The organism is Methylobacterium gregans (assembly GCF_022179245.1).
GTDB classification, from domain to species: Bacteria; Pseudomonadota; Alphaproteobacteria; order Rhizobiales; family Beijerinckiaceae; genus Methylobacterium; species Methylobacterium gregans.
Window position 1 is genome coordinate 1 of record NZ_BPQM01000137.1, and the last position, 55918, is coordinate 55918.

Consider the following 55918-nt stretch of genomic DNA (forward strand, 5'->3'; position numbering starts at 1 on the left):
ACCGGGTGCGGCTCGACGCGCCCTGGATCCGGCACAGCCTCGACCGCGCCTACGGGCTGATCGGCATCGCCCTGATGGCCGCCGCGGCGATCGCGCTGGCTTTGGGCTACCGCGAAGGGCCGGATGGGCGGGCCGCGATGCTCGCCGGCACGATGCTGGCGGCGGTCGGCAACGGGGTGTTCGACTACCACGCGGCGCTCGCGCGGGCGCGCTTCGACGGGCGGCTCTATCTCGGCCTGATGGCGGTGAAGAACGTGCTGGCCTTCGCGGGGATGGCCGGGGCCGCCTGGCTCCTCGTCCATCCGGCCTGGGTGCTGGCAGCGGCGGGCATCGGCCCGATCCTCTCGGTGCTGATGCTCTACGGTCCCCTGCGCGATCCGGTCTCGATCCCGGTCGGCGCGCGGATCCGCACGACGTGGCGGCAGTTCCTGGCCTACGGCCTGCCCTTGATCGCGGCGACCGCGATCTACCAGCTCCTGCCCTTCCTCAACCGCGGCGTGATCGCGGCCCATGGGGGCTTCGCGGAGGCCGGCTACTTCGCGCTCGCCGCGGATGTCGCTGGCCGCAGCATCACCACGCTCGGCACGGCGCTCGACCTGCTGCTGTTCCAGTTCGCGGTGCGCGCGGAGGAGCGGCACGGCCGGGCGGCGGCCGAGGCGCAGGTCGCGCAGAACGCCGCCGTGGTGGTCGCCCTGCTGCTGCCCTGCGCGGTCGGCTTCTGGGCCGTGCTGCCGGCGATCCAGGGCCTCGTCGTGCCGGAGGCCTACCGCGGGCCCTTCGGCTTCTACGCCGGGCTGCTGCTGCCGGGCCTCTTCTGCCTCGCGATCATGTTCTACGCACTCAACCCGGTCTTCCAGATCCGCCGCCGCACCCTGCCGGTGATCGCGGCAGCCGGCGCGGGGCTCGCCGTCAACGGGATCGGCCTGCTCGTCCTGCCCGGCCTCGCCGGGCCGGCCGGCGTGCCGCTCGCGCAGACGCTCGGCCTCGGCACGGGCTGCGCCTGGCTCGGCTACCGGGCGCTCACCGGCCCCGACCGGCTGCGCCTGCCCTGGGGCGCGCTCCTGGCGGCCGCGGGCGCGAGCCTCGCCATGGGCGCCGCGCTGGCACCGCTGCGCCATCTCGAACCGGCCCGGGCTCTGGCGCTCCAGCTCCCGGTCGGCATCGCGCTCTACGGCGGGCTCGTCTGGATCTTCGACATCGCGGGCCTGCGCCGGATGGTCGAGGGGGCGCTGCGCCGCGCCCCGGCGGTCCCGGCGGAGTGACAGAGTGTCCGTTCCGCGACGCGGCCGCATGCAGCCTGCGCTTGAATCACCGGTATGATCCCGCATGATCCTGTCCTAAGAACGCCTCAAGAGTAGCGGCGAACGCCGTGGCGTCAGGGCAGGAAACGATGGGTTCATACGAGCCTCGCGACGAGGACGAGGCCGCCGGCATGGTGCGCGAGGCCGCGGCGCGCGGCGCGCGGCTGCGGCTCGTGGGCGGCGACACCAAGGCGCGGCTCGGCCGCCCACCGCAGGACGAGGCCACGCTCTCGGCCCGGGGCCTCGCCGGGATCACCCTCTACGAGCCCGCCGAGATGGTGGTGGCGGCCCGCGCGGGCACGCCGCTCGCCGAGGTGCAGGCGCTGCTCGCCGCCCGCAACCAGATGCTGCCCTTCGAGCCGATGGACCACCGGGCGCTGCTCGGCTCCACGGGCAAGCCCACCTTTGGGGCGGTGGCGGCGATCAACAATTCGGGTCCGCGCCGCATCAACGCGGGCGCGGCGCGCGACAGCCTGATCGGCGTGCGCTTCGTCAACGGGCGCGGCGAGGCGATCAAGTCGGGCGGGCGGGTGATGAAGAACGTCACCGGGCTCGACCTCGTGAAGCTGATGGCGGGCTCCTACGGCACGCTCGGTCTCCTCACCGAGGTGACCTTCAAGGTGCTGCCGGTCTCCGAGCGCGTCGCCACGCTCGTCTTCACGGGCCTCGACGACGCCCGCGCGGTCGATGCCTTGTCGGCGGCCCTCGGCTCGCCCTTCGAGCTGACCGGCGCCGCCCACCTGCCCGCCGGGCTGGATGGCGGAGAAGCCCGCACCCTGATGCGCCTGGAGGGCTTCTCGGACGCGATCGACTACCGGCTGGGCGAGCTGCGCCGCCTGCTCGGGCGCTTCGGCGCGCCGGAGGTGGTGGAGGCCGCCGACCTCTGGGCCCGGATCCGCGACGTCGTCCCCTTCGCCGGGACGGGCGCGGCGGTCTGGCGCCTCTCGACCGCGCCGACCCGCGGGCCGGCGCTGACGGCCGCGATCGCCCGGACGCTGCCCGCCCGCTGGTACTACGACTGGGGCGGCGGGCTCGTCTGGCTGGAGACCGCGGCCGAGGGGGATGCGGGCGCCGCCGCGATCCGCGCGGCCGTGAAGGCGCAGGGCGGCCACGCCACGCTGGTGCGCGCACCGGACGCGGTGCGTGCCGCCGTGCCGGTGTTCGAGCCGCTCGCCGAGCCCTTGTTGCGCGTGACACAGGGGATCAAGGCCGCCCACGACCCGGCCGGAATGTTCAACCCGGGCCGGATGTACCCGGGCGTTTGAGATATTTGGCCGCCCCCGCGGGGGCGAGGCTGAGGAACAGGACCGTGCAAACCAGTTTCAATCCCGCCCAGCTTGCCGACCCGGCGATGGCGGCCTCGGAAAAGATCCTGCGCACCTGCGTGCATTGCGGCTTCTGCACCGCGACCTGCCCGACCTACGTGCTGCTCGGCGACGAGCTCGATTCCCCGCGCGGGCGCATCTACCTGATCAAGGACATGCTGGAGGGCGGCAAGGCGGCCTCGGCCGAGGTGGTCAAGCACGTCGACCGCTGCCTCTCGTGCCTGTCCTGCATGACGACCTGCCCGTCGGGAGTGCATTACATGCACCTCGTCGACCACGCCCGCGCGCATATCGAGAAGACCTACCGGCGCCCCACCGACGACCGCCTGATGCGGGCGCTCCTGGCCTTCGTGCTGCCGCACCGGGGCCGCTTCCGGCTGGCGCTGACGGCGGCCAGGCTCGGCCGGCCCTTCCGCGGCCTCGTCGCGCGCCTGCCCCGGGTCGGCAACCGGCTCGCCGCGATGCTCGACCTCGCCCCGGCCGCCCTCCCCCGGAACAACCCGACGAACCGGCCGGGCAGCTTCCCGGCTGCCGAAAGCGATGCCGTTGCCGGCGCGCCCCGCCGCCGTGTCGCGATGCTGCGCGGCTGCGCCCAGAGCGTGCTGCGCCCCGACTTCAACGAGGCGGCGATCCGCCTGCTCAACCGCCACGGCGTCGAGGTGGTGCACGCGGCCGAGGGCTGCTGCGGGGCGCTGACCCATCACATGGGCAAGGACCACGCCTCGCACGCCCAGGCCAAGCAGACGATCGACGCCTGGACGATGGAGATCGAGCGCGGCGGCCTCGACGCGATCCTGGTCACCGCCTCGGGCTGCGGCACCACAATCAAGGATTACGGCTTCATGTTCCGGGACGATCCGGCCTATGCCGAGAAGGCGGCCCGGATCTCGGCGCTCGCCAAGGACGTCACGGAATACGTGGCGGCCTTGGGCCTGATGGAGCCGGTGGTCGAGACCGACCTCGTGGTGGCCTACCACTCGGCCTGCTCGATGCAGCACGGCCAGGGCATCCGCACCGAGCCGAAGGCGCTCCTGAAGCGGGCCGGCTTCACCGTGAAGGACGTGCCGGAGGGCCATATCTGCTGCGGCTCGGCCGGCACCTACAACATCCTGCAGCCCGAGATCGCCGCCAAGCTCCGCGCCCGCAAGGTCGCCAACATCGAGCGCACGCGCCCCGATCTGATCGCCACCGGCAATATCGGCTGCGCCACCCAGATCGGCAAAGGCACCGACATCCCGATCGTTCACACGGTCGAGCTGCTCGACTGGGCGACCGGCGGCCCGAAGCCCGCGGCGCTGGAGCGGGTGCGCCGGGAGACGCTGGTCGCGGCGGAGTAGCGGTCCGCGGCGTCCGGCTCAGAGCAGCTGATAGGTCACGGGGATCCAGCGGTAGCCCGTGCCGGCCGGGACCACGTAGCCGAGGGAGGGGAAACTGGTGTGGTAGCCCGCGACCAGCAGCCCCTCGCGGGCGGCCATGTCGTAGATCCGCTCCCGCGTCCGCGCGCCCGCCGCCTTGTCCATGTCGAACAGGGCGTGCCAGCCGGGCCGGGCGAGCGACGCGACTTCGTGGTGGGCGCAGTCGCCCCAGACGAGCAGGCGCTTGCCCTGGCTCTCGACATGGTAGGCGAGGTGGCCGGGCGTGTGGCCCGGGGCCGCCAGCGCGCGGATTCCCGGCACGATCTCGGCGCCGTCCGCGACGAGGCGGGCGCGCGCGGCGAGCGGCAGGAGATGGCTGCGGAAGACCTGCGCCGATCGGTAGGCGTAGTCCTCCGGCGGGCCCCCGAGCCGCTCGGGCGCCCGCCAGAAGTCGAACTCCGCGGCGCCGACGACGAAGGTGGCTTGGGGGAAGGCGGCGCGCCCCGCCTCCATCAGGCCGCCGATATGGTCGGTGTGGCAATGCGTCAGGACCACGTGGGTGATCGCCTCGGGCTCGACGCCGATGGCGCGCAGCCGCGCCGCGAGCCGCCCGCCCGAGGGCCGCGGCACGAACCCGACGGCCCCGTTGCCGGTGTCGAACAGCACGCGCGCCCGCCCGGTCTCGACGAGGACGGGGGTGAAGCCCGGCTGGAAGCGGTCCGGCGGCAGGCGGTTCTCGCGCATCAGCTGCGCGACCTCGGCGCGCGGCCGGTCCTCGCCGACGATCGGCCAGGGCCCGTCGATCAGGCCGGCGGCGTCGAGGAGCATCGTGACCGCGAAGTCGCCGAGGGCGAAGCGGTAATGCGCCGCGGCCTCGAGCCCGGGCGGGCGCGGCTGCGCGACGGCGCGGGTCGGGGCGCCCAGAAGCGCGAGCGGCGCGGCCGCCGCGAGGTGGCGTCGGGTCAGGTCCGTCATCGTCCGATATCCTCCCGCGCGGCGGCCGGCTAGGATCGGGCCGCACCGCTCCGGACGGATGAGAGCGGAAACCGGGGGGCTGCGCTTGTACGAACCTGCTGCGCCGCGCGAGGGCGCCCTCGGCCCGGTCTGGCACGTGGCGGGCGCCCACACCTTCTTCGCCGGGCCGCTGCGCTACAACGCGGCCCACCAGCACGGCGCGCCGGTCTTCCTCGCCGGGCTCTACGGGCCCTTCCGCATCCGGGTTCGGGGCCAGGACTGGGCGCGGTGCCGGACGGCCCTCGTCCCGGCGGGCCTCCTGCACGAGCTCGACGTCGGCGGCGAGCCGCTGGGCGTCCTCTACCGCGAACCGGGCGCCACCGGCCCGGACGCGCTCGCGGCCCTCCTGAGCGGAACGACCGCGTGCGGCGGCGCTCTTCTCGGCGCGGACGGGGCGGTCGCGCCTCTGCGCGCCCTGTGGGAGGCCCGGGACGCGCCCCGCTGGGCCGGGGACGCGCTCGCCGATCTCACCGCCTTCTCCGGACGGCGCGGCGCGGGTGCCCGCGACGCCCGCATCCTGCGCGTCGTCGAGAGCCTGACCGCATGCCCCGACCCGGACCAGTCGGCCGCGCGCCTCGCGCAGGCGGTCGGCCTCTCGGAATCGCGCCTGCAGCACCTGTTCACGCGGGAGGTCGGCGTGCCCTTCCGGCGCTATCGGGCCTGGGCCCGGATGCGCCGGGCGATCGAGGCGGTGGTCGCGGGCGCGAACTTCACGGCGGCGGCCCACGCCTCCGGCTTTGCCGACCAAGCGCATTTCGCCCATGATTTCCGGCGGACGTTCGGGGCCCCGGCCTCGAACAGCCTGCTCGACATCCGACGCTGACGCCCTGCCGACGCGCCGCGGCCGGTCGGCGTCCAGAGAGGATCGATGCCATCATGGCGTTTCGTGCCGCGCGCCATCTCGCGCTGGTTCTCATGACGGTCCCCGCCGCGGCCCCCGCCGCCGCGCAGGCGCCCGCGCCCGTGAAGATCGGCCTCTCCGCCCCGCTCACCGGACCGGACGCCGCCTTCGGGCAGGGCCTGCGGGCGGGCGCCGAGCAGGCGGTGGCCGAGATCAACCGGACGGGCGGCGCGGGCGGGCGGCGCCTCGCCCTCGTGGTGGCCGACGACGCGGGCGACCAGCGGCAGGGCGCGATGGTCGCCCGGAAACTCCTCGGCGAGGGCGTGCGGCTCGTGGTCGGGCCGCTCGAATCCTCGGTCGTGGCCGCCGTGGCCCCGCTCTACGAGGCGGGCGGGGCCGTGGTGCTGACGCCGGGGGCGAGCTACCCGGCGCTGACCGCTCAAGGGTTGTGGAACCTGTTCCGCCTCGCTCCGGGCGACGCGCAGCAGGGCGCGGCGGCGGGCGCCTGGCTCGCGGGCCGGGACGGGCCGGTGGCGATCGTGCACGACCGCTCGACCTTCGGCCGCGCTCTCGCCGACGCCGTGTCGCGCACCCTGCGGGCCCGCGGCCGGCCGGAAGTGCTGTTCGAGAGCCTGCCTCGCGGCAGCCGCGATGCTGGCGACCTCGTCGGGCGGCTGAGGGCGGCGAACGTGCGGGCGGTGTATTTCGGCGGGTTCGGCGCCGAGGCCGCGGTGCTGGCGCGGGCGATGCGAGAGGCCGGGCTCGACGCGACGCTGGTCGGGAGCGACGGCCTCCGCGACCGCGACTTCGCCGCCGCGGGGCCGGCCGCCGAGGGCACGGTGATGACGGTCCTGCCCGACCGCCGGGCACCGGAGCCGCGCGGCAAGGCGCCCCCGCGCGGGCCGGAGGCAAACCTCGTGGCGGGCTCGGCCTACATGGCGGTCGAGGTGCTGGCACAGGGGCTGGCGCGGGCCCGCGGCCCGGACGGACGCAAAGTGGCCGAGGCCCTGCGCGCCGGGCCGGTCCGCACGAGCCTCGGCGAGGTCGCCTTCGACGGGCGCGGCGACCCGGGCAGCGACGGGGTCGGCCTGCGGGTCTGGCGCCGCACCCCGGACGGGCGCGTCGACTACGCGGGCAACGAGCCCTGAGACAACCGTCGCGATTCCTGTCGAGGAAAGCGGGGCTTGCAGGCTCGTGCCCGCCCGCATGCCTTGCCGCGAAACGCCGCTGCGATTACATCCGGGCGCGTCTGCCGCTCTCGTGGACCGGTCCGTCGAGGATCGCTACCGCTGCGGCGACGTTCTAACCGATCGAGCCAGAAGACGCATGCATGCCGGAACGCCTGTTTCCAGACGGTCCGACTGGAGAAGGTGAATGGCAAAAGAAGAATTGATGCAGTTCGACGGTCTCGTTCTCGAGATCCTGCCCGACGCGCGCTACCGGGTCCAGCTCGACCAGGGGCACGAGATCGTGGCCTACACCGCCGGCAAGATGAAGAAGAACCGCATCAAGACGCTGGCCGGCGACCGCGTGACCGTCGAGATGTCGCCCTACGACCTCGAGAAGGGCCGCCTCGTGTTCCGCCACAAGGACGAGCGCTCCTCCGGTCCCCGCCCGCCCATGCGCGGCGGCCAGTTCCGCCGTCGCTGACCCCGCGCTGAACGCGCCCGCCGCGGCCGGCTCCCGGGCGGGCCGCGCCTACCTGCTCCTCCTCTTCACGATGCTGGTCTGGGCCGGCAACGTGGTCGCGGCCCGCTGGGCCCCCGGGCAGGTCTCCCCCCAGGCCCTCACGACCCTGCGCTGGCTCTTCCCCAGCCTGATCCTCGCGGTGATCGCGCGGCGCCATGTCCTGGCCGACCGCGTGGTCCTGCGCCGCGCCTGGCCACGCATCCTCGTGATGGGTGCAATCGGCTACACGGTCTACGCGAGCCTGTTCTACGCCGCGGGCGCCCATACGAGCGCCGTCAACATCGCCCTGCTGCAGGGGGCGATCCCCATTCTGGTCCTGCTCCTGAACTTCCTGGCCTATCGGCAGCCGGTCTCCTGGGGCCAGGGCCTCGGCGTCGGGGTGACGCTGCTCGGCGTGGCCGTGGCCGCCTCCCACGGCGATCTCGACCTCCTGCTCACGCTCGGCTTCAACCGCGGCGACCTGCTGATGCTGATGGCCTGCCTGCTCTACGCCGGCTACACGGTCGCGCTGGCGACCCGGCCGAAGGTCTCGGGCCTCGCCTTCTTCGCGGCGCTCGCCTTCGCGGCCTTCGTCACCTCGCTACCGCCGCTCGCCGCCGAGTGGGCCATGGGCCGCCTCCTCTGGCCGACGCCGACCGGCTGGCTGATCGTCGCCTACGTGGCGCTCGGGCCCTCGCTCACCTCGCAGCTCACCTTCCTCACGGCGGTCGAGCTGATCGGCCCGAACCGGGCCGGCCTCTTCATCAACCTCGTGCCGATCTTCGGCGCCGGGCTCGCGGTGCTGATCCTGGGCGAGCCCTTCGACGGGGCCGACGCGCTGGCGCTCGCGCTGGTGCTCGGCGGCATCGCCTGCGCCGAGCGGCTGCGCCCGCGAAGTGTTCCGCCGGTTCTGCCGCCCGCGGAGATCGTCACGCCCCGGCCGCCGGTCGGCCGGGGCTGATGCTGGCGTGTCGGCCTACTCGCAGACGCGCACGCGGCGGAAATACACGTCGCCGTAGGCATCGATGTAGCGGCGGCGCTCGAAGTGGCAGACCGGGCCGACGACCTCCTCCTCGACGTAGACCGGCCGCGGGGCGCGGTAGACCGGCTTGCCGGGGTAGTACGGGTCGGCCGCGGCGGCGCCGAGCGCGCCGCCCACCGCGAGACCGCCGAGCACGCCCAGAGCCGCGGCCCCGCCGGGACCGATGCCGTCCCGGGCCTGGGCGGCCGGCGCGGCGATGAGCCCTCCGACGAGGAGGGCGATTGCGAGACTGCGAACCATCTTGGCTTGTCCTCTGGACCGGCCGCACTGATTCTCCGACGGGCGCCCGGCTTCACCGTGAGAACAGCCCTGCTTTTGGGGCAATTCTTCGGCGAAGCGCGCGCGGCCCGATCAGAGACGCGCGAGGCGGAAGGCCAGGGGCCAGCGCACGCGCCGGCGCGTCTCCGGCTCTCCCCACACGGCGGCGAGGTCCCGCGCAAAATCCGGCAGCGGGCTCTTGCCCAGCGCGGCCTCCGCCCCGCGCAGCGCCGACCATGTGCCCGCGTAGCCGACGAGATCGTCGAGGCTCCACGCGGCCTCGATCGCGAGATCCGGCGCGGGCAGTTCCGCGAAGGGGAACGGCAGGGTGCGGTAGCCGGCCTCCACGTGGGCGCGCTCGGGCGGCCAGTAGGGGCCGACCACCTGCGTGTAGAAATGCCGCAGCACCGCCTCCGCCGCCCCGTCGAGGTGGAGCACGCCGTACGAGATCAGCGCCAGCACGGCGCCGGGCCGGGCGACGCGCCGGGCCTCGGCGTAGAAGAGGGCCAGGTCGAACCAGTGCGCGGCCTGGGCCGCCGTGATCAGGTCCGCGCAGGCCGTCGGCAGCCCGCTCGCCTCAGCGGGGGCGACCCGGAAGTCGATCTTCGGATGCGGCGGGGCCTCGGCGATCTGCGCCGCGCTCGCGTCCGTCGCGACGACCCGCCCGAAGGGTCCGGCCAGCAGCCGGGCGAGCTGCCCGTTGCCGCAGCCGCAATCGAGGGCGAGCCCGCGCCCCGGCGCCAATTCAGCCAGCGCCTCGGCGAGCGCCGCCGGGTAGGTCGGGCGATGGGCGGCGTAGCCGGGAGCAGCGGACGAGAAATGGTCCTTGAAGGGGGCCTCGCCCATCGCTGCCTCGCCGGTGCGTTCCGGGAACTTGAGTCGCGCCCGACCGTAGCGCGCTTGACGCGGAAAGCCGATCCGGCCTGAAACGGGCGGATCATCCGCGAGCACGGAGGCCGGCTTGGCGACACGAGGCTTCACCGGGCGACGCCCGCCCGAGACGACCCGCGAGCGGCTGCCCCCGGGGCAGCATCTCACGGACGACTTCCCCGTCCTGCAGATCGGCCCGAACCCGCCGGTCGATCTCGCCACCTGGCGCTTCACCTTGCGGGAGGGCGCGCGGCCCATCCGCTCCTGGACGTGGGACGAGTTCGGCGCCCTGCCGCGCACGCGCTGGGGCGGGGACATCCACTGCGTCACCAAGTGGTCGAAGTTCGACACCGCCTGGGAGGGCGTGAGCTTCGACGACCTCATGGCCGCCGCCGGCATCGCGGCGCCGACCGACTTCCTGCTGGCCGAGGGCTACGACGACTACACCACCAACGTGCCCGTGGCCGACCTCGTCGGGGGCAAGGGGATGGTCGCGACCCACTACGACGGGCGGCCGATCCCGCCCGACCACGGCGGCCCGGCACGGCTCCTCGTGCCGCACCTCTATTTCTGGAAGAGCGCCAAGTGGGTGAAGGGCCTGCGCTTCACCCAGAAGGACGAGGCCGGGTTCTGGGAGCTGCGCGGCTACCACATGTACGGCGACCCGTGGCGCGAGCAGCGCTTCGACGGTGACTGAGCCGCCGCCACCCCTGCCCTGGACCGCGTGGCGGGAGGCGACGATCACGGCGGTCGCGCCCATCACCCCGCGGGTGAAGAGCTTTCGCCTCGCGGTCGATTTCGCGGACAGCGTCCGGGCGGGCCAGCACGTCGACGTGCGGCTGACCGCCGAGGACGGCTACCAGGCCCAGCGCAGCTACTCCATCGCGTCGGCGCCGGACGGGAGCGGCACGATCGAGCTGATGATCGAGGCGCTTCCCGGCGGCGAGGTCTCGGGCTTCTTCGCCGAGGTGGCCGCGGTCGGCGACGCGATCGAGCTGCGGGGGCCGATCGGCGGTGCCTTCGTCTGGGGGCCGGAGGATGGCGGCCCGCTGCTCCTCGTCGGCGGCGGCTCCGGCATTGTGCCGCTGCTCGCCATGCTGCGCCTGCGGGCGCGGGTCGCGCCCGAGATCCCCTGCCGGCTGATCTACGCCGTGCGCACCCGGGCCGAGGCGATCGCGCTCGCTGAGCTGGAGGCCCGCGCCCGCGACGAGCCGGGCTTCGGGCTTAGCCTTCTCACCACCCGAGAGGGCGCCGCCCGGCGGATCGATGCGGACGCGGTGGCGGGGGCGCTGGCCGGACTCGGCGACCCGGCGCGGGTCTTCGTCTGCGGCTCGAACCCCTTCGTCGCCGCAGCGTCCGAACTGCTGCTGGCGGCGGGGATCGCGCCGGCGCGCATCCGCACGGAGCGCTTCGGCGGATGACAGACCGGGGAAAACACCGCGCGCCGGCCCGGCCGCGCCTTGCCTCCGAACCCGGGCCGGCATTGGCTGCGCCGGCCCCGGCCCGCTCAACCGCAGGGAGATCCATGACCCGACGCCTCGCCCTCGCCGCGCTCGCCCTCCTGCCGCTGACGGCCGCGCCGCTCGCCGCCGCGGAGGCCGACCCGACCGTGCTCACCGCCGTGAAGGCGCAGGACAGGCCGCTGCGCGCGACGCTCGCCGAGATCGTCAACGTCGATACCGGCACGGGACAGGTGCCGGGCCTCAACACGGTCGAGGCGATCCTGCGCACGCGCCTCGAGGCCCTCGGCGCGACCGTCGAGGCGCGTCCCGCCCCGGCCTTCGGCGGCAACACCCTGATCGGCCGGATCAAGGGTTCGGGGACGGCCAAGCTGATGCTGCTCGTGCACTACGACACGGTCTACGGCGAGGGCGAGGCCGCCAAACGCCCCTACACGGAGCGGGACGGGCGCGCCTACGGGCCGGGCGTGGCCGATGCCAAGGCCGGCATCGCCATCATCCTGCACACGCTGGCCGCCCTGCAGCAGATGAAGTTCACCGGGTTCGGCGAGATCACCGTGGTGTTCAACCCGGACGAGGAGCGCGGCTCGCGCGGCTCGCGGGACGTGATCCGGGAGGTCGCGGCCGGTCAGGACGCGGTGCTCTCCTTCGAGCCAACCTTCGCGGACGAGGCGGTCGATGCCGCCACGATCGCCACCAAGGGCATCAACTACGCGAGCCTCACCGTGAAGGGCCGCTCGGCCCACGCGGGCGGCGCGCCGGAATCCGGCCGCAACGCCGTCACCGAACTCGCCCACCAGCTGCTGCAGTTGCAGGATCTCGGCGACAAGCAGCGGGGCACGAGCCTGAACTGGACGGTGGTCTCGGGCGGCACCAAGCCGAACATCATCCCCGACCAGGCCAAGGCCGAGGGCGACATGCGCTACTTCGAGGCCTCGGAATACGACCGCGTCCTCAACCAAGCCCGCAAGATCACCGAGACGCACCGCGTGCCCGACACGCAGGTGACGTTCGATCTGGCGAAGGGCCGCCCGCCGCTGCCCGTGAACCCGGCGACGCGCAAGCTCGGCGAGGAGGCGCAGGCGATCTACCGGGAGGTCGGCGGCGACCTGAAGCTCGTCGAGATCGGCGGCGGCACGGACGCGGCCTACGCCTTCCAGCCCGACAGCCCGGCCAAGCCCGTGGTGCTCGAATCCCTCGGCGTGGTCGGCGGGCGCTACCACAGTCCGGACGAGTTCGCCGTGCTCGACAGCCTGACGCCGCGCCTCTACCTCGCGACGCGCCTCGTCATGCAGCTCTCGGGAAAAGCCGGCCGCTGAGGCTCCGGGGCTGGCGGGCCACCGGGCCCGCCCCACATCGGGGGGCCGACACGGAGCCCCGCCATGACCCGAGACCTGCTCGCCGACACGGACGCGGTGCTGTTCGACGCCTACGGCACCCTGTTCGACGTTCACGCGGCGGTGCAGCGCCACGCCGACGCGGTCGGGCCCGATGCGGGCCACCTCTCCGAGGTTTGGCGCAACAAGCAGCTCGAATACAGCTGGGTACTCGGGCTGGCCGGGCGCTACCGCAGCTTCTGGGACCTCACGGAGGCCGCCCTCGACCACGCGCTCGCCCTGCACCCGCGGGTGGACCGGGCCCTGCGCGAGAAACTCCTCGACGCCTACCGCGACCTCGACGCCTATCCGGAGGTCCCGGCTGTGCTGGAGCGCCTGCGGGCGCGCGGCCTGAAGACGGCGATTTTCTCGAACGGCGACGCCCCGATGCTCGAGCGGGCCGTCGCCTCGGCGGGTCTGCGGGAACACCTCGACGCCGTGCTCTCGGCCGATGCTGCGCGGACCTTCAAGACGGCGCCTGCCGCCTACGCCAAGGCGCTGGAACAGGCCGGCACGGCGAAGGACCGCGTGCTGTTCTGCTCCTCGAACCGCTGGGACATCGCGGGCGCGACCGCCTTCGGTCTGCGCTGCGCCTGGATCAACCGCAAGGGCCTGCCCGACGAGTACACGGACCTCCAGCCGGCCGCAGTGCTGGCGGATCTCGAAGGGCTGCTGCCGGGCGCTTGACGTCCGCGCCCAACATGATTGTGCGCGTCCCGTTGGCGGATTCTTAAACATCCGGGCGCTGAACTCCTGCAGCACCAGCGGGAGAGTTTGAGCGTGCGCACCACCCTGTCCTTCGGGCCGATCCGTCACGGGGCGCGCGCCGCGCTCGTCGGGGCCCTCCTCATCGCCGCAACCGTGCCGGGCCAGGCCCGGGACGGCCGCAACGGCGCCCTCATCGGCGGGCTCGCGGCCGGCGTGGTCGGAGGCGTCGCCGCGGGCGCGCTCCTCAGCGGCGCCGCCAACCAGCCCCCGCCCCCGCCGCCGGTCGAGGAGTACCGCCCGCGCCGGGTCGTGGTCGAGGAGCCCGAGGAGGTCATCGTCCGCCGCCCCCGTGGCCCGGTCTGCCACTACGAGCGCCGCAAGGTGTGGCTGAACGAGGAGGATTTCACCTACAAGCGCGTCGAGGTCTGCGAGTAGCGCGACACGGGCAGCGCCCCTCCCCCCTGCGGGGAGGGAGAGAACGTCGCTACTTCACCACGATCCAATCCTCCACCACGAGCGCGTCGAGGCCCGTGGTGTAGAACATCAGGATGGCGTCCTCCGCCGTGTGGAGGATCGGCTTGCCCATCACGTTGAAGCTGGTGTTGAGCAGGATCGGCACGCCGGTCCGCTCCGCGAACGCCCCGATCAGCCCGGCATAGGCCGGGTTGCGCTCCGGCGTCACGCTCTGGAGCCGGCCCGTGCCGTCGGCGTGGACCACCGCGGGCACCCGGTCGCGCATGCCCGCGCGCCAGACCAGCGTGCGCTCCATGTAGGGGCTGTCGGCGTAATCCTCGAACCAGTCCGGCCCGGCCTCGGCCAGGATCGAGGGCGCGAAGGGCCGGAAGGCCTCGCGGTACTTCACCTTGGCGTTGAGCGCGTCCTTGGCGCCCACCGGCCGCGGATCGGCCAGGATCGAGCGGTTGCCGAGCGCCCGGGGCCCGAACTCCGCTCTGCCCTGCACCCAGCCGACGAGGCCGCCCTCGGCCAGCACCCGGGCCGCCTCCCGGGTGACGCCTTCCAGCCCGAGGCGGCGGGCGCGGGGCTCCTGCTCGGCCAGCCGCTCCATCGGCTCGGTCGAGACCCGCGCGCCGAGATAGGGCGTGAGCGGGCGCGCCGCAGATGCCGGGCCGGTCCAGTCCGGATGGTCGGCCGCGTAGGCGAGCCAGGCCGCGCCGATCGCGTTGCCGTCGTCGCCCGGCGCCGAGGGGACGTGGAGGTTGCGGAAGGGAGAGCGCCCGAGCACGCGCCCGTTGTAGGAGGAGTTCAACCCGCAGCCGCCCGCGATGACGAGGTTGTCGTGCGGCGCCAGCGCATGGGCCTCGGCCACCAGCACGTCCATCAATTCGCAGAAGATCTCCTGGCCGGAGCGGGCGAGGTCGGCCCAGCCGCCCTCCCCCAGATCGACCGGGCGGCGGGCCCGGATCTCGGCCGCGACCGCCTGCACGGTGGCGTCGTCGGCGAATTTCAGGCGCCCGTTCTCGATCGTGTAGAGGCGGCGCAGCGCGGCCATCAGGTCGGGATCGGGACGGCCGTAGGGCGCGAGCCCCATGATCTTCCACTCCTCGCCCTTCACCTGGTCGAAGCCGGCGAGATCGGTGACGAGGCCGTACAGGAAGCCGACCGAGCCGCGCCCGCGCTGGCGCCGCACCTCGGTGATCCGCCCGTCCGAGAGGCGGTAGATCGCCGCCGCCCCGGTCTCGCCCATGCCGTCGACGACGACGGCCGTGGCGTCGCGGAAGGGGCTGCCCCAGAGGGCGTAGGCGGCATGCGCCAGATGGTGGGGGTAGCGCGCCTGCGCCACGATCTCGGCGCGCGGCGCGGCGCCCGTGCCGCGGGTCTCCTGGTTGAGGGCGAGCAGCGTGCCGTAGCCCGCCCGGGCCTGCGCCAGCGCGAGATCGGCGATGAAGATGCGCTCGGCCCGCTCGGGCACGAAGGAGCGGTTGAGCGCGGTCGGGTGGCCCGCCAGCGCCATCAGGTCGTGGGCGCCGCTCGCCTGCTGTCCGCGCAGGAAGTCCGAGAACTGCTCGCCCCAGCTCGACGCCACCACGATCTCGGAGCCGCGCGGCACGAACGTCTCGAGCAGGCCGATCATCCGGCCGGCGGGGTCGGGCTCGCAGTTCGGCGCGCGCTTGTACTGCAGGAACCGCTCGGTCGCCTCCGCGAACAGCACGTCGCCGTCCGGCCCGACGAGGGCCACGGCGGGGTCGTGGAAGGTGGTGGCGAGACCGAGATAGTAGCGCATGGCTCTCCGGTTAGTCCGCCCCGGCCCGCGCCGCAACGCGGGCCCGCACCGGCGCCAGCCCCAGCAGGGCCGCACCGACGAGGCCGGAGAGGATCGAGCCGCCGAGCACGCCGAGCTTCGTCTCGGTGGCATGCGCCGCGTCCGCGAAGGCGAGACCGCCGATGAACAGGCTCATGGTGAAGCCGATGCCGCAGAGCACCGCGACGCCGTAGACCTGGGCCCAGCTCGCGCCCGCGGGCCGCTGCGCGATCCCCGTCGCGGCGGCGAGGCGCACGCTCGCGAAGACGCCGACCTGCTTGCCGAGGAACAGGCCGAGCGCCACGCCCAGCGTGACCGGGTGCAGGACGGCGTCCGGCGCCAGCCCACCGAGGCTCACGCCCGCGTTGGCGAAGCCGAAGACCGGCACGATCGCGTAGGTGACCCAGGGCGTCAGCGCGTGTTCCAGCCGGTGCAGCGGCGAGGACGGGTCCTCGGGCCGCCCCGGGCTCGGACGGATCGGCACGGTGAGCGCCAGCAGCACGCCCGCGACCGTGGCGTGCACGCCGGAGCGCAGCACGAGGAACCAGAGCACCGCGCCGAGGAGGAGATAGGGCGCGAGCCGTGTCACGCCGAAGCGGTTCAGCGCGACGAGGATGGCGAGGGTCGCCGCAGCCAGCGCCAGCATCGGCAGGTCGAGCCCCCCCGTGTAGAACAGCGCGATGATGATCACGGCGCCCAGGTCGTCCACGATCGCGACCGCGCTCAGGAAGACCTTGAGCGAGATCGGCACGCGCGGTCCCAGCAGCGCCAGCACGCCGAGCGCGAAGGCGATGTCGGTGGCGGCCGGGATCGCCCAGCCGCGGGCGGTGGGCGCGCCGACGTTGAAGGCGAGGTAGACCAGCGCCGGCACCGCCATGCCGCCGAGCGCGGCGAGCCCCGGCAAGACACGATCGGGCCAGGTGCGCAGGCGCCCGTCGAGGGCCTCGCGCTTGATCTCCAGCCCGACGAGCAGGAAGAACACGACCATCAGGCCGTCGTTGATCCAGTGCAGCAGGCTCAAGGGTCCGAGATGGACGTGGAGGGCGTGCGCGTAGGCCTCGGCGAGGGGCGAGTTCGCCACCACGAGGGCAAGGGCCGCCGCCGCCATCAGGACGAGCCCGCCGCTCGCCTCGCTGGTGAGGGCGGTCCGGATCGCGGAGAGGGGTCGGGCCTGTCGCATGGGCCCCGGTTGCCCTGAACGGCCGCGCAGTTCAATCCCGCCGCATCCTGCCGGCAGGAAACCCGGACGGCCCCGCGGGCGAACAGCGCGAGCGGCCGCGTCGGCCCGCACCCGGAGCCCGCATGCTCACGACCTTCGGCCTCGCCGTCCTCGCCGGCCTGCTCTCGACGCTCTCGCCCTGCGTGCTGCCGCTGGTGCCGATCGTGCTGGCGGCCGCGGCCTCCGAGCACCGGCTGGGACCGCTGGCACTCGCGGCCGGGCTGGCGCTCGCCTTCACGGGGATCGGCCTGTTCGTCGCGACGGTCGGCTTCGCGATCGGCCTCGACGGCGACGTGTTCCGCAACCTCGGGGCCGTCCTGCTCGTCGGGCTCGGCCTCGTGCTGATGCTGCCGCCGCTGCAGGTGCGCCTCTCCGCCGCGCTCGAACCGGCGGGCGCCTGGGCGGGCCGGCGGCTCGGCGCCGTCGCGGGCCGGGGGCTGCCCGGTCAGTTCGGTGTCGGCCTGCTGCTCGGCGCGGCCTGGAGCCCCTGCGTCGGGCCGACCCTGGGCGCGGCCTCGCTGCTGGCGGCGCGCGGCCACGATCTCGGCGTGGTGGCGCTGACCATGCTGGGCTTCGGGCTCGGCGCGGCGGCTCCGCTCCTGCTGCTCGGCCTCGTCTCGCGGGAGGCGCTGGCGCGCCGCCGCGGCGGGCTCGCGGCCTTCGGGCGGAGGGCGAAGGCCGCCTTCGGCGCCCTGCTGGCGCTGCTGGGGCTCCTCGTGCTGAGCGGGCTCGACAAGCGGGCCGAGGCCTGGATGGTCGCGGCCTCGCCCGACTGGCTCACCGCGCTGACGATCCGGTACTGAGGAGGCTCCCCGGAACGTGAACGCCCCCGGCTTGGCCGTCGGGGCAAGCCCGTGACAGATGCGCCCCGGTCACAGCAACCGGAGGCTTCCGACCGTCATGGCACCGCGCGAACCGATCCTCACCCTCGTGCCGATCGCCGAGCTGCGCCCGACGCAGATGACCGTGGGCTACCGCGAGGTCGAGGAGAAGCGCCGCCGCTGGCGCGACCACGATTCCGAGAAGAAGGAGAAGTTTCTCGGCTCGCACATGATCCCGACCCTGCTGGGGCCGAAGAAGCGCCACTACGTCATCGACCATCACCATCTCTCCCGCGCCCTCCAGCTCGAAGGCGTCGAGGCGGTGCTCGTCACGGTCGTGGCCGACCTGCACAAGCTCGACAAGGACGCCTTCTGGACGGTGTGCGACCACAAGTCCTGGGCGCATCCCTACGACGCGGACGGCGTCCGGCAGGACTTCAAGGCGATCCCGAAGGCGGTCGCGGACCTTGCGGACGACCCCTTCCGCAGCCTCGCGGGCGAGCTGCGCCGGGCCGGGGGCTTTGCCAAGGACACCACACCCTTCAGCGAGTTCCTCTGGGCCGACTTCCTACGGCGGAACATGAAGGCCAAGCACGTCGAGAGCGACTTTGCCGAAGCGCTGGAGCGGGCGCTCCAACTCGCCAAGTCGCAGGACGCGGGCTACCTGCCGGGCTGGTGCGGGCCAGTCTCGGGGTGAACGATCGGGCCGCGGGCCAGCGGGACGCCTGAAAAACGCCCGGCCGCGCCACCAGGGTCCGGCAAGCTTGCGCCGGCAGACTCCCCGACCGCGTGCAGGCTCTCGACGGACGCCTGACCGACCGGATAGACGGAGCTTCGATGCCGATCACGCCGCGCCTCGCCCTCGCCGCCGCCCTGACCCTGCTGGCGGGTGGCCCGCTCCAGGCGCAGGACCGGGGGACGCTGACCCCGAAGCCTTTGCCGCCGCTCGCCAATCCGGACGATCCCGCGACCCCCGCCAAGGCCCTGTTCGGCCGCGCCACCGGGCCGACCGGCGGCCCGTCCCACGCCTACGGATCCTACGCCAAGGGCTGTTTCTCGGGCGGCGAGGCGCTGCCCATCGACGGAGCGACCTGGCAGGTGATGCGCCTCTCGCGCAACCGGATGTGGGGCACCCCGCCCCTCGTCGACTTCCTGGAGCGGCTGGCGGGCCAGGCCCCGCGGGTCGGCTGGCCGGGGCTCCTCGTCGGCGACATGTCACAGCCGCGCGGCGGCCCGATGCTGACCGGCCACGCCTCGCACCAGCTCGGCCTCGACGCCGACATCTGGCTCACGCCGATGCCGGACCGGCGCCTCACCCGGGCCGAGCGCGAGGAGATGTCGGCCACCAACGTGGTGCGGGCCGACCGGCTCGACATCGACCCGGAGGTCTGGACCCAGCAGCACCACCGCATCATCCGGCTCGCCGCCGAGCAGCCGGACGTGGCGCGCATCTTCGTCAATCCGGCCATCAAGAAGGCGCTCTGCCGCGAGGCCGGGGGCAGCCGCTGGCTCTCGAAGGTGCGCCCGATGTACGGGCACAACTACCATTTCCACATCCGCCTCGCCTGCCCCGCCGGCCAGGCGGCCTGCGACGACCAAGCGCCGCCCCCGCCCGGCGACGGCTGCGGCGAGGAGTTGGCCTACTGGTTCAGCGACGCGGTGCTGAACCCCAAGCCCCCGAAGGTGAAGCCGAAGCCGAAGCCCCCGATGACGATGGCCGCCCTGCCGGCCGCCTGCCGGGCGGTGCTCAAGGCGCCGTAACGACCCCGACGGCGCTCGGCCGTCTTGCGCTGCGGCATGGATCAGTCTCCGATAGGAGCCGACCACCACCGGAGATCGACCTTGACCGAAGCCACGACTGGGCCGACGCCCCGCCGGCCCGACCACGACATCGATCCGCTGTTCCTTGAGCGCCGCTCGCCGCGCCACTTCACCGGCGAGGCCGTGCCGGAATCCGAGCTGATGCGGATGATCGAGGCGGCGCGCTGGGCGCCCTCCTCCTACAACTCGCAGCCCTGGCGCTTCCTCTACGCGCTGCGCGGCGACGCCCACTGGGCGACCTTCCTGGAGCTCCTCGTGCCCGGCAACCAGAAATGGGCGCAGGACACGGGCGCGATCCTGTTCTTGGTCTCGAACGGGCGCATGAAGATCGGCGACGAGCTGAAGCCCTCGTGGAGCCACTCGCTCGACGCGGGCGCGGCCTCGCTCGCCTTCCAGCTCCAGGCGATCCGCCAGGGCTGGCACGCCCACGGCATGACCGGCTTCGACCATGCCCGGGCGCCGGAGGCGCTGAACCTGCCCGAGCATCACCGGATCGAGGCGGCCTACGCGGTCGGCCGCATGGTCGCCTGGGACGATCTCACGGAGGAGCAGCGGACCCGCGAGACCCCGAACGGCCGCCGGCCGATCGGAGACTTCACCCATGCGGGGCCCTTCCCGAGAGCGGAGTGAACCCGCGCTGCATCGCGGCAACCGTCGGGCCGGTCAGGCGAAACGCCGCCCCGGCGCTTGTCAGCGCGCGGCGAGTCGGGGCAGGGTCGTGTCGTACGGACCGCGCCGGAGCCTGACGCGATGATCAACGAAGGACCCGACCACGCCAGCGGGCTGCAGGCGGTCGCCGAGCGTTACGGCGTCGGTCTCGACGCCGTGCGCCACCTGATGCACGCGCTGGAGCGCGGACAGGGCAACATGGCGCAGTTCGACCACCCCGACCTCGGCGGGATGGGGCAGTGGTCGGCCGGCGGCATGATCATGGTCGGCGACATGTTCAACACCGAGCTGAAGGCCCGGGTCTCCGGCCTCTGCACCGAGCTCGCCGCCGCGCTGCCGCCGGGCGGCTGGTCGGCGGGCGGCGCGCCCGAGGGCCAGCGCGGCGGCGGCACGTGGTGGCCGGCCGATCTTGGCCACCCGTCCAGCACCGGCTCGCAGAACGGCCTGCGCTACGCCTACTTCCCGGAGAGCCGCCGCCTCGCGATCGAGTCGGGCGCGGGCGTCGCGCTCTACGACACGGGCGAGCACCAGATCTCCGGCGTCTCGCAGTCGAACGGTGCCTTGAGCTTTTCCGGGCCGCAGGGGGCGGTCGCCGTCGAGCACCTGCGCCGGATCGGCGCGGAGGCGGAGGCGGCGATGCGCCAGCCCGCCACCGCGATGCCCTCCTCTCGGCCCGAGGCGTCGCAGGCCTACGCACCCGCTCCGAACTCGGCGGCCTCGCCGTCCGGCGACGTGCTCGGCACGATCGAGCGCCTGGCCGAGCTGCACGGCCGCGGCGTTCTGACCGACCAGGAATTCGCGGACAAGAAGGCGGAACTGCTCGCCCGGCTCTGAGCGCGGCGCCATATCGGACCTGCGGCCGGCCCGGCCGCGGGATCCGGCACGCGCAACCCCTTGGCCCTCACCCGCGACCTGCTCGACATTCGCCGGATCTACCACGAGGCCGCCGTGCCGGATCACCGGCGCGGGACCGAGATCCTGGCGCGCTTTCCCGACGCCCAGCGCATCCTCGTCCCCTCGCACTGGAACATCCCGGAGCTGCACGGCAACGCGGGCTCGGTGGAGGACTGGGTGCGCCTCAAGCGCTCGACCCTGGTGCTCGGGGTGAAGAAGGGCCTGACGATGCGCCCGAACGGGCGCAGCGCCCACTTCATCGCGCCCTCGACCTCGAACGGCTGCGCCATGGCCTGCGCCTACTGCTACGTGCCGCGCCGCAAGGGCTTCTCGAACCCGATCTCGCTCTTCGTGAACACCGAGGCCGCCTGCGCGGCGATCGCGCGGCACGCGGGCAGGCAGGGCCCGCTCCCTGAGCCCGACCAGATCGATCCGGTCCACTGGGTCTACGATATCGGCGAGAACGGCGACCTCTCGGTCGATGCGGCGCTGACCGAGGGCGTGCGGGACTTCGTGGCGCTGTTCCGTGGCCTGCCGAACGCCAAGGCCTCCTTCGCCACCAAGGCGGTCAACCGCGATCTCCTCGGCTACGACCCGCAGGGCAAGACGCGGATCCGCTTCTCGCTGATGCCGGAGACGATCGCCCGGGTGGTCGACGTGCGCACCGCGCCGATTCCGGAGCGGATCGCGGCGATCGACGACTTCGTGGCCGCCGGCTACGAGGTCCACGCCAACTTCTCGCCCGTGATCCTCTACGAGGGCTGGGAGGCCGACTGGCGGGCGCTCTTCGAGCAGATCGCCGACACCCTCTCGGCCCGCGCCCGCGCGCAGCTTCGGTGCGAGATCATCATGCTGACCCACAATGCGGGGCTGCATCAGGTCAATCTCGGCTGGCACCCGAAGGCGGAGGCGCTGCTCTGGCGGCCCGACATCCAGGAGGCCAAGGTCTCCGAGGGCGGGGGCGAGAACGTGCGCTACCGCGCCGGCTGGAAGGGCCGCTGGCTCGCCCGCTTCAAGGCGCTGCTCGCCGAGACCCTGCCGGACTGCACCGTGCGCTACGCGTTCTGAACCGCGGCTCGGGCGCCCGCGTTGCCGCGGGGATCAGTCGGGAGAGCCCCAGTGACGGACCACACAGCCCACCTCGCCGAGGCGGTCGCGATCGCGCGCCGGAACGTGGACGAAGGCGGCTCGCCCTACGGCGCGGTGATCGTGCGGGACGGCGCCGTGCTGGCGCGCGCGGCCAACACTGTCCACCGCACCAACGATCCGAGCGACCACGCCGAGATGGTGGCCCTGCGGGAGGCGAGCCGGTTGCTCGGCAGCCGCGACCTCTCGGACTGCGTGATGTACGCGAGCGGCCAGCCCTGCCCGATGTGCCACGCGGCGATGCGGCTCGCGGGCTTCCGCGCGGGCTATTTCGCCTACGCGGCCGAAGAGGCCGAGACCTACGGGGCGGGCTCGGCCGGGATCTACGCCGAGCTCTGCCGCCCGCTCGCCGAGCAGCCGATGCGGCTGGAGCACAGGCGCCCGGAGGGAGAGAGCCCCTACCCGGCCTGGGCGGCGAAGAAGCGGGGATGAGCCGATGCGCCCCCTCACCCTACGGGAGAGGGGACCCGCACCCTACCGCCGCCCGCCAGCGACCCGGAGCGCGCGCGCCGGCGCCGGCGCACCGTCCTCCTCGAACAGCTCGGCAAGCTTCTCGGTCATCGCGCCGCCGAGTTCCTCCGCGTCGATGATCGTCACGGCGCGGCGGTAGTAGCGCGTCACGTCGTGGCCGATGCCGATGGCCAGCAGCTCGACCGGCGAGCGCGTCTCGATGTCCTCGATCATCCAGCGCAGGTGCCGCTCCAGGTAGTTGCCGGCGTTGACCGACAGCGTCGAGTCGTCGACCGGCGCGCCGTCCGAGATCACCATCAGGATCTTGCGCTGCTCGGAGCGGCCGAGCAGGCGCTTGTGCGCCCAATCCAGCGCCTCACCGTCGATATTCTCCTTGAGCAGCCCCTCGCGCATCATCAGCCCGAGGTTCTTCCGCGCGCGGCGCCAGGGCGCGTCCGCCGCCTTGTAGACGATATGGCGCAGGTCGTTCAGCCGGCCCGGGTTCGGCGGCTTGCCGGCGGCGAGCCACGCCTCACGGCTCTGGCCACCCTTCCAGGCGCGGGTGGTGAAGCCGAGGATCTCCACCTTCACGCCGCAGCGCTCCAGCGTGCGGGCCAGGATGTCGGCGCAGGTCGCCGCCACGGTGATCGGCCGCCCGCGCATCGAGCCCGAATTGTCGAGGAGGAGGGTCACCACCGTGTCGCGGAAATTGGTGTCCTTCTCCTGCTTGAAGGAGAGGGGCTGGAACGGGTCGATCACCACGCGCACCAGCCGGGCCGGATCGAGCTGGCCCTCCTCCAGGTCGAAGTCCCAGGCGCGGTTCTGCTGGGCCAAGAGCCGCCGCTGCAGCCGGTTGGCGAGCCGCCCGACCACGCCCTGCAGGTGCGAGAGCTGCTTGTCCAGATAGGTGCGCAGCCGCGCGAGCTCGTCCGAATCGCAGAGATCCTCGGCGTGGATGACCTCGTCGAAGCGGGCGTTGAAGACCTTGTACTCGGGGCCCCGCGGCGTGTTGTCGGGCCGCTGCGGCGGGCGCCAGGACTCGCCGGCCTCTTCGGAATCGGCCTCCTCGGCCTCATCGGGCAGCTCGCCGGAGGGCGCGTCGGCGGCCTCCTGCGTGCCCTCCTCGATCTCGTCGGAGGCCTCCTCGGAGGTCTCGATCTCGGCGCGGTCGCCCTGGGACTGCTCCTCGGCTTCGCCCTCCTGCGGGCTCTGCTCGCTGTCCTGGGCCTCGCCCTCCTCGTCGGTCTCGTCGTCCTCCGGGTCGAAGGGCGTCTCGTCGGCCATGTCGAGCGAGGAGAGGAGGTCGCGCACCGAGCGCGCGAAGGCGCGCTGGTCCTCGATCGAGCCGACGAGGCCGTCGAGATTGCGCCCGGCCTTGGCCTCGACATGGTCGCGCCAGAGATCGACGATGCGCTGCGCTGCGGCCGGCGGCGCCTGGCCGGTCAGCCGCTCGCGCACCATCAGCGCGACGGCGTCCTCCATCGGCGCGTCGGCCCGGTCCGTGATGGTCTCGTACTTGCCGCCGCGATGGTAGCGGTCCTCCAGCATCGCCGAGATGTTCGAGGCGACGCCCGCCATGCGGCGCGAGCCGATCGCCTCGACGCGCGCCTGCTCGACCGCGTCGTAGACCGCGCGGGCCGGCGCGTTCTCGGGCGCGAGGCGGCGGTGCACGGCGACGTCGTGGCAGCCGAGGCGGAGCGCCATCGAGTCGGCGTTGCCGCGCAGCACCGCCACGTCGTGCGAGGACAACTTCCGGGGCGGCTCGGGCAGGCGGGCCTTGTCCCCGGTCAGCGCCGGCCGGTCGGTGGCGTAGGTCACCTCGATCTCGGAGCGGCGCGCAATGGCGCGCAGACACCCCGCGACCGAGCGCTTCAGGGGCTCGGCCACGGGCTCGCGGCGCTCACCGGGCTTGCGGTTGGAGATGGACATGCGGGCTACCGGTCGGCCTCGTACTCGAAGGGACGGTTCAGGATGTCGTCCCAGCCGTAGGGACACTCCGCGGGCAGGGTCTTGAGGGCACGCCGCATCTCGCGGGCCGCACGGAGCCGGGCGAGGCGGAAGCCATCGGCACGCACCTCGTCCAGGCTCGACTTGAGGCCGGGACTCTTGCGCAACTGAATCTGGGCCCGGTCGCGATGCTCGGCGATGCTGAGCACCCAGCTACGCGTGCGTCGCTCGGGCTGCTGGTCCCACTTGAGCATGTGGAGGAGGACGACCTCGATCGCACTCTGAAGCCGGTAATACTCGCTCGCCCCCACGTCGCTCAGCTCCTCGGCGATGTTGTCGAGGTCGAGCGCGTCCACCCGGCCGGCGCGGAGCAGCGCCACCTGCTCCTGAACCCAGGTGTAGAGGTCGTCCGCGTAGCGCGTCCGGCCCGCGGCGCCAGGCGCCGACGGGGCGTCCTCGCGGGTCGGGGCCGGCGGCGCCATCGCGTCCTCCATCGGGTCAGCTCAGCGCGACGTTCACCGCGCTCTCGGGCAGGTCCTTGCCGAAGGCGCGCTGGTAGAACTCGGCCACCAGCGTCCGCTCCAGCTCGTCGCACTTGTTGAGGAAGGTCACCCGGAAGGCGAAGCCGATATCGCGGAAGATCTCGGCGTTCTCCGCCCAGGTGATCACCGTGCGGGGGCTCATCACGGTCGAGAGGTCGCCGTTCATGAAGGCGTTGCGGGTGAGGTCGGCCACGCGCACCATGCGGTTGACGATGTCCCGGCCCTGGTCGCCCTGGTAGTGCGTCGCCTTCGAGAGCACGATGTCGACCTCGCGGTCATGCGGCAGGTAGTTCAGCGTGGTGACGATCGACCAGCGGTCCATCTGGCCCTGGTTGATCTGCTGCGTGCCGTGATAGAGGCCGGACGTGTCGCCGAGGCCCACCGTGTTCGCCGTGGCGAAGAGCCGGAAGGCCGGGTGGGGGCGGATCACCCGCTTCTGGTCGAGCAGCGTCAGGCGGCCCGACACCTCCAGCACGCGCTGGATCACGAACATCACGTCGGGGCGGCCGGCATCGTACTCGTCGAAGACGAGCGCGACGTTGTTCTGCAGCGCCCAGGGCAGGATGCCGTCCTGGAAGGCGGTGACCTGCTTGCCGTCCTGCAGCACGATCGCGTCCTTGCCGACGAGGTCGATGCGCGAGACGTGGCTGTCGAGGTTGATCCGGATGCAGGGCCAGTTCAGGCGGGCGGCGACCTGCTCGATATGGGTCGACTTGCCGGTGCCGTGATAGCCCGTGACCATCACGCGGCGGTTCCGGGCGAAGCCCGCCAGGATGGCGAGCGTGGTCTCGCGGTCGAAGATGTAGTCCGGGTCGAGATCCGGCACGTGCTCGTCGGCTTCCGAGAAGGCCGGCACCTTGAGGTCGAGGTCGATGCCGAACACCTCGCGGACCGAGACGTGGCGATCGGGCATCGCGGCGGGCTTGTCGTCAGAGAGCATACGGGACCTCGTGGGGGCGGGCTCCGACGGCGGGTGCCGGATGACCTCGCGGATTCTCGGACCGGGCGGGCCGCGGAAAACCGCGGTGCCGGCCTTCCTTAGCCGTCGTCGCGGCGGGGCGCCAAGGGGGCGGCGGCACGCGGGACGCGACGTCCGGGATCACCCCCATATAGGGAGCCCGCCGGCATTGTCCGCCCGCCTCGCGCGGGAAGGCGTTACGCGGCGCGTGCATCGATCGTGCCGAAGCCCGCCGCTGCGGGCCGGCGGACTCAGCAGAGCCCGGCACCGCGCAGCACGTCGTGGGCGCGGATGATGTCGCGCAGGCGGTCCTCGAACGAGCGGTCGCCGCCGTTGGCGTCCGGGTGGAAGCGCTTCACCAGCACTTTGTACTGCGCCTTGATGGCGGCGGCGTCGGCGCTCTCGTCGAGGCCCATCACGTCGAGGGCCTTGGTGACGGTGGGCGAGCGGCGCGGGCGCTGGGGCTCCGCCTGCGTGCGCCGACGCGTCTCGCCGAGCCCTTCGGCGCGCAGGATGCCCAGCGGGTCGACATAGGCCCAGTCGCGCTGCGGCTCCGATTTCGGCTTGGCCGTGCCCGTCTTGTTGACGCCCATCGCCCAGGTCGGCCGGTGCCCGATGATGGCGTCCTTCTGGTAGGCCTGGACAGCGGCGTCGTTCATGCCGTCGAAGTAGTTGTAGGTCGCGTTGTAGGCGCGCACGTGGTCCATGCAGAAGCGCCAGTACTGCCCTTCCGCCTTGCGCCCCTTGGGCGCGCGGTAGAGGCCCGGCCGGCCGCAGCCGGGGGTCTCGCAGACGGGCCCGGTCTCCTTCGCGTCGTCGCAGGAGGGCTTGATCCGGATGCTGTCGAACAGGCGCGAGTTGAGATCCATGACGGGGCGATTATGAGGGGGCGGACCGGAGACACAAGGCCGGCGGGCCTGATGCCGCATGCGGTGGATCGGGGTTGACGGATCGGCCGCCGGCGCCTGCGCCGGGAATCGAGGGTTTTCAGCCGATGGCGACGTTGCGGGACTGGATCGAGGAGACGCTTCGGACGCAGCTCGCGCCGACGCGGCTCGAAGTGGTGGACGAGTCCCACCTGCACGCGGGCCATTCCGGCTCGCGCGAGGGGGGCGAGACGCATTTCCGCCTCGACGTCGTCTCGGCGGCCTTCGAGGGCAAGAGCCGGGTGGACCGTCACCGTCTGGTGAACGGTCTCATGGACGAGGCGTTCAAGCGCGGGCTGCACGCCCTGGCGCTGAAGGCGCGCACGCCCGGAGAGGCGGCCTGACCGGCGCCCCGGCCCGAACGGAGATATGGCGATCGTGCCCCTGATCTGCACCCCTCAGATCGCCATCGCGGACGAGGAACTCGAGGAGAGTTTCGTGCGCGCCTCGGGCCCGGGCGGGCAGAACGTCAACAAGGTGTCGACGGCGGTGCAGCTGCGCTTCGACGCGCGCCGCTCGCGCGCCCTGCCCGACGCGGTGGCGGTGCGCCTGATGCGGATCGCCGGCCATCGGCTCACTCAGGACGGGGTGATCGTCATCAACGCCCAGCGCTTCCGCAGCCAGGAGCGCAACCGCGAGGATGCCCGCGAGCGGCTCGCCGCGCTGGTCGCGGAAGCCGCGGTGCCGCCGACGCCGCGGCGGGCGACGCGCCCGACGCTCGCCTCGAAGAAGCGCCGCCTCGAGGCCAAGAGCCGCCGCGGCGCGGTCAAGCGCATGCGCGGCGGCCCGGGGGAGGATTGAGCCCAGCAAGATCGAGCCCGCGCCCGGGCGCGGGCTTGCTTCAGGCGAGCGCCTTGGCCTTGGCGACGGGCTTGGCGCTCGGCGCGGCGTCCGGGGCCGGCGAGAAGCCCGAGACCAGCTCGCTGCCGGGCTTGGCGATCGTCAAGACCAGGGCGACGAGGGCCAGCAGGGCCGCGAGCGCCGCCGGGACCAGGAAGGCGGTCTCGCCGTAGCGCAGTTGCAGCACGCCGCCTGTGATCGCCCCGAAGCTCAGGCCGCCCCAGAGCGGCGCCTGGATCCAGAACGACGAGGCGACCGACCCCATCAGCAGGTTGGCGAGTCCGGTGCCGAAGCGGACGACGGCGCCGGTGACGTAGGTCAGCGCGAGGCTGCGCCCGCCCTCGTCCTGCAGGATCGCGTTCTGGAGGCCGAGGGCCAGGATGATCGGATAGGCGTGCAGCGGGTAGCCGAAGGTGCCCCAGGGCATGAACAGGCCCAGCGCGAGCAGCACCGCCTCGATGGTCAGGAGCGCGGCCAAGCGCCAGCGCCCGAACAGGGCGGCGAGCAGCGTGCCCAGGAAGGCGCCGAAGCAGAACACGATGATCGTGCTGGCGACGCGGGTGACGTTTTCCCAGTCCTGGTTCGCCACCGCGACGCCGAAGCGCGTGGTGTTGCCGGACATGAACGACATGAAGAGCTGGGAGAATTCGAGGAAGCCGATCGAGTCGGCGCAGCCCGCGAGAGCCGCCAGAGCGACCGCGAAGGGGATGCGCGTGGTGGGGCTCGCCGGGAACGACTTGTCCGCCGGCGCCTCTTTGCGCGTCTCCGTCATGCACTCTGTCCTTTGTCACACGTCTCTGGAACCGCGTACTAAGCGCACAAGACGGCAAAGGTTCAGTGTTCGTCGGCACAAGATGTGCTTTTCCGCAGCACGAAGACTCGGCCCGGAACATCCCGCCGACGCTCGCGCCGGATCGCCGCAGGGATGCGCAGCGCGGTCGCCAGACCGGCGGCCTGCGCTGCCGCCGCGAGATGCGCGTCCGCGTGTCCGAAGCGGCCGTCCGCGCCCAGGCGTACCCCCTCCGCCCCGGCCTCTTCCGGAGACTGGACCGTGAAGGCGGCGAGGCCGCCCGGGCGGAGCACGCGCGCGATCCCGGCCAGCACCGGCGCGAGGTCGGCGAGATAGATGAACACGTCGGCCGCGAGGCAGAGGTCGGCGGACGCTCCCGGCTCGGACGCCAGAAAGGACGCGAGGTCGCCCTCCGCGAGCCGGTCGTAGCAGCCCTTGGCGCGGGCGAGCCGGAGCATCGCGGGCGAGAGATCGACCCCGGCGAGGTGGCCCGTCCGGTCGCGGATCGCCGCGCCCATCAGGCCGGTGCCGCAGCCGAGATCGAGCACGACGGGAAAGCGCGCGGGCGCCTCGGGAAGCGCGTCGAGGGCCTGTCGCAGCAGCGCGGGGCCGCAATAGCCGAGCCCCTCGACGAGGTGCCGCTCGAACCGGTGCGCGTAGCCGTCGAACAGGGCCCGCACATAGGCGCCCGACAGGGACGCGGCGCCCCCGCCGAGCCGCGCCCGGTGCAGGCCGGCACCGATCCGGTCCTCGGGATCGAGACCGCGGGCGGTCTCGAAGGCGTCGAGCGCGGCGCGCAGCTGGTCCTCGGCGCCGGTCGCCGCGTGCAGGCTCTCGCGGGCGCGCCCGAGCAGCAGCCAGGCCGGGGCGTAGCGCGGCGCCCGCTCGATCGCCTGCTCGGCCATCTCGGCGGCGCCCAGGGCGTCGCCCTCCGCCAAGCACGCCTCGGCGTAGACGTAGCGGCGGTCGGCGAGCAGGTCGCCGGAGGAATGCTGGGACATCGGGGCGTGCTGAACGGGGCGGGACGGGCGCCCTATATACCGGCGCCCAGACACGGACCATCATGACGCTCCGCGCCAGCGACCTCCTCACCCTCACCCGCGAAGGGCTCTACTGCCCGCTGGGCGACTTTCACGTCGACCCGACCTGGCCGGTGCCGCGCGCGCTGATCACCCACGGCCACGCCGACCATGCGCGGGCCGGGCACGGCCGGGTGCTGGCGACGCCCGAGACCTTGCGCATCATGGCGGTGCGCTACGGCGCGGAGTTCTGCGGCACCCGCCAGGAGGCGGCGCTCGGCGAGGCGATCCGGATCGGCGACGTCACCGTGCGCTTCGCGCCGGCCGGCCACGTGCTGGGCTCCGCCCAGATCGCGATCGAGCGGGAGGGCGTGCGGGTGGTGGTCTCGGGCGACTACAAGCGGGCGCCCGACCCGACCTGCCTGCCCTTCGAGGTGGTGCCCTGCGACGTCTTCATCACCGAGGCGACCTTCGGCCTGCCGGTCTTCCGACACCCCGACACGCGCGGCGAGGTGCGGCGCCTGCTCGAATCGGTGCGCCTCTTCCCCGAGCGCGCCCACATCGTCGGCGCCTACGCGCTCGGCAAGGCGCAGCGGGTGATGGCACTGCTGCGGGAAGAAGGCTGGGACCGGCCGATCCACCTGCACGGGGCGATGGAGAAGCTGACCGAGCTGTACAAGCGGGAGGGCGTGCCGCTCGGCGACACCCCGAAGGTGGCGGCGGCCGAGCGCAAGGACCTGCACGGCGCCATCGTGCTCTGCCCGCCCTCGTCGATCCAGGACCTGTGGTCGCGCAAGTTCCCCGATCCCGTGACCTGCTTCGCCTCGGGCTGGATGCGGGTGCGGGCCCGCGCCCGGCAGAAGGGCGTCGAGCTGCCGCTCGTGATCTCCGACCACTCGGACTGGCCCGACCTCTGCCGCACCATCCGGGAGACCGGGGCCGGCGAGGTCTGGGTCACGCACGGGCAGGAGGACGCGCTGGTGCACTGGTGCGGCACGCAAGGGATTCGGGCGAAGCCCCTGCACCTGCTAGGCTACGGGGACGACGGCGAGGCCGAGCCCGCGCCGGAGGCCGGTGCCGAGGAGGCCGCGGCGTGAACGCCTTCGCCGAACTCCTCGACCGCCTCGCCTACGAGCCGCGCCGCAACGCGAAGCTGCGCCTGCTGCAGGACTATTTCGCCCGCACGCCGGACCCGGAGCGCGGCTACGCGCTCGGGGCCATGACCGACACCCTGACCTTCCGCGAGGCCAAGCCCGCCCTGATCCGGGCGCTGGTGGAGGAGCGCATCGATCCGGTGCTGTTCCGGCTCTCGCACAACTACGTGGGCGACCTCGCCGAGACCACGGCGCTGATCTGGCCGGGCCCCGAAGCCGCGGACGGGGCGGCCGGGCTCGGCCACAACAACCCACCCCCGCCGACCCTCGCCGACGTGGTCGAGACGCTCAGTACCACGGCGCGGAAGGACCTGCCCGCCCACCTCGCCCACTGGCTCGACGCGCTGGATGAGACCGGGCGCTGGGCGCTCCTCAAGCTCGTCACCGGCAACCTGCGGGTCGGCGTCTCGGCCCGCCTCGCCAAGACGGCGGTGGGCGCGCTCGGCGGCCACGAGGCCGATGCGGTGGAGGAGGTCTGGCACGGGCTCACCCCGCCGTTTGCCGGGCTGTTCGCCTGGGTGGAGGGGAAGGGAGAGCGCCCCGAGACCCTGAACCCCGCCCCGTTCCGGCCGCCGATGCTCTCCCACCCGATCGAGGAGGAGGCCGATCTCGACCGGCTCGACGCGGGCGATTTCGCGGGCGAGTGGAAGTGGGACGGGATCCGGGTGCAGCTCGTCGGCGGACGCGACCGCGAGGGTGGCCAAGTGGCGCGGGTCTATTCCCGCACGGGCGAGGACATTACGGGCGCGTTCCCGGATCTCGCCGAGGCGATCACCTTCACGGGCAGCCTCGACGGCGAGCTCCTGATCCTGCGCGAGGGCCGCGTGCAGAGCTTCAACGTCCTGCAGCAGCGCCTGAACCGCAAGGCGGTGACGGGCAAGCTGCTCGAGGAATTCCCGGCGCACGTCCGCGCCTACGACCTGCTCACCGCGGACGGCGCGGATCTGCGGGCGGAGCCCTTCGAGACGCGCCGCGCGCGGCTCGAAGCCTTCGTGGCACGGCTCGACCATGCCCGCATCGACCTCTCGCCGGTGGTGCCCTTCGCGAGCTGGGCGGATCTGGCCGCGGCCCGGGCCGATCCGGCCTCGGTCGGCGCCGGGGCGGACGCCGACGCGATCGAGGGCGTGATGCTGAAGCGGCGGTCGAGCCCCTACCTGCCGGGCCGCCCCAAAGGCCCCTGGTGGAAGTGGAAGCGCGAGCCGCACATCGTGGACGCGGTGATGATGTACGCCCAGCGCGGCCACGGGAAGCGCTCGTCCTTCTACTCGGACTACACGTTCGGGGTCTGGCGGGAGGGCCCCGAGGGCGACGCGCTGGTGCCGGTCGGCAAGTGCTACCACGGCTTCACCGACGCCGAACTCGCCAAGCTCGACCGCTGGGTCCGCAACCACACCACCAAGCGCTTCGGCCCGGTGCGCGAGGTGGCGTACGGCCGCGACGCCGGGCTGGTGCTGGAGATCGCCTTCGAGGGCGTGCAGCGCTCGACCCGCCACAAGTCCGGCGTGGCGATGCGCTTCCCCCGGGTGAGCCGCATCCGCTGGGACAAGCCCCCCGCCGAGGCCGACCGCATCGACGTGCTGGAGCGCATCCTCGCCCGCGGCGAGCGCGAGATCGCGCCCGGGCAGGCGCTGGAGGAGACGCGATGAGACAGGGCCGGATCGACGGAATCGAGGATTTTTCCGCGGGCGAGGTGCGGCGCCAAGCGAGCGCGCGCCTGACCATCGCGACGCCGGGCCAGGGCTTCACCGATTTCACCGAGGCGGTCGCGGCCTTCCTCCGGCAGAGCGGCATCCGGGACGGGCTTGTCCACGTGTTCTGCCGGCACACCTCGGCCTCGCTGACCATCCAGGAGAATGCCGACCCGGACGTGCAGACCGACCTCCTGAGCGCGCTCGACACCCTCGCCCCGCGCGGGGCCGGCTACGTCCACGGCGCCGAGGGACCGGACGACATGCCGGCTCATATCCGCACCCTGCTGTCGGATTCCGGGCTGACCATCCCGGTCGTGGCGGGGCGCCTCGGGCTCGGCACGTGGCAGGGCATCTACCTCATCGAGCACCGCGACCGGCCGCACCGCCGGGATATCGTGCTGAGCGCGGTGGGAGCCTGAGCACGCACCAGAGCTCCGCACTGGACCCGCCAAAGGTCTCGCCCTGCGGGATCCGGGACCTGCCGGAGCGTCCCGTGCGTCAGAGGAACTTCGCCGGGTCCGTCTCCGGCGGAGGCGTCGCCACATCCATGCGGTTCCACCAGCCGCCGCCGAGCGCCTGGAACAGGGCGGCGGTGTCGGCGTACTGGGTGGCACGCGCCGAGGCCGAGGTGACGAGCGCCGAGAGGTAGCTCTGCTGGGCGATCAGCACCTGCGTGGCGTTGATGGCGCCCGCCTCGAACTGCTTGCGGATCAGCCCGAGGCTCTCGCCCGTGGCCTTCTCGGCCGCGGAGGCCGCCGCGACCGCGCTCGCATCCGCCTGGAGCGCCCGCAGCGCGTCGGCGACGTTCTGGAAGGCCCCCACCACCGTGGCGCGGTACTGCGCCTGGGCCTGGGTCAGCGCCTCCTCGGAGGCGCGCTGGCGACGGTAGAGCGTGCCGGCGTCGAAGATCGGCGCCGCCGCCTGTCCGATGACGGTGAAGAAGCCCGCGCCTGGGTTGAGGAGCTGGGCGATGCGCACGGCGCTGGCGCCGCCGGTCGCCGAGATGGTGAATTGCGGCAGGCGGTTGGCCACCGCCACGCCGACATTGGCGGAGGCCTGCTGCACCAGGGCCTCGGCCGCCTTCACGTCCGGGCGCTGCTGCACGAGGCGCGAGGGCAGGCTGACGGGCAGCTTGGTCGGCAGGCGCAGGGCGGCGAGAGTGAAGGTCTGCGCGACCTCCTCGCTCGGCAGGCGGCCGGTCAGCGCGGTGAGCAGGTTGCGCTGTTGGGCGAGCTGCTTCTCCAGCGGCGGCAGGAGCTGCTGGGAGAGCGAGAGCGCGGCCTGCTGCTGCACCACCTCGGCGCCCGCGATCTGACCGAGCTTGAGCTGCTTGTTGTAGAGCTCCAGCACCTCGGTCTGGGCCTGGATCACGCGCTTCGTCGCGTCGATCTGGGCGCGCAGCGAGGCCTCTTGGATCGCCGCCGTGACCACGTTGGCGGTGAGGCTGAGATAGGCGGCCTCGAGCTGGAAGCGCTGGTTCTCGGCCTGGGCCTCCAGCGCCTCGATCTGGCGCCGGTTGCCCCCGAACACGTCCGGGTTGAACGTGACCGCGACCTGCGGCGTGAAGAGGCTGTAGAGGTAGCGGTTGTCGTTCTGCAGGGGCGACTGCAGGTCGAGGCCGGGTGCGCGCGCGCCCTGAACCTGCGGGGTGGCCGAGAGCGTCGGGAACAGCGTGCCCTTCTGGGCGAGGACGTTCTGCTGCGCGATGCGGAGCGAGGCCTGGGCCGCCTCGAGATTCGGGTTGTTGGCGAGCGCCTCCTCGACGAGGCGGTTCAGCGCCTTCGAGCGGAACAGCTTCCACCACGCGCCCGGGATGTCGGCGCCCGCGACGAAGCTCTGGTCGGCCGATCCGCCCTGGCGCGTCGCGATGGCGTCGGCCGCGCTCGGGTTGCGCAGCGGCTCCTTCGTGTAGCGCGTGACCGGCGGGTCCTCAGGGGGCACGAAGTTCGGCCCCACCGCGCAGGCGGAGACGCCCGCGCAGAGCCCGGCGCCGAGCGCGCCGGCGAGCAGGCGGGACGCGATCCGCGCCCTTCGTCCGGATCCTGCCACCATCGCGCCGCCGGCCCCCACCTTGGCAACTTGCCCATCGTAGAGGGACGCCCGGGAGGTCCCTGTCAACGCCGCGCCGCGGCGCGGCATGCCCCGCGCCCAAGCCTGTTGCGCCCGCATCACGCCGCTGCCGGGTGGTGATGGGCCGGCACGGCGTCGCGGTTGGTCGTCCGCCGCGAGAACAGGGAGATCAGGACGGGCAGGACCACGAGGATCAGGTTCGGGGCGAGCAGGATGCCGCCGACCACCACCAGCGCCAGCGGCTTCTGCACCTGCGAGCCGATGCCGGTGGAGACCGCCGCCGGCAGGAGGCCGACGCAGGCCGCCACGCAGGTCATCATCACCGGCCGCATGCGCACGATCGAGGCGTGCCAGACGGCCTGTGACCGGTCCATCCCCTCGTCGAGGAGCTGGTTGTAGTAGGCCAGCAGGATCACGCCCTCCATGGTCGAGATGCCGAAGAGCGCGATGAAGCCGATCGCCGCCGAGATCGAGAAGGGCGTGGCGGTGAAGAACAGGGCGAAGATGCCGCCGATCATCGCCATCGGGATCACCGAGAGCGTCAGCAGCATGTCGGTGACCGAGTTGAAGTTGATGAAGAGCAGCAGCGCGATCAGCACCAGCGTCAGCGGCACGACGAGGCTGAGCCGGGCGACCGCGTCCTGCAGGTTGGTGAACTGGCCGACCCACTCCATGTGGTAGCCGGCCGGCATCTCCACCTCCCGCTGGACGCGGGCCTGCGCCTCCAGAACCGCGCTGCCGAGATCGCGCCCGCGCACCGAGAACTTGACCGGGATGTAGCGCTCCTGGTCCTCGCGATAGATGAAGGCGGCGCCCGAGACGAGCTCGACGGTGGCGATCTCCGAGAGCGGCACCTGCACCACGCCGCCGCTCGGGTTCGGCGCCCCGATGGTGATGTTGCGGATCGTCTCCAGCGAGGAGCGGTACTCGCGCGCCAGCCGCACCCGCATCGGGAAGTGCCGGTCCGAGCCGTACTCGTAGAGGTCGCCCGCCGTCTGGCCGCCGATCGCGGCCGCCACCGTCGTGTTCACGTCGCCGATGGACAGCCCGAAGCGGGCGGCCTTCTGGCGATCGACGTCGATGCGCACGGTGGGCTGGCCGAGCGAGGCGAAGACCGCGAGATCCGTGATGCCGGGGATCGTACTGAGCACGTCCTTCACGGCGTTCGCGGTCTTGGTGATCTGCGCGAGGTCCGAGCCGTAGATCTTGACCGAGTTCTCGCCCTTCACGCCGGAGGCCGCTTCCTGGACGTTGTCCTCGATATATTGCGAGAAGTTGAACTCGATGCCCGGAAACTCCTGCTCCAGACGCTTGGAGAGGTTGCGGATCAGGGTCTCCTTGTCGAGACCCTTGCGCCACTGGTCGATAGGCTTGAGCGGCGCCAGGATCTCGCAGTTGAAGAAGCCGGTGGCGTCGGTGCCGTCGGCGGGCCGCCCCTGGTGCGAGATCACGGTGACGACCTCGGGCACCTCCTGGAAGATCTTGCGCAGGCGCTGCACGTAGGCGTTGCCCGCCTCCAGCGAGATCGAGGCCGGCATGGTGCCGCGCACGTAGAGGTTGCCCTCCTCGAGCTTCGGCAGGAACTCCAGGCCGAGATTGCGCGCGGCGAGCCCCGACACGAGCAGGATCGCGAGGGTGATCGCGATGGAGAGGATCCGGTTGCGCAGGCCGAACCGCAGGATGATCTCGTGGCCGAAACGGAGCAGCTTCACGATCAGCGTGTCGCGCTCCTCCACGTGCTTCGGCAGGATCAGCGCGGCGAGCGCGGGCGAGACCGTGAAGGTGGCGATCAGCCCGCCGACCAGCGCGTAGGCGTAGGTCTTGGCCATCGGGCCGAAGATGTGGCCCTCCACGCCCGTCATCGTGAAGAGCGGCAGGAAGCCCACGATGATGATGGTGGCCGAGAAGAAGATCGCCCGGTTCACCTCGGCGCCCGCGATGGCGATGATGCCCAGCCGCCCGGTGAGCCCGCCCGGCGCCCGCTGGCCCTTGGACAGGTGGGGCTCGGCGAGGTGCCGGAACACGTTCTCGACCATGATCACGGTAGCATCCACGATCAGGCCGAAATCGATCGCGCCGAGGGACAGGAGGTTCGCCGAATCGCCCCGCACCACCAGGATCAGGATGGCAAATCCCAGCGCGAACGGGATGGTGGCCGCCACGATGATGGCGCTGCGAAGCGATCCTAAGAACAGCCACTGCACCACGAAGACCAGCACCACGCCGAAGACGAGGTTGTGCATCACCGTGTGGGTGGTGGTGTGGATCAGGCCCGAGCGGTCGTAGATGCGCTGGATCTTCACGTCGGGCGGCAGGATCGTGGAGTTGTTGATCCGGTCGATCTCGGCCTCGACGCGGCGCAGGGTCGGAAGGCTCTGGCCGCCGCGGCTCATCAGCACGATGCCCTCGACCACGTCCGGCTGGTCGTCATGGCCGACGATGCCGAGGCGCGGCGCGTTCGAGACGCGCACCTCGGCCACGTCCTTCACCAGCACGGGGATGCCGTTCACCTGCGTCAGCATGGTGTCGCGGATGTCGTCCATGTCGCGGATCAGGCCGATGCCGCGCACCACCGCCGCCTGCTCGCCGACGTTCAGCGTCTGGCCGCCCACGTTGATCGAGGAGTTGTTGAGCGCCGTTACCAGTTGGACGAGCGTCAGCCCTTGCGCCTGAAGCCGGTTCAGGTCGACGGCGATCTCGTATTCCTTCGCCTTGCCGCCGAAGGCCGTCACGTCAACCACGCCCGGGATCGCCTTGAAGCGGCGCTGCAGCACCCAGTCCTGCAGGGTCTTCATGTCGGCCGACGAGTAGCCCGCGGGCCCGACGAGCTTGTAGCGCATGATCTCGCCAACGGGGCTCGTCGGCGAGATCTGCGGCTGCGCCCCGTTCGGCAGGGGCGGCAGTTGCGAGAGGCGGTTGAGGACGCGCTGGAGCGCCTGCTCGTACGTGTACTCGTAGTTGAACTGCACCTTCACGTCGGAGAGGCCGAACAGCGAGATGGTGCGCACCACCGTGGCGTTCGGGATGCCGGCGAGCGCCACCTCGAGCGGAATCGTGATGTAGCGCTCGATCTCCTCGGCCGACTGGCCGGGATTCTGGGTGATCACGTCCACGAGCGGCGGGACGGGATCCGGATAGGCCTCGATGTTGAGCTGGGTGTAGCTCGCGTAGCCGAGCCCCATCATCACGAGGAAGCCCAGGAAGACCAGCACGCGCTGGCGCAGCGAGAAGACGATCAGGCTGTTCATGGCGGCTCGCCCCGGGGCCCCTCAGGACGCCTTGTCGCCGGAGGCGGCGCGGTCGATGAACAGGGCGCCGCGGGTGACGACCTCCTCGCCCGCGTTCAGCCCCTCGACCACCTGCGCGTTGTCGCCGTTGATCAGCCCGAGCTTGACCGCGCGGGCCACGATGCTGCCATCCGCCTTCGCCACCCAGACATGGGCGGCCGCGCCCTCGTACACGATGGCGGCCATCGGCACCGCGGGCGAGGGCTGCGGCTTGCCGGTGATGATCGTGAAGGTCGCGAACATCTCGGGCTTGAGCAGGCGCTCGGGATTGTCGACCTCGCTGCGCACCGCGAGCCGGCGCGTGGCCGGATCGAGGCTCGCCGCCATGTAGTTGACCCGCGCCTTGAAGATGCGGGCGCCGAAGCCGGCCACCCGCGCCTCGACCTCCTGGCCGATGCGGATTTTCGGGATCTCGCTCTCGCGCACGTTGGCGACGAGCCAGACGGTGGAGAGATCGCCGATGACGAAGACCGGGTCACTGGACGAGGAGAGATACTGGCCGACACCCACTTTCCGCTGCACGATGGTGCCGGCGATCGGCGCGCGGATCTCGACCTCTGAGCTGAGCCGGCCGTTCTTCTCGAAGCCTGCGATCTCGGCGTCGGTCTTGCCCATGAGCCGCAAGCGGCTCTTCACCGCGTCCAGCGTCGCCTCCGCGGTCTTCAGGTCGCTCTGGGCGGCGATCACGTCGTTCTGCGCGGACTGGTAGTCCTTCAGAGCGACGGCACGGGCGGCGAACAGTTCCTGCTGGCGAGACGCGATGGTCTGGTCGAGCTTCAGCAGGGCCTGCTGCTTCTGCAGGCTGTTGAGCGCGGCCTGGTAGTCGTTCTGCGCCTGGACCATGTCGGTGGCCTCCAGCGTCAGCAGCAGGTCGCCGGCCTTCACCTCGTCGCCCGCCCGCGCCAGGACCTTCGTGACCCGGCCCGAATAGGGCGCGGCCACCGGCACGTTGTCGTCCTCGTTGAGCGCGATGCGCCCCTCCGCCGTGCCCTCGGGCCGGAAGGTCATGGTCGCGACCGGATGGATCTCGAAGGCGGCGCGCTGCTCCCGCGTAGGACGGAAGACGCGCTCGGCCGGGGAGCCCTTCTCGGCCTGCTCGGCCGCCACCTCCGCCGCCTCGCCGCCGCCGGTCAGGCCCTGGACGTAGGCGATCGCCCGCTCGGCGGCGTCGCGCACCGGCTGCGGGAACACGGCGACCGCCGCCACCAGGGCGACGACGAGAAGCAGCGCGGCTGCCACGGGCAGGAGCCCGACGCGGCGCGCGGCGCGCGCATGGCCGCTGCGGGCTTCAGGCTCCAGAGGATTGCGGGCGTCCATCGGGATCTCAGGGTCGTCGGGTCCGGTGCGGTCCTGGCATCGCGCGAGCCGGCGCGGGATTCGCGCGGCCGTTTGGTGCCCGCAACAGAGCGACCCATATCGCTTTTCTGTGGCAGAAGAACCGGCGCCGGAAGACTTTCGTCCGCGGTTGCAATTTAGCACCCACGACAATTTTACAAAGCCGGCACATGTCTTAGCGACGCGCTGTCCGGGACAGCGGCCGCCCGCGGTCCGCGGCCTCACGGGGCCGTGATCAGACCGGGCGGACGGCTCCTGCGCAACCCGGGCGGCACCGGCCGGTTACCCGGACGGGGCTTGGGCGTATCGGTAGGTATTCGACGGCATGGACGCGCGCCACGATCCGGACCTCCGCACCGCCTCGCCCCCACGATCCGGCCGCCCTGAGACAGGATTGCCGCGCGTCGTGATCCTCGGCGCGGGCTTCGCGGGGCTGGCGGCCGCGCAGGCGCTTGCCGGCGCGCGGGTGGCGGTGACACTCATCGACGTCAACAACTACCACCTCTTCGTGCCGCTGCTCTATCAGGTGGCGACCGCCGCGCTCTCGCCCGCCGACATCGCCGAGCCGATCCGCCACATCGTGGCGGCCTCCGAGAACATCGAGGTGGTGCTGGGGGAGGTCTCAGGGGTGGACCCGGAGGCCCGGGAGGTCAGGCTCGCCGACGGCACGGCGATTCCCTACGACCGGCTCGTCGTCGCCACCGGCTCCACCACCAGCTATTTCGGCCACGACGCCTGGGCCGACCACGCGCCCTCGCTCAAGAGCATCGAGGAGGCCCGCGCCATCCGCACCCGGGTGCTGCAGGGCTTCGAGCTGGCCGAGCGCGCCGCCGATCCGGCCGAGCGCGACCGGCTGATGACGATCGTGGTGGTCGGCGGCGGGCCGACCGGCGTCGAGATGGCCGGATCGCTCGCCGAACTCGCGCGCCACGCGCTGGCCCGCGACTTCCGTCACATCGACCCGACGACCGCCCGTGTCCTCCTGGTCGAGGCGGGGCCGCGCCTGCTCGCGGCCTTCCCGGAGGATCTCGCGGCCTATGCAAGGCGCTCGCTGGAACGGCTCGGCGTGAGCATCCTGACGAACCGGGCGGTCGAGACGATCGACGCGGACGGCGTGGTGATCGGGGGCGAGCGCATCCCGGCCGCGACCGTGGTCTGGGGGGCGGGCGTGCGGGCCTCGCCCGCCGCCGCCTGGCTCCGGGTCGCGACGGACCGCAGCGGGCGCATCCCCGTCGAACCCGATCTCTCGGTGACGGGGCTCCCCGACATCTACGCCCTGGGCGACACCGCCCTCTGCCGGGACGAGCGGGGCGAGCCGCTGCCGGGCCTCGCTCAGGTCGCACAGCAGCAGGGCACGCATCTGGGCCAGGCACTGCGGGCGAACCTGGAGCAGGGCAGGCCGATGCCGCCCTTCCGCTTCCGTAACCGCGGCAACGCGGCGATCGTCGGCCGGCACGCGGCGGTGTTCGATTTCGGGCCCCGCCGCCACCTCAGGGGCTCTCCCGCCTGGCTGCTCTGGGCCGCCGTCCATGTCGTGCTGCTGGTCGACTTCTCCCAGCGCGCCCGGGTCAGCCTGCAATGGCTCTGGCGCTACGTGACCTACCGGCGCGGCGCCCGGCTGATCACGGCCCCGCCCCCGCGGCGCTGAACCGGCTCCCGCGGTCTCAGGATCCGGCAGGGACCTGCCGGGTTGGACCTCACGGGGGACATGGGACGAGAGCCGAAGAGAGCCGATGGTCCAGCAGATCCCGGTCGATCCGAACGCGCGGGCGGACGATCCGCGCGCCGATGCCGAGCGCGACGACGCCACCCACGAGGTCCTGCCCGATCTCGCCTACCAGCGCCACGTCATCGCCAACGTCGCCTATATCGGGCAGCCCGGCGAGGCCGGCTGGGTGCTGGTCGATGCGGGCTTTCCCGGTACACGGGGGCGGATCGAGGCCGCGGTCGAGGCCCGCTTCGGCGGGACGCGGCCGGCCGCGATCCTGCTCACCCACGGGCATTTCGACCATGTGGGCGTGCTGGAGGATCTGGCGGCGGCCTGGGACGTGCCGGTCTACGCACACCGTCTGGAGCGGCCCTATCTCGACGGCAGCGCCGCCTACCCGCCGGGTGACCCGAGCGTCGGCGGCGGCGCGGTGGCACGGGCCTCGCCGCTCTTCCCGACCAAGCCCGTGAACGTGTCCGCGCAGCTGCACGAGCTGCCCGAGGACGGCAGCATCCCCGATCTGCCGGGCTGGCGCTGGATCCACACGCCCGGCCATTCTCCCGGGCACGTCTCGTTCTGGCGCGAGGCCGACCGCACCGTGATCGCGGGCGACGCCTTCATCACTACGGCGAGCGAATCGGCCTACGAGTCGATGATGCAGACGCCCGAGATCCACGGGCCGCCCAAGTACCTGACGATCGACTGGCCGGCGGCGCGCGACTCGGTCCGGGCGCTGGCCGCCCTGAAGCCGGATCTCGCGATCACCGGGCACGGCCGGGCGCTGGCGGGCACCGAGCTGCGGCGCGGCCTCGAGGCGCTCGCGGCGGATTTCGACCGCATCGCCGTGCCGGATCAGGGCCGCTACGTCGAGCGGCCCCACCGCGCGGAGGACGGCTCGGCCTACCGGGCGCCCTGAGCCGACCGAGCCTCAATGGGCCGGCAACGGCCCCGTGGTCGAGCGGCCCCGCAGGGCGAGGGCCGTCGCGGCCGCCCCGACGCCGTCCACCGCCGCGAAGGCGAGGAGCGGCGTCGGGGCGAGGTCGGCCATCACCAAGAGGACGAAGGCGGCGGCGAGGCAGAGCCGAACGGCGACGCTCGCGCCGATCAGCGGCCGGTCCTCGTGCCGCGCGAACTGCCCGTAATAGGCGGCGAAGCAGAGCATCAGCAGACCGATGATCCGGACGAGGTAAGGCTCGGCCGTCACGCCGAGCAGCCGCGCCACGCCCTCGGGGGCGAGTAGGAAGGCGAGGCCGGCGACGGTGAGGTAGGCGGCGTGGGCGATGACGGTCCTGGCCGGGGCGCTCAGTCCGGCCTTCATGGTGGTTCTCATGGCGAACCTCCGTGGAAGATCTTGCAAGTAACCGTTGACGCAGGATGATTACACATCACGCCCGAAGCGCGCCGAAATCACGCAGGTTAATGCCATATCGGCCGCGTTCGACGGTTCGGCAGGATACGGATCGTGCGGTCTGAAACATCGGCGTCCCGCCGGATGTTGCGCCGCACCGCCGAGACGTGCTCTGATGGCCGCGTCCGATAAGGGCGATACGGGAGAGCCCAGTCCGGCCGGCGACGGTCGGGCATGGCGCCGACGGAGCAACCACCCCCGGAAACTCTCAGGCACAATCACCGTATCGTTGGACAATCTGGAGAGAGGCGCCGCAGGGCGTCCACCGAAGGAGAAACCTCGGGCGTGAGCCGGGGGGAAGCTCTCAGGTAACCGCGACAGATGGGGGCAGGCCGGAAACGCGCGTGAGGCGCCTTCCGGATGCACGCTGTCGTGGAGAGTCCAGATGTCGGTACCGGCCGTCGAGACCGCCCCCCTTCTCAACACCCCGCTCTACGACCTGCACCTGCGCCTCGGCGCCCGAATGGTGCCGTTCGCGGGCTACGCCATGCCGGTCCAGTACCCGGCCGGGCTGCTCAAGGAGCACCTGCACACCCGCGCCGCCGCGGGGCTGTTCGACGTCTCGCATATGGGTCAGGTGGCGCTCCGCGCCGCCGACGTGACCGAGGCGGCTCGCGCCCTGGAGGCGCTGGTCCCCGCCGACATCCTCGGGCTGAAGCCCGGGCGCCAGCGCTACGGCCTGCTCACCGACGCTCGTGGCGGAATCCTGGACGACCTGATGGTGGCCAATCTCGGCGACCGGCTCGTCCTGGTGGTCAACGCCGCGAATAAGGCCGCCGACCTCGCCCACCTGCGGGCGGGGCTGCCGGATTCCGTTGCCGTCGAGGAACTGCCCCGCGCACTGCTGGCGCTGCAGGGTCCGGGCGCGGAGGCCGCGCTCGCCCGGCTCGCCCCGGAGGTCGCGGCGATGCGCTTCATGGACGCGCGGGTGTTCGATATCCTGGGCGCCGCCTGCCTCGTCACCCGCTCCGGCTACACCGGCGAGGACGGGTTCGAGATCTCGACGCCGGAGGACGCGGCCGCGCCGATCGCCGAGGCGCTGCTCGCCGACCCCGCCGTGCTGCCGATCGGCCTCGGCGCCCGCGACTCCTTGCGCCTCGAAGCGGGCCTCTGCCTGCACGGCTCGGATATCGACACGACGACGAGCCCGGTCGAGGCCGGACTCGGATGGGCGATCTCCCCGGCCCGGCGCCGGGGCGGCGCGCGTCCGGGCGGCTTCCCGGGGGCCGAGCGCATCCTCGCCGAGATGGAAGCCGGCCCGGCCCGGCGCCGCGTCGGCCTCCTCCCCGAGGGGCGTGTCCCCGTGCGGGCGGGCGCGGCGCTCTTCGCGGAAGGCGGTGAAACGGCCATCGGCCACGTCACCTCCGGCGGCTTCGGGCCGAGCCTCGGGGCGCCGGTGGCCATGGGCTACCTCCCCGCGGGGCTCGCCGCGTCCGGCACCCGCGTCTTCGCGGAGGTTCGCGGCCAGCGACTGGCCGCCGCCGTCGCCCCCCTCCCCTTCGTCCCCGCCGGCTTCAAGCGCGGCTGATCCCTCGACTCTCAAGGAGCGGACCCATGCTGAGATTCACCGAAGAGCACGAGTGGCTGCGGCTCGAGGGCGACATCGCCACGGTCGGCATCACCGCGCACGCCGCCGAGCAGCTCGGCGACCTCGTCTTCATCGAACTGCCGAAGGTCGGCGCGACCCTGACCAAGGGCGCCTCCGCGGCCGTGGTCGAGTCGGTCAAGGCGGCCTCCGACGTCTACGCCCCGCTCGACGGCGAGGTGACGGAAGTGAACGACGCCGTGGTCGATGCTCCCGAGACGGTCGGCTCCGACCCGCAGGGCGCGGGCTGGCTCTACCGCATGCGGCTCACGGACAGGACCGCCTTCGAGGCCCTGCTCGACGAGGCGGCCTACGCCGCCCTGCCCAAGTGAGAGAGGGCGCGATGACCCACTACGATCCCTACGACTTCGCCAACCGGCGCCATATCGGCCCGACGGTCGCCGAGATCGGCGCGATGCTGGAGATCTGCGGCGCCGAGAGCCTCGACGCGCTGGTGGACGAGACCCTGCCGCCGGACATCCGCCAGACGGCGCCGCTCGCCTTCGGCAAGCCGCTGACCGAGCGCCGGGCCATCGAGGCGATGCGCGCGACCGCCGACAAGAACCGGCTCCTCGTCTCGCTGATCGGCCAGGGCTACCACGGCACCACGATGCCGCCCGCGATCCAGCGCAACATCTTCGAGAACCCGGCCTGGTACACGGCCTACTCGCCCTACCAGCCCGAGATCAGCCAGGGGCGGCTCGAGGCGCTCCTGAACTTCCAGACGCTCGTCTGCGATCTCACCGGGCTCGACGTGGCCAACGCCTCCTTGCTCGACGAGGCCACCGCGGCGGCCGAGGCGATGGGTATGGCCAACCGCGTCGCCGCCTCGAAGCAGGACGCCTTCTTCGTGGACCGGGACTGTCTGCCCCAGACCATCGCGGTGCTGCGGACGCGGGCCGCGCCGCTCGGCTGGCGCATCGTGGTCGGCGACCCCTTCACCGATCTGAACCCCGCCGCGGTCTTCGGCGCGCTGTTCCAGTACCCGGGCGTGAACGGCGCGATCCGCGATGTCTCGGCGCCGATCGCGGCGCTCCACGCGGCCGGCGCCGTCGCGGCGGTCGCGGCAGACCCGCTGGCGCTGACGCTCCTCAAGCCCCCGGGCGAGATGGGCGCCGACATCGCGATCGGCTCGATGCAGCGCTACGGCGTGCCGATGGGCTTCGGCGGCCCGCACGCCGCCTACATGGCGACCCGCGACGCGCACAAGCGGGCGCTGCCGGGCCGCATCGTCGGCGTCTCGGTCGACGCCCACGGCAACCGCGCCTACCGGCTCGCGCTCCAGACCCGCGAGCAACACATCCGCCGCGAGAAGGCGACCTCGAACATCTGCACCAGCCAGGTGCTCCTGGCCGTCATCGCCTCGATGTACGCGGTCTATCACGGGCCCATGGGGCTGAAGGCCATCGCCCAGCGGGTTCACCGCGACGCGGTGCGGCTCGCCGCCGGCCTCACCGATCTCGGCTTCCGGGTCGAGCCCGAGCACTTCTTCGACACGATCACCGTCGCGGTCGGGCCCTTCCAGGGCGTGATCCTGAAGAGCGCCGTCGAGAACGGGGTGAACCTGCGGAAAGTCGGCGAGGATCGCATCGGCATCACGGTGGACGAGCGCACCCGGCCTGACATCCTGCAGGCGGTCTGGCGCGCCTTCGGCGGCCACGACCTGCCCTACGACGAAGCCTGGCCGGAGCAGCGCCTGCCGGAGGGTCAGCTCCGCACCTCGCCCTACCTGACGCACCCGATCTTCCACATGAACCGGGCCGAGAGCGAGATGACGCGCTACATGCGCCGGCTCGCCGACCGCGACCTCGCCCTCGACCGGGCGATGATCCCGCTCGGCTCCTGCACGATGAAGCTCAACGCCACGGCCGAGATGCTGCCGATCTCCTGGCCGGAATTTTCGGAAATTCACCCGCATGTGCCGGCCGATCAGGCCGCGGGCTACCACGAGCTGATCGGCGACCTCTCCGAAAAACTCTGCGCGATCACCGGCTACGACGCGATCTCGATGCAGCCGAACTCGGGCGCGCAGGGCGAGTATGCGGGATTGCTGGCCATTCGCCGCTACCATCTCGCGCGCGGCGAGGGGCACCGCACCGTCTGCCTGATCCCCTCCTCGGCGCACGGCACGAACCCGGCCTCGGCGCAGATGTGCGGGATGAGCGTCGTGGTGGTCGGCGCCGACCAGAACGGCAACGTCGACGTGGAGGATTTCCGCCGCAAGGCCGAGATGCACGGCGAGAAGCTCGCCGCCTGCATGATCACCTATCCGTCGACCCACGGCGTGTTCGAGGCGCGGGTGCGCGAGATCTGCGCGATCACCCATTTCCACGGCGGACAGGTCTATCTCGACGGGGCGAACCTCAACGCGCTGGTCGGGCTCGCCCGGCCCGGCGACATCGGGGCCGACGTCAGCCACCTCAACCTGCACAAGACCTTCTGCATCCCGCACGGCGGCGGCGGGCCCGGCATGGGTCCGATCGGCGTGAAGGCCCACCTGATCCCGTTCCTGCCCTCCGATCCGCGCAGCGGCGAGGAAGGCGCGGTCTCGGGATCCGCCTACGGCTCGGCGTCGATCCTGCCGATCTCGTGGAGCTACTGCCTGATGATGGGGGGCCGCGGCCTCGCGCAGGCGACGCGGGTGGCGATCCTCAACGCCAACTACATCGCGGCGCGGCTGGCGGACGCCTACCCCATCCTCTACGCGGGCGAGCGGGGCCGGGTCGCGCACGAGTGCATCGTGGACCTGCGCCCCTTCCAGAAGAGCGCCGGCATCACGGTGGACGACGTCGCCAAGCGCCTGATCGACAGCGGCTTCCACCCGCCGACCATGAGCTGGCCGGTCGCCGGCACGCTGATGATCGAGCCGACCGAGTCCGAGACCAAGGGCGAGATCGACCGCTTCTGCGACGCCATGCTGGCGATCCGCGAGGAGATCCGGGCGATCGAGGAGGGCCGCGCCGACCGGGCGAACAACCCGCTCAAGAACGCGCCCCACACGGTGCAGGACCTCGTCGGCGCCTGGGAGCGGCCCTACTCCCGCCAGGCCGGCTGCTTCCCGGCGGGCAGCTTCCGGACCGACAAGTACTGGCCGCCAGTCAACCGCGTCGACAACGCCTACGGCGACCGCAACCTCGTCTGCTCCTGCCCGCCGCCGGAGAGCTACGAGGCGGCCGCGGAGTAGAGCGGAGCTCTCCCTCCCCCTCTGCGGGGGAGGGTTGGCGCAGGTGTCCGCCACAGCGTAGATCCAGCCCGGCGCCGCGATCCGGGCGCACAGGGAGAACCGTCATGCCCCTCGACGCGTCCGCGCGCGGCGTCTACCCGATCGCCCCGACCCCGTTCCATCCGGACGGCCGGATCGACGTCGAGTCGATCGACCGGCTGACCGACTTCTACGCCGGCTGCGGCGCCACCGGCCTCACGGTGCTCGGCGTGATGGGCGAGGCGCCCAAGCTCGACCACGCGGAAGGCATCGCGGTCGCCACCCGCTTCATCCGGCGGGCCGGCCGGCTGCCGGTGATCGTCGGCGTCTCGGCGCCGGGTTTCGCCGCGATGGCGGGGCTCGCCCGCGCCAGCATGGAGGCGGGCGCGGCCGGCGTGATGATCGCGCCGCCCAACACCCTCCGCACCGACGACCAGATCGCGACCTACTACCGGCAGGCCGCCGAGGCGGTGGGCAGCGACGTGCCCTTCGTGATCCAGGACTACCCGCTGAACTTCTCCGTGGTGATGAATCCGGGCGTGATCCGCCGCATCGTCCAGGAGAACGCCAACTGCGTCATGCTCAAGCACGAGGACTGGCCGGGCCTGGAGAAGATCTCGGCCCTTCGGGCCTTCGAGGCCGACGGGGCGATGCGCCACATCTCGATCCTCTGCGGCAACGGCGGCCTGTTCCTCGACTTCGAGTGCGAACGCGGCGCCGACGGGGCGATGACCGGCTACGCCTTCCCGGACATGCTGGTCGATGTGGTGCGCCTGTCGCAGGCGGGTGAGCGCGACGCCGCCCATGACCTGTTCGACGCCCATCTGCCCCTGCTGCGCTACGAGCAGCAGCCGGGCGTGGGCCTTGCGATCCGCAAGTACGTGATGGCCCGGCGCGGCCTGATCGCCTCGGACGCGCAGCGCAAGCCCGTCGGCGGCATGAGCGCCACCGCCCGGGCCGAGGTCGCGTACCTGCTCGCCCGCCTCGCCCGGCACGATCCCCGCGCGGCGGTCTGACCCGCCGCGCCGGGGACGGAATCAGCTCTTCGTGGCGGTGACTGCCAGCTCGGGCCGGTGGTTCAGGGTCTGGAACACCACGCAGTAGCGCTCGGTCAGCTTGAGGAGCTGGTCGAGCTTCTCCTGCGGCGCGTCGGTGTCGAGGGCGAAGCTGAGGCGGATGGCTCGGAAGCCCACCGGCGCCTCCTTGTCGACGCCGAGCGTGCCGCGGAAGTCGAGGTCGCCCTCGGCGCTGACCTGGCCCGAGCGCAGCGGGATCTCCAGCGCGGTCGCGACCGCCTTCAGGGTCACGCCCGCGCAGGCGACCAGGGCCTCCAGCAGCATGTCGCCGGAGCAGAGCTCGGCACCGGAGCCGCCGGTCGCCGGGTGTAGGCCGGCAACCGCCAGGACGCGTCCCGTCTCGACCTTGCAGGCGACGCCCGTCTCGTCGAGCGAGCCCTTCGCCCGCAGGGTGACGACGGCGGAGTCCGGGCTCTGGCGGTATTGGTCCTTCAGCGGCGCCTGAAGCGCGCGCAGGCTGGTGGCGTCCATCGGGGGCGTTTCCTCGTTGTTGGCCCTCCGCGGTTAACGGCAAGCACGGCGCGGCTCAACCGGGCGCGCGTCGTCGCGGGCAGCACACGATCTCGGAAACACGGATGGAGCGGTCGCCGCTCAGCTCTTCTTGCGGAACGCGTCGAGGCTGACCACCTCGGCGCCGCTCTCCTCGCCCTCGCCCTCCTTGCGGGCAGGGCGGGCGGGCTTGTCCTCACCCTTGGCCCCTTGCGCAGCGGGGGCAGGCAGCACCTTCGGCACGCCGCTGCCGCCGACCGTGGCGAGGCCGGTGCCCTTCGGCTTCAACTCGCTCGGCTCGGTACCCGCGCCGCGCGGCCCCGGTCCCTTGGCGACGGCGGGATGCTCGTCCTCGCCCTCGGGCGCCTCGGCGTTCTCGTTCAGGTCGAACTTCAGGCCGAACTGGACGGACGGATCGAAGAACCCGCTGAGCGCGTCGAACGGCACCAGCAGGCGCTCGGGGACGCCGGAGAAGGACAGGCCGACCTCGAAGGCGTGCTCGGTGACGCCGAGGTCCCAGAACTGGTGCTGGAGCACGATCGTCATGTCCTGCGGGTACTTCTCGCGAAGCGCCTGCGACATGCGCACGCCGGGAGCCTCCGTCCGGAAGGAGACGTAGAAATGGTGCTCGCCCATCAGCCCGTCCCGGGCCGCATCGGTCAGCACCTTGCGCACGACGCCCCGAAGGGCTTCCTGGACGAGGAGGTCGTAGCGGATCAGATCGTCTGCCATCTGCGGTCGTGCTGCCCGGCGTCCTCGGCCCGACGACCCGGCCCGCGGGCGCGGACGATGCCGTTCGGAAAACAGAAAGTGGAGGCTTCTGTTGCCAGGTGCCTCCGAACCCCGCCTATGCGGTGCTACCCGCTAGGACTTCAGGTCGGTATTGGGGACCGCTTACGCGGCCACCGCCACCGGAGCAAAGTTGTCGTTGGCAACTATTGCAAAGGCCCGATAACGGCGGAACCATGCCGAGCGAAAGCTCAACCTTTACGCCCTCGTCGATCCTATTTCGCCCCCGCCGAAGCACAGACCGCTCCATGCGCGCCTTGCGGCAGCATGTCCTGGGCTCGGGTGGAGGCGCCGGGTACCGCCCCCGGGTCCGATAGGTTTATTCCGAAGAACGTTTATCGCCATAGCCGGCCTCGCGACCGGCAAGGGGAATATAGAGGGGATCGCCCCGGTTTTGAAGCCCGATCCTGCCACGTCGATGCCGGATCCCGCGGCTGTTGCCGGAAGCGCCCAATCGTCGCTGCCCGGCCCCTCGCCGCGCCCCTCCGGATGGCCCTCCGGATGGCAAGCCGGGCTGCACCTCCTCGGGACGCTGGCCCTCGTGCCCCTCTATCTCGGGGCGGCCAGCCTGATGGCGCTCGCCTGCGTGCGGGTCGGTGCCGATCTCATCGCCGGGATCGACCCGTTCCTGCCGCCCAACCGCCGGCCCTTCATCGGCGCGATGGCACTCGCCCGGCGCGAGCTCGCGGTCGACATCCTGCGCCAGATCTTCCTGGCGGGGCTGGTGCTCGGCACCGCCCTGTGGCGGGACGGGGCGGGCTGGCGCGCGCGGCTCGCCCTCGACCGCCGGCAGCCGAACGGCATGCGGGCGCGCAACCTCCTCCTCGTCCTGCTGCTCTGGCCGCTCGCGCACATCGTCTGGGTGAGCGCCACGGCGGCCGTCTTCGGCACGAGCTTCGGCCAGGGCACGCGGCTGTCGCCCCTGCTCACTCCCGCCTCCGTCGCCGCCTGGCTCGCCTACGTGGTGGTGCTGGCGCCCGTCGCCGAGGAGTTGCTGATGCGCGGCGAGATCTTTCGCCGCGCCCGCACTGTGCTGGGGCCCGCCGCGACGATTCTGCTCACGGCCACGATCTTCGCGCTGGCCCACATCTCCGCCCCGAGTTCCGCGGGCTGGGGGCTCGCCCGGCCGGTCTCGCTGCTGCCGCTGGCGATCGCCCTCGGCATCTTGCGCTGGCGCACGGGCCGGCTCTGGCCCTGCATCGCCCTGCACGGCTGGAGCAATCTCGCGCTCATCGCCTACGTGCTCTGGCCGGGGTGAGCGGAGCGGGCGTACAGCTTCGGGACAGGGGATAAACTGCCGGCGACACCGCTTGGTCATCGCAACGCCTCCAACCATCCGGCAGGAGATCCAGGATGGAAGCCTACCACGACCTCTTGCGCCGCATCCTCGAGGAGGGCGTATCGAAGGAGGACCGCACCGGCACCGGCACCCTGTCGGTGTTCGGCCACCAGATGCGTTTCGACCTGCGCGACGGATTCCCGCTCGTCACCACGAAGCGCCTGCACCTGCGCTCGATCATCCACGAGCTGCTCTGGTTCCTGCAGGGCGACACCAACGTGCGGGCGCTGCGGGAGAACGGCGTCACCATCTGGGACGAGTGGGCCGATGAGCACGGCGATCTCGGCCCCGTCTACGGCAAGCAGTGGCGCTCGTGGGAGAAGCCCGCGGGCGGCACCGTCGACCAGATCGCCTGGGTGGTCGACGAGATCCGCCGCAACCCGGATTCGCGCCGCCTCGTCGTCTCGGCCTGGAACCCTGCCGACCTCGACCGGATGGCGCTGGCGCCCTGCCACTGCCTCTTTCAGTTCTACGTCGCGGAGGGGCGCATCTCCTGCCAGCTCTACCAGCGCTCGGCCGACGCGTTTCTCGGCGTGCCCTTCAACATCGCGAGCTACGCGCTCCTCACCCACATGATGGCGCAGGCGACGGGTCTGGCGCCCGGCGACTTCGTGCACAGCTTCGGCGACGCGCACCTCTACCGGAACCACTTGGAACAGACCCGGCTTCAATTGACGCGCGAGCCCAGGCCGCTGCCCCGCCTCGTCCTGAATCCGGAGGTGCACGACCTCTTCGCTTTCCGGTTCGAGGACATCGCGATCGAGGGCTATGATCCGCACCCGGCGATCGCCGCGCCGGTCGCCGTCTGAGGAGATCCGATGTCCGCGCCCCGCATCACCCTCGTCGTCGCGGTCGCGCGCAACGGCGTCATCGGCCGCGACAACGGGCTCGCCTGGCACCTGCGCAGCGACCTGCAGCGCTTCAAGGCGCTCACCATGGGCAAGCCGATGCTGATGGGCCGCAAGACCTACGCGTCGATCGGCCGGCCGCTGCCGGGGCGCCGCACCCTGGTGCTCACCCGCGACCCCGCCTTCGCGGCGGAGGGGATCACAGTGGTGCACGACTGGGCCGGCGCGCTCGCGGCGGCGGACGCCGAGGAGCTCATGGTGGTGGGCGGCGCCGAGATCTATCGCCTCGCCCTGCCGCATGCCGACCGGATCCACCTCACGGAGGTCGCGGGCGACTACGCAGGCGACACCTATTTCCCCGCCCTCGAGCCCAGCGACTTCCGCGAGACCGAGCGCGAGGTGCACGAGGCGGGCCCGCACGACGAGAGCGCCTTCGCCTTCGTCACCCTCGACCGGGTCCGTTGAGGCCCCGCGTCCGGCAGGGACGCGTTAGCCAAGGTCACCGGGTCGCGGGCTGCGGGCGGTTGCCAAGGGCTGCGGCGATGCCCACCTGCGAGCCTTGACAGCAGCGGCGCTGGCCCCGCAGGTGCTTGGGACAACTCCGGAACGGTGTCTCGGGGCCCTCCGGGCAGGGATGAGTACGGGCGCGGCGACCGTTGGTGCATGAGGCGCGGACGGCGTTCCGCCGCGGGCAGGAGATATCGGCTGGCATGCCTTGGAGTAACCAGAGCGGCGGCGGCGGGGGCGGCAACGGGGGCCCGTGGGGCAACCGCGGCGGCAACGGCGGCGGAGGACCCTGGGGCAGCGGCGGAGGCGGCAAGCAGCCGCCGAACCTGGAAGACCTGCTGCGGCGTGGCCAGGATCGCTTGCGCGGGGTGATGCCGGGCGGTGGGGGCGGCGGAGGAGGCGGTGGTAGCTTCCTCGGCAGCGGCAAGGGCATCGCGGCGGTCGGCGCGCTCGCCGTCGCGGTCTGGCTGCTGACGGGCTTCTACACGGTGGCGCCGAACCAGGTCGGCATCGAGACCATCTTCGGCCGCTATGTCGGCTCGAAGGGCGAGGGTCTGCGCTACAACTTCCCCTACCCGGTCGGCGCGGTGACCAAGCCGAATGTCGGCCAGGTCAACTCGATCCAGGTCGGCTTCCGCTCGTCCGGCAGCGGGCGCACCTCCATGCGCGACGTGCCCGACGAGAGCCTGATGCTCACGGGCGACGAGAACATCGTCGATCTGGATTTCGAGGTGCAGTGGCGCGTCAATCCGCTCAAGGCCTCGGACTTCGTGTTCAACCTCCAGAACCCGGAGGGCACCATCAAGGCCATCGCCGAGAGCGCGATGCGCGAGGTGGTGGGCCGGCGCAACATCCAGGCGATCCTCACGAACGAGCAGTCGAGCGTGGCCCAGGAGGTGCGTGAGATCCTCCAGGCGGCCCTCGACGAGTACGGCGCGGGCGTGCGCATCGAGGTGGTGCAGCTCGTCTCCGTCAACCCGCCGCCGGAGGTCCGACCGGCCTTCATCGACGTGAACGCGGCCCAGCAGGACGCCGACACCGTCCAGAACGAGGCCAAGACCTACGCCAGCCGCGAGGTGCCGCAGGCCCGCGGCCGCGCCGCCCAGATCGTGCAGGCGGCCGAGGCCTACAAGACCAAGGCCACCGCCGACGCCACCGGTCAGGCCGCCCGCTTCGACGAGGTCTACGCCTCCTACAAGGTCGCGCCGGCGGTGAGCCGCGAGCGGCTGTTCCTGGAGACCATGGAGAAGGTGCTGGGGTCCGTGAACAAGGTGATCATCGACCAGAATGGGCAGGGCCCGTCCGGCGCGGCCAGCGCCGGCGTGCTGCCCGTGCTGCCGCTCGCCGAGTTCGGCAACCGCGCCCCGGGCGCCCCCCAGACCGGAGCCGCCCGATGAACGGACAGACGCTCCGCACCGGGCTCGCGGTGATCGCGGCCGCGATTGCCGTCGCCCTCTACGCCTCGGTCTTCACTGTCGGGCAGATGCAGCAGGCCCTGGTGCTGCAGCTCGGCCGCGTGCGCGCCGTGCTGAACCAGACTGGCGAGGACCGCCCCGGTCTCTATTTCAAGATCCCGTTCGTCGAGAACGTGGTGGTCTTCGACAAGCGCGTCCTCGACCTCGACCTGCCGGTCCAGACGCTGCTCACCGCCGACCGCCAGAACTTGGAGGTCGACGCCTTCGCCCGCTACCGGATCATCGATCCGCTGCGCTTCTACCAGTCGGTGAACAACATCGCGCTGGCCAACCAGCGTCTGGCGAGCTTCACCAACTCGGCCCTGCGCAACGTGCTGGCCCGCTCGACCCGCGACGCCATCGTGAAGACCGAGCGCACCCGGCTGATGAACGAGATCCAGGAGGACGTGAACCGTCAGGCCAAGGCGCTCGGCATCCAGATCGTGGATCTGCGCATGACCCGCGTCGACCTGCCGGCGGCGAACTCGTCGGCCGTCTACAAGCGGATGAAGACCGAGCGCGAGCGCGAGGCCGCCGACATCCGGGCGAACGGCGATCAGATCGCCGCCACCATCCGGGCTCGGGCCGACCGCGACGTGACTGTGGTGCTGGCCGAGGCCCAGCAGACCGCCGAGAAGCTGCGCGGCCAGGGCGACGCCGACAAGAACCGGATCCTCGCCGAGGCCTTCGGCAAGGACGCCGACTTCTTCGCCTTCTACCGCTCGATGCAGGCCTACGAGACTGGGCTGAAGGGCCCCGAGACCCGGCTGGTGATCAGCCCGAACTCGGACTTCTTCCGCTACTTCAGCGACCCGCAGGGCCGCACGCCGCAGGGGGCGGCCGCGCGCTCCGAGCCCGGGGCGACCGGTTCCACCCAGCCGGCGCGCTGACGGCGACGCCTCTCCCGAAGGGCCCCTGCGACAACGCGGGGGCCCTTCGCACTTGAAGACGGCCCCGCGCCACCGAATCTATGGCTCTGCTCCGCGCCCGCCCCGGCGGGCGCGCACGGGCCGGGCCTCGCGTGCCGGCCGCACCACCGCAGGAAACGCGCCCTTGAAGAGGTCGACCATGAATCCCGTTCCGGCCGCCGGCCGACCCGTCCTGGCCCGTGCGCGCGGCCTCATCGCCGCCACCCTGATCGGCGTCTCCGTCGTGGGGGCCGCCCTGCCGATGCCGGCCCTTGCCCGCGGCCCCGAGTCGCTCGCCGACCTCGCCGAGCAGGTCACCGACGCGGTGGTCAACATCGCGGCCTCGACCACGGTCGAGCAGCGCTCGACCCGCGGCGGGCCGCAACTCCCGCCCGGCACGCCCTTCGAGGACCTGTTCGAGGAGTTCTTCAACCGACGCGGCGGACGCGGCGGCGGTGGCGGCGAGAGCGAGCAGCAGCCGCGCACCCAGCGCAAGTCGAACTCCCTCGGCTCCGGATTCATCATCGACGCCTCCGGCATCGTGGTGACGAACAACCACGTCATCGGCGATGCCAACGACATTCAGGTCATCCTGCACGACGGCACGAAGCTGAAGGCCGAGATCATCGGCAAGGATTCGAAGATCGACCTCGCGGTGCTGCGCGTGAAGCCGACGCCCGAGCGCCCGCTCAAGGCCGTGCCCTTCGGTGACTCCGAGAAGCTGCGCCCCGGCGATTGGGTGATGGCGATCGGCAACCCGTTCGGGCTCGGCGGCTCGGTCTCCGCCGGCATCGTCTCGGCGCGCGGCCGCAACATCGAGTCCGGCCCTTACGACAACTACATCCAGACGGATGCGGCCATCAACAAGGGCAATTCCGGCGGCCCGCTGTTCAACATGAACGGCGAGGTCATCGGCATCAACACGGCGATCCTCTCGCCGACCGGCGGCTCGGTCGGCATCGGCTTCGCGGTGCCCTCGGCCTCGGCCAAGCCCGTCATCGACCAGCTGCGCGAGTTCGGCGAGGTTCGCCGCGGCTGGCTCGGCGTGCGCATCCAGAACGTGGACGACGCCACCGCCGAGGCGCTGGGGCTGAAGGGCGGCGCGCGCGGCGCGCTGGTCGCGGGCGTGGACGAGAAGGGCCCGGCCAAGACCGCCGGTCTTGAGGTCGGCGACGTGATCACCCGTTTCAACGGCAACCCTGTCAAGGCCTCGAGCGACCTGCCCCGCATCGTCGCCTCGACCCCGGTCGGCCAGAAGGTCGACGTGGTCGTGGTGCGCAAGGGTGAGGAGCAGACCAAGTCCGTCACGCTGGGCCGCCTGGAGGACAACGAGCGGCCCCAGCTCGCCAATGCCCGCCAGCCCGAGCCGGAGAACGCCGTGCGTCAGGCGCTCGGCCTCAACCTCTCGGGGATGACGGACGAGCTGCGCCGCCGCTTCTCCATCAAGGAGAACGTGAAGGGCGTGGTGGTCACCCGCGTCGATCCGAACTCCACCGCCGCCGACAAGCGCATCCAGCCGGGCGAGGTCATCGTCGAGGTCGGCCAGGA

Annotated in this window: 53 protein-coding genes, 1 other RNA gene and 1 riboswitch; of the genes, 36 read left to right on the forward strand and 18 right to left on the reverse strand. The window is 72.1% G+C overall.

Annotated elements, in window-relative coordinates; translation table 11 throughout:
• The 3 genes from MFF54_RS23405 to glcF all read left to right on the forward strand — a co-directional run.
• The coding region (locus MFF54_RS23405) for a lipopolysaccharide biosynthesis protein (RefSeq protein WP_238306613.1) at positions 1 to 1262 on the forward strand (1262 nt) is incomplete at its 5' end.
• Positions 1263 to 1390: 128 nt separating this feature from the next.
• Entirely contained in the window at positions 1391 to 2566 is a 1176-nt protein-coding gene (glcE, locus tag MFF54_RS23410) for a glycolate oxidase subunit GlcE (RefSeq protein ID WP_238306614.1), read from the forward strand.
• 44 nt (positions 2567 to 2610) lie between these two features.
• Positions 2611 to 3963: a glycolate oxidase subunit GlcF gene (gene glcF, locus MFF54_RS23415; protein ID WP_238306615.1), complete on the forward strand. Its 1353-nt coding sequence runs from the start codon at positions 2611 to 2613 to the stop codon at positions 3961 to 3963.
• An 18-nt stretch (positions 3964 to 3981) separates the two neighbouring features.
• On the opposite strand, the gene MFF54_RS23420 is transcribed toward glcF, so the two are convergent.
• On the reverse strand, positions 3982 to 4956 hold the full coding sequence (locus MFF54_RS23420) for an MBL fold metallo-hydrolase (protein WP_370880246.1): 975 nt from the start codon (positions 4954 to 4956) through the stop codon (positions 3982 to 3984).
• A gap of 85 nt (positions 4957 to 5041) precedes the next feature.
• Here MFF54_RS23420 and MFF54_RS23425 point away from each other — a divergent pair, with 85 nt between their 5' ends.
• The 4 genes from MFF54_RS23425 (at position 5042) to MFF54_RS23440 (ending at position 8465) form a co-directional block, all read left to right on the forward strand.
• Entirely contained in the window at positions 5042 to 5818 is a 777-nt protein-coding gene (locus MFF54_RS23425) for a helix-turn-helix transcriptional regulator (protein WP_238306616.1), read from the forward strand.
• 53 nt (positions 5819 to 5871) lie between these two features.
• Positions 5872 to 6984, forward strand: a complete 1113-nt coding sequence (locus MFF54_RS23430; protein ID WP_370880248.1) for a branched-chain amino acid ABC transporter substrate-binding protein — start codon at positions 5872 to 5874, stop codon at positions 6982 to 6984.
• 226 nt (positions 6985 to 7210) lie between these two features.
• A complete protein-coding gene (gene infA, locus MFF54_RS23435) occupies positions 7211 to 7486 on the forward strand; it encodes a translation initiation factor IF-1 (RefSeq protein WP_066922146.1) in 276 nt (91 codons plus the stop codon).
• A gap of 7 nt (positions 7487 to 7493) precedes the next feature.
• Entirely contained in the window at positions 7494 to 8465 is a 972-nt protein-coding gene (locus MFF54_RS23440; protein ID WP_283206316.1) for a DMT family transporter, read from the forward strand.
• Between the two features lie 15 nt (positions 8466 to 8480).
• On the opposite strand, the gene MFF54_RS23445 is transcribed toward MFF54_RS23440, so the two are convergent.
• Both MFF54_RS23445 and MFF54_RS23450 read right to left on the reverse strand, forming a co-directional pair.
• Positions 8481 to 8786 (reverse strand): hypothetical protein, encoded by a 306-nt coding sequence (locus tag MFF54_RS23445; protein ID WP_238306618.1) that lies wholly within the window; start codon positions 8784 to 8786, stop codon positions 8481 to 8483.
• 111 nt (positions 8787 to 8897) lie between these two features.
• Positions 8898 to 9650: a class I SAM-dependent methyltransferase gene (locus MFF54_RS23450; RefSeq protein WP_238306619.1), complete on the reverse strand. Its 753-nt coding sequence runs from the start codon at positions 9648 to 9650 to the stop codon at positions 8898 to 8900.
• 115 nt (positions 9651 to 9765) lie between these two features.
• On the opposite strand from MFF54_RS23450, the gene MFF54_RS23455 reads away from it, so the two are divergent.
• The 5 genes from MFF54_RS23455 (at position 9766) to MFF54_RS23475 (ending at position 13653) form a co-directional block, all read left to right on the forward strand.
• A complete protein-coding gene (locus MFF54_RS23455) occupies positions 9766 to 10371 on the forward strand; it encodes a sulfite oxidase-like oxidoreductase (RefSeq protein ID WP_238306620.1) in 606 nt (201 codons plus the stop codon).
• Positions 10364 to 11095: an FAD-binding oxidoreductase gene (locus MFF54_RS23460; RefSeq protein ID WP_238306621.1), complete on the forward strand. Its 732-nt coding sequence runs from the start codon at positions 10364 to 10366 to the stop codon at positions 11093 to 11095. Before MFF54_RS23455 ends, MFF54_RS23460 begins: the two co-directional genes overlap by 8 nt.
• A gap of 104 nt (positions 11096 to 11199) precedes the next feature.
• Entirely contained in the window at positions 11200 to 12453 is a 1254-nt protein-coding gene (locus MFF54_RS23465) for a glutamate carboxypeptidase (protein WP_238306622.1), read from the forward strand.
• Positions 12454 to 12516: 63 nt separating this feature from the next.
• Positions 12517 to 13197 carry a haloacid dehalogenase type II gene (locus tag MFF54_RS23470; RefSeq protein WP_238306623.1) on the forward strand — a complete coding sequence of 227 codons (681 nt, stop codon included), beginning with the start codon at positions 12517 to 12519 and terminating at the stop codon, positions 13195 to 13197.
• A 93-nt stretch (positions 13198 to 13290) separates the two neighbouring features.
• Positions 13291 to 13653, forward strand: a complete 363-nt coding sequence (locus MFF54_RS23475) for a hypothetical protein (RefSeq protein ID WP_238306624.1) — start codon at positions 13291 to 13293, stop codon at positions 13651 to 13653.
• A 49-nt stretch (positions 13654 to 13702) separates the two neighbouring features.
• Here the strand turns inward: MFF54_RS23475 and MFF54_RS23480 are convergent, their stop codons facing one another.
• Both MFF54_RS23480 and nhaA read right to left on the reverse strand, forming a co-directional pair.
• A complete protein-coding gene (locus MFF54_RS23480) occupies positions 13703 to 15460 on the reverse strand; it encodes a carbamoyltransferase family protein (protein ID WP_238306625.1) in 1758 nt (585 codons plus the stop codon).
• 10 nt (positions 15461 to 15470) lie between these two features.
• Positions 15471 to 16658, reverse strand: a complete 1188-nt coding sequence (gene nhaA, locus MFF54_RS23485; protein ID WP_238306626.1) for a Na+/H+ antiporter NhaA — start codon at positions 16656 to 16658, stop codon at positions 15471 to 15473.
• Between the two features lie 122 nt (positions 16659 to 16780).
• Between nhaA and MFF54_RS23490 the strand changes: the two genes are divergently transcribed.
• The 7 genes from MFF54_RS23490 (at position 16781) to MFF54_RS23520 (ending at position 22480) form a co-directional block, all read left to right on the forward strand.
• Positions 16781 to 17500 (forward strand): cytochrome c biogenesis CcdA family protein, encoded by a 720-nt coding sequence (locus MFF54_RS23490; RefSeq protein ID WP_238306627.1) that lies wholly within the window; start codon positions 16781 to 16783, stop codon positions 17498 to 17500.
• A 97-nt stretch (positions 17501 to 17597) separates the two neighbouring features.
• On the forward strand, positions 17598 to 18215 hold the full coding sequence (locus MFF54_RS23495) for a ParB-like protein (RefSeq protein WP_238306628.1): 618 nt from the start codon (positions 17598 to 17600) through the stop codon (positions 18213 to 18215).
• Positions 18216 to 18355: 140 nt separating this feature from the next.
• Positions 18356 to 19279: a penicillin-insensitive murein endopeptidase gene (mepA, locus tag MFF54_RS23500; protein ID WP_238306629.1), complete on the forward strand. Its 924-nt coding sequence runs from the start codon at positions 18356 to 18358 to the stop codon at positions 19277 to 19279.
• A gap of 81 nt (positions 19280 to 19360) precedes the next feature.
• Entirely contained in the window at positions 19361 to 19969 is a 609-nt protein-coding gene (locus MFF54_RS23505) for a nitroreductase family protein (RefSeq protein ID WP_238306630.1), read from the forward strand.
• A 120-nt stretch (positions 19970 to 20089) separates the two neighbouring features.
• On the forward strand, positions 20090 to 20842 hold the full coding sequence (locus MFF54_RS23510; protein ID WP_238306631.1) for an SHOCT domain-containing protein: 753 nt from the start codon (positions 20090 to 20092) through the stop codon (positions 20840 to 20842).
• Between the two features lie 60 nt (positions 20843 to 20902).
• Positions 20903 to 21970 carry a spore photoproduct lyase family protein gene (locus tag MFF54_RS23515; protein WP_238306632.1) on the forward strand — a complete coding sequence of 356 codons (1068 nt, stop codon included), beginning with the start codon at positions 20903 to 20905 and terminating at the stop codon, positions 21968 to 21970.
• A gap of 51 nt (positions 21971 to 22021) precedes the next feature.
• A complete protein-coding gene (locus MFF54_RS23520; RefSeq protein ID WP_238306633.1) occupies positions 22022 to 22480 on the forward strand; it encodes a nucleoside deaminase in 459 nt (152 codons plus the stop codon).
• A 42-nt stretch (positions 22481 to 22522) separates the two neighbouring features.
• Here MFF54_RS23520 and cobT read toward each other — a convergent pair whose 3' ends face one another.
• The 4 genes from cobT to MFF54_RS23540 all read right to left on the reverse strand — a co-directional run bounded on the left by cobT (position 22523) and on the right by MFF54_RS23540 (position 26814).
• Complete coding sequence (gene cobT / locus MFF54_RS23525) at positions 22523 to 24427, reverse strand: cobaltochelatase subunit CobT (RefSeq protein WP_238306634.1); 1905 nt, start codon at positions 24425 to 24427, stop codon at positions 22523 to 22525.
• A 5-nt stretch (positions 24428 to 24432) separates the two neighbouring features.
• Complete coding sequence (locus MFF54_RS23530) at positions 24433 to 24927, reverse strand: DUF29 domain-containing protein (RefSeq protein WP_238306635.1); 495 nt, start codon at positions 24925 to 24927, stop codon at positions 24433 to 24435.
• A gap of 16 nt (positions 24928 to 24943) precedes the next feature.
• A complete protein-coding gene (gene cobS, locus MFF54_RS23535) occupies positions 24944 to 25927 on the reverse strand; it encodes a cobaltochelatase subunit CobS (RefSeq protein ID WP_238306636.1) in 984 nt (327 codons plus the stop codon).
• Between the two features lie 269 nt (positions 25928 to 26196).
• Positions 26197 to 26814, reverse strand: coding sequence for a J domain-containing protein (locus MFF54_RS23540; protein WP_238306637.1), 618 nt, complete (start codon positions 26812 to 26814; stop codon positions 26197 to 26199).
• A gap of 125 nt (positions 26815 to 26939) precedes the next feature.
• Between MFF54_RS23540 and MFF54_RS23545 the strand changes: the two genes are divergently transcribed.
• Together MFF54_RS23545 and arfB are read left to right on the forward strand one after the other, a co-directional pair.
• Positions 26940 to 27215 carry a BolA family protein gene (locus tag MFF54_RS23545; RefSeq protein WP_238306638.1) on the forward strand — a complete coding sequence of 92 codons (276 nt, stop codon included), beginning with the start codon at positions 26940 to 26942 and terminating at the stop codon, positions 27213 to 27215.
• Between the two features lie 34 nt (positions 27216 to 27249).
• Positions 27250 to 27672, forward strand: a complete 423-nt coding sequence (arfB, locus tag MFF54_RS23550; protein ID WP_238306664.1) for an alternative ribosome rescue aminoacyl-tRNA hydrolase ArfB — start codon at positions 27250 to 27252, stop codon at positions 27670 to 27672.
• 40 nt (positions 27673 to 27712) lie between these two features.
• Here the strand turns inward: arfB and MFF54_RS23555 are convergent, their stop codons facing one another.
• Together MFF54_RS23555 and MFF54_RS23560 are read right to left on the reverse strand one after the other, a co-directional pair.
• The gene (locus MFF54_RS23555) at positions 27713 to 28483 is read right to left on the reverse strand and encodes a YoaK family protein (protein ID WP_238306639.1); all 771 of its coding nucleotides are present in this window, start codon (positions 28481 to 28483) and stop codon (positions 27713 to 27715) included.
• A gap of 62 nt (positions 28484 to 28545) precedes the next feature.
• The gene (locus MFF54_RS23560; protein ID WP_238306640.1) at positions 28546 to 29502 is read right to left on the reverse strand and encodes a class I SAM-dependent DNA methyltransferase; all 957 of its coding nucleotides are present in this window, start codon (positions 29500 to 29502) and stop codon (positions 28546 to 28548) included.
• A gap of 62 nt (positions 29503 to 29564) precedes the next feature.
• Here MFF54_RS23560 and MFF54_RS23565 point away from each other — a divergent pair, with 62 nt between their 5' ends.
• From MFF54_RS23565 to MFF54_RS23575, 3 genes are read left to right on the forward strand one after another with little or no spacing between them, the layout of a single operon-like run.
• The gene (locus MFF54_RS23565) at positions 29565 to 30617 is read left to right on the forward strand and encodes a ligase-associated DNA damage response exonuclease (protein ID WP_238306641.1); all 1053 of its coding nucleotides are present in this window, start codon (positions 29565 to 29567) and stop codon (positions 30615 to 30617) included.
• Positions 30614 to 32320 carry a cisplatin damage response ATP-dependent DNA ligase gene (locus MFF54_RS23570; RefSeq protein ID WP_238306642.1) on the forward strand — a complete coding sequence of 569 codons (1707 nt, stop codon included), beginning with the start codon at positions 30614 to 30616 and terminating at the stop codon, positions 32318 to 32320. The genes MFF54_RS23565 and MFF54_RS23570 overlap by 4 nt, the downstream gene beginning before the upstream one ends.
• Complete coding sequence (locus MFF54_RS23575; RefSeq protein WP_238306643.1) at positions 32317 to 32784, forward strand: secondary thiamine-phosphate synthase enzyme YjbQ; 468 nt, start codon at positions 32317 to 32319, stop codon at positions 32782 to 32784. The genes MFF54_RS23570 and MFF54_RS23575 overlap by 4 nt, the downstream gene beginning before the upstream one ends.
• Before the next feature lie 79 nt (positions 32785 to 32863).
• Here the strand turns inward: MFF54_RS23575 and MFF54_RS23580 are convergent, their stop codons facing one another.
• The 3 genes from MFF54_RS23580 to MFF54_RS23590 all read right to left on the reverse strand — a co-directional run bounded on the left by MFF54_RS23580 (position 32864) and on the right by MFF54_RS23590 (position 39039).
• Complete coding sequence (locus tag MFF54_RS23580; protein ID WP_238306644.1) at positions 32864 to 34417, reverse strand: efflux transporter outer membrane subunit; 1554 nt, start codon at positions 34415 to 34417, stop codon at positions 32864 to 32866.
• Positions 34418 to 34533: 116 nt separating this feature from the next.
• The gene (locus MFF54_RS23585) at positions 34534 to 37683 is read right to left on the reverse strand and encodes an efflux RND transporter permease subunit (RefSeq protein ID WP_238306645.1); all 3150 of its coding nucleotides are present in this window, start codon (positions 37681 to 37683) and stop codon (positions 34534 to 34536) included.
• Between the two features lie 21 nt (positions 37684 to 37704).
• On the reverse strand, positions 37705 to 39039 hold the full coding sequence (locus MFF54_RS23590) for an efflux RND transporter periplasmic adaptor subunit (protein WP_238306646.1): 1335 nt from the start codon (positions 39037 to 39039) through the stop codon (positions 37705 to 37707).
• Positions 39040 to 39382: 343 nt separating this feature from the next.
• On the opposite strand from MFF54_RS23590, the gene MFF54_RS23595 reads away from it, so the two are divergent.
• The gene (locus MFF54_RS23595) at positions 39383 to 40705 is read left to right on the forward strand and encodes an NAD(P)/FAD-dependent oxidoreductase (RefSeq protein ID WP_238306647.1); all 1323 of its coding nucleotides are present in this window, start codon (positions 39383 to 39385) and stop codon (positions 40703 to 40705) included.
• Between the two features lie 85 nt (positions 40706 to 40790).
• Positions 40791 to 41681, forward strand: a complete 891-nt coding sequence (locus tag MFF54_RS23600; RefSeq protein WP_238306648.1) for an MBL fold metallo-hydrolase — start codon at positions 40791 to 40793, stop codon at positions 41679 to 41681.
• Positions 41682 to 41693: 12 nt separating this feature from the next.
• On the opposite strand, the gene MFF54_RS23605 is transcribed toward MFF54_RS23600, so the two are convergent.
• The gene (locus tag MFF54_RS23605) at positions 41694 to 42095 is read right to left on the reverse strand and encodes a hypothetical protein (protein ID WP_238306649.1); all 402 of its coding nucleotides are present in this window, start codon (positions 42093 to 42095) and stop codon (positions 41694 to 41696) included.
• A gap of 208 nt (positions 42096 to 42303) precedes the next feature.
• Positions 42304 to 42407: riboswitch (glycine riboswitch) on the forward strand.
• Positions 42408 to 42558: 151 nt separating this feature from the next.
• Here MFF54_RS23605 and gcvT point away from each other — a divergent pair.
• From gcvT to MFF54_RS23625, 4 genes are all read left to right on the forward strand, one after another.
• Positions 42559 to 43701, forward strand: coding sequence for a glycine cleavage system aminomethyltransferase GcvT (gene gcvT, locus MFF54_RS23610; protein ID WP_238306650.1), 1143 nt, complete (start codon positions 42559 to 42561; stop codon positions 43699 to 43701).
• Between the two features lie 26 nt (positions 43702 to 43727).
• Positions 43728 to 44090 carry a glycine cleavage system protein GcvH gene (gcvH, locus tag MFF54_RS23615; protein ID WP_238306651.1) on the forward strand — a complete coding sequence of 121 codons (363 nt, stop codon included), beginning with the start codon at positions 43728 to 43730 and terminating at the stop codon, positions 44088 to 44090.
• A gap of 11 nt (positions 44091 to 44101) precedes the next feature.
• A complete protein-coding gene (gene gcvP, locus MFF54_RS23620; protein WP_238306652.1) occupies positions 44102 to 46942 on the forward strand; it encodes an aminomethyl-transferring glycine dehydrogenase in 2841 nt (946 codons plus the stop codon).
• A gap of 104 nt (positions 46943 to 47046) precedes the next feature.
• Entirely contained in the window at positions 47047 to 47976 is a 930-nt protein-coding gene (locus MFF54_RS23625; protein WP_238306653.1) for a dihydrodipicolinate synthase family protein, read from the forward strand.
• A 21-nt stretch (positions 47977 to 47997) separates the two neighbouring features.
• Here the strand turns inward: MFF54_RS23625 and MFF54_RS23630 are convergent, their stop codons facing one another.
• The 3 genes from MFF54_RS23630 to ssrA form a co-directional block, all read right to left on the reverse strand.
• Positions 47998 to 48507, reverse strand: coding sequence for an OsmC family protein (locus MFF54_RS23630; protein ID WP_238306654.1), 510 nt, complete (start codon positions 48505 to 48507; stop codon positions 47998 to 48000).
• 120 nt (positions 48508 to 48627) lie between these two features.
• Positions 48628 to 49257: an SspB family protein gene (locus tag MFF54_RS23635; RefSeq protein ID WP_238306655.1), complete on the reverse strand. Its 630-nt coding sequence runs from the start codon at positions 49255 to 49257 to the stop codon at positions 48628 to 48630.
• A gap of 77 nt (positions 49258 to 49334) precedes the next feature.
• Positions 49335 to 49717, reverse strand: a transfer-messenger RNA (tmRNA) gene (gene ssrA, locus MFF54_RS23640).
• 138 nt (positions 49718 to 49855) lie between these two features.
• Between ssrA and MFF54_RS23645 the strand changes: the two genes are divergently transcribed.
• The 6 genes from MFF54_RS23645 to MFF54_RS23670 form a co-directional block, all read left to right on the forward strand.
• A complete protein-coding gene (locus MFF54_RS23645; protein ID WP_238306656.1) occupies positions 49856 to 50572 on the forward strand; it encodes a CPBP family intramembrane glutamic endopeptidase in 717 nt (238 codons plus the stop codon).
• A 95-nt stretch (positions 50573 to 50667) separates the two neighbouring features.
• Positions 50668 to 51462, forward strand: coding sequence for a thymidylate synthase (locus MFF54_RS23650; protein ID WP_238306657.1), 795 nt, complete (start codon positions 50668 to 50670; stop codon positions 51460 to 51462).
• Positions 51463 to 51471: 9 nt separating this feature from the next.
• On the forward strand, positions 51472 to 51966 hold the full coding sequence (locus MFF54_RS23655) for a dihydrofolate reductase (protein ID WP_238306658.1): 495 nt from the start codon (positions 51472 to 51474) through the stop codon (positions 51964 to 51966).
• Between the two features lie 245 nt (positions 51967 to 52211).
• Positions 52212 to 53405 carry an FtsH protease activity modulator HflK gene (gene hflK / locus MFF54_RS23660; RefSeq protein ID WP_238306659.1) on the forward strand — a complete coding sequence of 398 codons (1194 nt, stop codon included), beginning with the start codon at positions 52212 to 52214 and terminating at the stop codon, positions 53403 to 53405.
• Positions 53402 to 54352: a protease modulator HflC gene (gene hflC / locus MFF54_RS23665; RefSeq protein ID WP_238306660.1), complete on the forward strand. Its 951-nt coding sequence runs from the start codon at positions 53402 to 53404 to the stop codon at positions 54350 to 54352. The genes hflK and hflC overlap by 4 nt, the downstream gene beginning before the upstream one ends.
• A gap of 178 nt (positions 54353 to 54530) precedes the next feature.
• Positions 54531 to 55918: Do family serine endopeptidase (locus MFF54_RS23670; protein WP_238306661.1), on the forward strand; the 1388-nt coding region annotated here is incomplete at its 3' end.

Excerpts from the sequence above, each read along its gene's own strand:
- glcE (WP_238306614.1), top strand. The coding sequence starts at position 1,391 with ATGGGTTCATACGAGCCTCGCGACGAGGACGAGGCCGCCGGCATGGTG.
- MFF54_RS23420 (WP_370880246.1), bottom strand. The coding sequence starts at position 4,956 with ATGACGGACCTGACCCGACGCCACCTCGCGGCGGCCGCGCCGCTCGCG.
- MFF54_RS23430 (WP_370880248.1), top strand. The coding sequence starts at position 5,872 with ATGGCGTTTCGTGCCGCGCGCCATCTCGCGCTGGTTCTCATGACGGTC.
- infA (WP_066922146.1), top strand. The coding sequence starts at position 7,211 with ATGGCAAAAGAAGAATTGATGCAGTTCGACGGTCTCGTTCTCGAGATC.
- MFF54_RS23445 (WP_238306618.1), bottom strand. The coding sequence starts at position 8,786 with ATGGTTCGCAGTCTCGCAATCGCCCTCCTCGTCGGAGGGCTCATCGCC.
- MFF54_RS23450 (WP_238306619.1), bottom strand. The coding sequence starts at position 9,650 with ATGGGCGAGGCCCCCTTCAAGGACCATTTCTCGTCCGCTGCTCCCGGC.
- MFF54_RS23465 (WP_238306622.1), top strand. The coding sequence starts at position 11,200 with ATGACCCGACGCCTCGCCCTCGCCGCGCTCGCCCTCCTGCCGCTGACG.
- MFF54_RS23470 (WP_238306623.1), top strand. The coding sequence starts at position 12,517 with ATGACCCGAGACCTGCTCGCCGACACGGACGCGGTGCTGTTCGACGCC.
- MFF54_RS23480 (WP_238306625.1), bottom strand. The coding sequence starts at position 15,460 with ATGCGCTACTATCTCGGTCTCGCCACCACCTTCCACGACCCCGCCGTG.
- nhaA (WP_238306626.1), bottom strand. The coding sequence starts at position 16,658 with ATGCGACAGGCCCGACCCCTCTCCGCGATCCGGACCGCCCTCACCAGC.
- MFF54_RS23490 (WP_238306627.1), top strand. The coding sequence starts at position 16,781 with ATGCTCACGACCTTCGGCCTCGCCGTCCTCGCCGGCCTGCTCTCGACG.
- MFF54_RS23495 (WP_238306628.1), top strand. The coding sequence starts at position 17,598 with ATGGCACCGCGCGAACCGATCCTCACCCTCGTGCCGATCGCCGAGCTG.
- mepA (WP_238306629.1), top strand. The coding sequence starts at position 18,356 with ATGCCGATCACGCCGCGCCTCGCCCTCGCCGCCGCCCTGACCCTGCTG.
- MFF54_RS23510 (WP_238306631.1), top strand. The coding sequence starts at position 20,090 with ATGATCAACGAAGGACCCGACCACGCCAGCGGGCTGCAGGCGGTCGCC.
- cobT (WP_238306634.1), bottom strand. The coding sequence starts at position 24,427 with ATGTCCATCTCCAACCGCAAGCCCGGTGAGCGCCGCGAGCCCGTGGCC.
- MFF54_RS23530 (WP_238306635.1), bottom strand. The coding sequence starts at position 24,927 with ATGGCGCCGCCGGCCCCGACCCGCGAGGACGCCCCGTCGGCGCCTGGC.
- cobS (WP_238306636.1), bottom strand. The coding sequence starts at position 25,927 with ATGCTCTCTGACGACAAGCCCGCCGCGATGCCCGATCGCCACGTCTCG.
- MFF54_RS23540 (WP_238306637.1), bottom strand. The coding sequence starts at position 26,814 with ATGGATCTCAACTCGCGCCTGTTCGACAGCATCCGGATCAAGCCCTCC.
- MFF54_RS23545 (WP_238306638.1), top strand. The coding sequence starts at position 26,940 with ATGGCGACGTTGCGGGACTGGATCGAGGAGACGCTTCGGACGCAGCTC.
- MFF54_RS23555 (WP_238306639.1), bottom strand. The coding sequence starts at position 28,483 with ATGACGGAGACGCGCAAAGAGGCGCCGGCGGACAAGTCGTTCCCGGCG.
- MFF54_RS23560 (WP_238306640.1), bottom strand. The coding sequence starts at position 29,502 with ATGTCCCAGCATTCCTCCGGCGACCTGCTCGCCGACCGCCGCTACGTC.
- MFF54_RS23565 (WP_238306641.1), top strand. The coding sequence starts at position 29,565 with ATGACGCTCCGCGCCAGCGACCTCCTCACCCTCACCCGCGAAGGGCTC.
- MFF54_RS23575 (WP_238306643.1), top strand. The coding sequence starts at position 32,317 with ATGAGACAGGGCCGGATCGACGGAATCGAGGATTTTTCCGCGGGCGAG.
- MFF54_RS23580 (WP_238306644.1), bottom strand. The coding sequence starts at position 34,417 with ATGGTGGCAGGATCCGGACGAAGGGCGCGGATCGCGTCCCGCCTGCTC.
- MFF54_RS23585 (WP_238306645.1), bottom strand. The coding sequence starts at position 37,683 with ATGAACAGCCTGATCGTCTTCTCGCTGCGCCAGCGCGTGCTGGTCTTC.
- MFF54_RS23590 (WP_238306646.1), bottom strand. The coding sequence starts at position 39,039 with ATGGACGCCCGCAATCCTCTGGAGCCTGAAGCCCGCAGCGGCCATGCG.
- MFF54_RS23595 (WP_238306647.1), top strand. The coding sequence starts at position 39,383 with ATGGACGCGCGCCACGATCCGGACCTCCGCACCGCCTCGCCCCCACGA.
- MFF54_RS23600 (WP_238306648.1), top strand. The coding sequence starts at position 40,791 with ATGGTCCAGCAGATCCCGGTCGATCCGAACGCGCGGGCGGACGATCCG.
- MFF54_RS23605 (WP_238306649.1), bottom strand. The coding sequence starts at position 42,095 with ATGAGAACCACCATGAAGGCCGGACTGAGCGCCCCGGCCAGGACCGTC.
- gcvT (WP_238306650.1), top strand. The coding sequence starts at position 42,559 with ATGTCGGTACCGGCCGTCGAGACCGCCCCCCTTCTCAACACCCCGCTC.
- gcvH (WP_238306651.1), top strand. The coding sequence starts at position 43,728 with ATGCTGAGATTCACCGAAGAGCACGAGTGGCTGCGGCTCGAGGGCGAC.
- gcvP (WP_238306652.1), top strand. The coding sequence starts at position 44,102 with ATGACCCACTACGATCCCTACGACTTCGCCAACCGGCGCCATATCGGC.
- MFF54_RS23625 (WP_238306653.1), top strand. The coding sequence starts at position 47,047 with ATGCCCCTCGACGCGTCCGCGCGCGGCGTCTACCCGATCGCCCCGACC.
- MFF54_RS23630 (WP_238306654.1), bottom strand. The coding sequence starts at position 48,507 with ATGGACGCCACCAGCCTGCGCGCGCTTCAGGCGCCGCTGAAGGACCAA.
- MFF54_RS23635 (WP_238306655.1), bottom strand. The coding sequence starts at position 49,257 with ATGGCAGACGATCTGATCCGCTACGACCTCCTCGTCCAGGAAGCCCTT.
- MFF54_RS23650 (WP_238306657.1), top strand. The coding sequence starts at position 50,668 with ATGGAAGCCTACCACGACCTCTTGCGCCGCATCCTCGAGGAGGGCGTA.
- MFF54_RS23655 (WP_238306658.1), top strand. The coding sequence starts at position 51,472 with ATGTCCGCGCCCCGCATCACCCTCGTCGTCGCGGTCGCGCGCAACGGC.
- hflK (WP_238306659.1), top strand. The coding sequence starts at position 52,212 with ATGCCTTGGAGTAACCAGAGCGGCGGCGGCGGGGGCGGCAACGGGGGC.
- hflC (WP_238306660.1), top strand. The coding sequence starts at position 53,402 with ATGAACGGACAGACGCTCCGCACCGGGCTCGCGGTGATCGCGGCCGCG.